The organism is uncultured Veillonella sp. (assembly GCF_938010505.1).
GTDB lineage: Bacteria > Bacillota > Negativicutes > Veillonellales > Veillonellaceae > Veillonella.
Window position 1 is genome coordinate 1 of sequence record NZ_CALLVP010000082.1, and the last position, 47832, is coordinate 47832.

A 47832-nucleotide genomic window follows, 5' to 3' on the forward strand; every position below is an offset into this window, starting at 1 on the left:
AAAGACCCTTATAGGGTCAGAGCAAACCACCCGTTTTACGGGTGGTTATGATTTATGTCTATAGATGTTTTTAATAGATACATTAGTAGTAGCTTGAGTACGTTGAAAAAATATGTAAAAGAAAAGACCTATATAGATACATAGGTCTTTAGATATTTTATTTGATATGTTTAGAACCTCGTTCTGTCATACCTATGCCGTCTTTGCAAAGAGGGCATTTTTCAGGTTTATATGTAGGAACTTCAAGGTTGAGTAATGCTTGTACTTTTTCGTGAGGTACGCCGAATTCTGCTTTGCCGCCAGACCGGTTAACAAGTAGGCCTACACCAACGATTTCACCACCAGATTGGTTAACTACGTTTACAACTTCTTGTACGGAACCACCAGTTGTTACGATGTCTTCAACAATAAGTACGCGCGTACCTGGCTTAATTTTGAAACCACGGCGCAATGTCATAACGCCTTTTTCACGTTCTGTGAAGATGGCGCGTGTGCCAAGAGCCTTACCAACTTCGTGAGCTAGTAAAATGCCACCAGTCATGGGGCCAATAACAAGTTCTACATTTTGATCGCGAAAGCGTTCAGCCAAATCTTTACAAAGTGTTTCAGTATATTTAGGATGTTGCAATACATTGAATTTTTCAACGTACATTGGGCTGTGGAGACCAGATGTCAAAAGGAAGTGACCTTCTAAAATAGCTTGAGTATCGATAAGTAATTGTTTTACTTCTTGTTCTGTCATCATTTGGATACCTTCTCCATTTCTTCAATAATTAAACGAACCGCTTCGCGAGGGTTTTCGGCTTGTGTAATAGGGCGACCAATAACGAGGCGAGATGCGCCATCTTGTAATGCGCTAGCAGGCGTAGCAACGCGTTTTTGGTCGTCTGATGTTGCAAATGATGGGCGAATACCTGGTGTTACGATAAGAAAATCATCGCCACATGCTTCGCGAATCATTTTAGCTTCCAATGCGGAGCATACAACGCCATCCATGCCGCAGTCTTTAGCGAGTTTAGCGAGGCGAATTACTTGGTCGGAAATAGGTAGTTGTCCACCTATAGCAGTCCAAGATTCATCGTCAAAACTCGTTAAGGCTGTGATGGCCAATAACTTTGGTCTTTCAACACCTAGTTCTTTGCCGCTTTCACGAGCCGCCTCTACAGCGGCTTTCATCATAACAGGACCGCCTTGACCATGCATAGTAATCAAACTAGCACCGAGACGTGTTAAGGAAGATACGCCATGGGCTACCGTATTTGGAATATCGTGCAATTTCAAATCAAGAAATACTTGTTTGTTTTGCTCTTGTAAAAAGCGAACTGTTTTAGCCCCTTCGGCATAGAATAGCTCCATTCCGACCTTGTAAAAGCTAACCGAATCACCTAGGGATAATACGATTTCTTTCACTGCATCCATCGTGGATACGTCAAGGGCAACGATTAATCTGTCATCTGCCATGTTGCAACCTCCATACTACATATATCTAAATAATTTTTACATACTGAGGGCGTTCTGTCAATTAAAATTGGTGAGCGTGTAATGATTATTGGTCACCTTTGTACAGTAGATTATGGTCTGTTTCGTGCTATAATAAATAGAGAAAATGAATATAATTCTTATATATAGATTTTGAAAGGAGTCCTATGTTAGATTTTGTTGCATTAGACTTTGAAACAGCTAATAAATTTAAAAATAGTGCGTGCTCCTTGGCGGTTATTACCGTAAAGGATGGACAGATTGCAAAGAAAGCTTATAGTCTTATTAAACCCCCGTTTATGAGTTTTGATGATGAATGCATTGAAATCCATGGCATTCAGCCAAAAGATGTTCTACATGAAAAGACTTTTGATCAGTTGTGGGATGCTATTTACGAAAATCATTTAAAAGGAAATATCATGGTAGCTCATAATGCGAAATTCGATATGAACGTATTGCGTGCTACTCTAGATTACTATAAAATTCCTTGGCCAGAACTAGATTATGCATGTACAGTTAAACTTTCACGTGCGGTATGGCCCGATTTAGTTAACCATAAGTTAAATACCATGGCCGCATACATGGGGGTTGAATTTAAGCATCACTATGCGCTCGATGATGCGGAGACTTGTGCAAAGGTTGTATTAGAAGCTACTAAGCTAAAAGGTGTTAATAGTTTACCAGATTTATTAAAGGTTACAGGTGTACCATTAGAACCATTTATTGATGATAAAAATCGCTCTGCACAAGAGGCTTTACATAAAGAGCCAGAACCAGAGCAAATGTCGTTCTTTTAGTAAGGAGAGGTGGTACTATGTTAGGTAAAGAATTATTAGCTTATGTGGATCATACTTTATTACGTCCAACAGCTACATGGGATGATATTAAAGAAGTTTGTGATGCGAGTGTAAAGTATAAAACAGCATCTGTCTGTATTCCACCAGATTTTGTAGCATCCGCTCATGAAGCATATCCAAAACTTAACATATGTACCGTTATTGGATTTCCTTTGGGTTATGAAACGACAGAGGTAAAGGTGACTGAAACGAAACAGGCCATCGAAGAAGGGGCCTCTGAAATCGACATGGTTATTAATCTTGGCGACGTAAAACAAGGTGATTTTGAAGCGGTAACGAACGAAATTGCAGCACTTAAGGAGGCTTGTGGCGATAAGATTTTAAAGGTTATTATCGAGACTTGTTATCTTACAGATTCTGAAAAGGTGGCGCTCTGTAAATGTATTACGAACGGTGGTGCAGATTTTATTAAAACATCTACTGGCTTTGGTAGCGGTGGAGCAAGCCTTGAAGATATCAGACTCTTTAAAAAGCATATTGGTCCTAATGTACAGATCAAGGCTGCGGGTGGAATTCGTTCCATTACCGATATGAAAGCTTATATTGCAGAAGGTTGTAGTCGTATTGGTGCCAGTGCAGCCGTAGAGTTATTAAAAAATCACTTGAATGAAGAAGTATAATAGAAGACCACCTAGGCTATGCTTAGGTGGTTTCTTAGAATGGCGGTTTAATTATGCGCATGTATGATATTATTCTGAAAAAAAGGGCAAAATTGCCGTTAACAAATGAGGAAATCCGCTTTGTCATCGATGGCTATGTAAAAGGTGATATTCCTGATTATCAAGTGAGTGCTCTATTGATGACCATAGTTTTTAATGGCATGAGTGCTCGCGAACTAGGAACCTTGACCTTAGCCATGGCTCAATCAGGTAATATGGTAGATTTATCGAGTATCGATGGGATTACCGTGGATAAACATAGTACAGGTGGTGTAGGGGATAAGACAACACTTATTATTGCACCTCTCGTAGCCGCTTGTGGAGGTAAGGTGGCTAAGATGTCCGGCCGTGGACTTGGTCATACGGGCGGTACTATCGACAAGATGGAGTCCATTCCAAATTTAAAAGTATCTTTAGAACAAGATGATTTTATCGATCAAGTTAATAAAATTGGTCTTGCCGTTATCGGTCAATCAGAAGGACTAGCTCCGGCGGATAAAAAACTATACGCTTTGCGGGATGTGACGGGGACCGTAGATAGTATTCCTCTTATTGCATCCTCTGTTATGAGCAAAAAATTGGCTTCTGGTGCTCAGGCAATTTTGTTAGATGTAAAGGTTGGTAGCGGCGCCTTTATGAAGACCTTAGATGATGCCCGTACATTAGCTAGAGCAATGGTGGATATCGGCAATGAAAATGGCCGAGCTGTTAAGGCCGTTTTGACGGATATGGATCGTCCCCTTGGGTATGCCATTGGCAATGCGTTGGAAATTCGTGAAGTTATTGATACGTTGAAAGGTAATGGACCAGAAGACTTAAGTCATGAATGTGTTATCATGGCAGCTCATATGCTCGTATTGAGTCATATTTGTGATTACGAAACTGCTCTTAATTGCGTGCAACAATCACTAGATTCTGGGACCGCTCTTGAACGATTACGTTTAATGATTGAAGCCCAAGGTGGAGATAGCCGAGTCATCGATGATGAAAGTGTATTGGAAATCGGTAAGTTTACCTATGATGTAACATCGCCTCAAGACGGTTATATTACCCATATGAATACAGAACAATGCGGCATTTCATCCGTCATGTTGGGGGCAGGTCGTACTGTTAAAGATGGTCCTATCGACTATAGTGCAGGTATTGTAATGCACAAAAAAACTGGAGATTCTGTTACTGTGGGTGAGAGTATAGCTACATTGTATGCCTCTGATGAAAGCTTACTCAATAATGCGGCTCAGACCTATTTAGAGGCTATTACTATTGGCAATACTGCACCTAAAGTAGTAGATACTATACTTGATATTGTAGAGTAAGGAGCAGAATATGAAAGAAAAAGAGATTCAAAGGCTCATTAATCGCGCTATTGTAGCTCGTGAGACATCGTATAGCCCTTATTCACACTTTGGCGTGGGGGCAGCACTTCTCTGTGATGATGATACCGTTTATGAAGGGTGCAATATAGAAAATGCATCTTATGGACTTACTAATTGTGCAGAGCGAACCGCCATATTTAAGGCCGTATCAGAAGGGCATAAACGATTTAAAGCCCTTGCCGTAGTGGCGGATACGGAAGGACCTTGCTCGCCTTGTGGCGCTTGTCGTCAGGTGATTTCTGAATTTGAAATACCTCGTATTATAATGGCGAATTTAAAAGGAGACTATACAGTTGTTGAATTAGACGAACTATTACCTTTTAGATTTGGGGCTGATAGCATGTAAAAAGAGACCACAGATGTGGTCTCTTTTTTGTATACCTTAGAATGCAGGAACAATGGCACCTTGGTATTTTTCTTGGATAAATTTGATGATTTCAGGGCTATGAAGTGCAGCCATCAATTTTTTGATGCGCGGGTCATTTTCATTGCCCTTGAGTACAGTTACGATATTTACGTAAGGGGAATCGTTAGTTTCGATTGCCAATGCATCTTTGCCAGGGTTAAGACCTGCGTTTAATGCAAAGTTAGTATTGATTGCAGCTAAGGTTACATCGTCAAGAGAACGAGGTACTTGTGCTGCCTCTAATTCTATAAATTGATATTCGTTAGGGTTCGTAGTAATATCTTGCACTGTAGATAAGATGTTAGTAGCATCTTTCAAAGTGATTAGACCTTGTTTTTGCAATAACAACAATGCACGACCACCGTTTGTAGGGTCATTAGGAATGGCGATTTTAGCGCCTTTAGGGAGATTTTTCAAATCTTTGATTTGGCGGGAGTATAAACCCATTGGCTCAAGGTGAACGCCACCAGCGGATACTAAGTCAAGCTTGTGAGCTTTTGCAAATTCCTCCATGTAAGGTACGTGTTGGAAGAAGTTTGCATCGATTTCTTTGTCGCCTAAAGCTAAGTTAGGTGTATTGTAGTCAGTGAATTCAGTGACTTTTAATTCGATACCATCTTTTGCCAAGATAGGTTTAACTTGTTCCAAGATTTCCGCGTGAGGTACAGCAGTTGCACCGATTTTTAATACTTGTTTACCGTCGCTAGCAGCTTGTTTATTGTCGTTACCACAACCCGCGATTAATAAAGCACCGCCAAGGATTACAGTAGCTGCTAATGCTAAAAATTTTCTCATTACACACACTCCTTATACAATAATTGCATATAAAATATTAAATCTATAGTACTAAATAATTTCCTATCTATCAAGAAGGAATTATTATAGGTTCTCCATAACTAAAAACTATGGAGAACCTATAATATAAGTATATTCATTTTTAGATTAACTTGCCCATGATAAGGCCAATAGCCCACATCAGTTGGTAAACCATAGCCGTTCCTGCGGTAGTGCCCATAGCCTTATCTAATTCGAATTCATCCGTTTTAGTACTTAATGTATGAATTGTTTTAAAAGCCAATGGTGCTGCAAGGAATGCCAATAAGGTGAACCATGTCATATGGCCTACAACGATCCAAGCAATGATCCAAATAAAATTAAAAATATAGGTAATGCTCATTAGGCTGAGGGCTCTTTCACGACCAAGTACGATTGGCAAAGTGCGACGACCGTGGCTTTCATCATTACGAATATCTCGGATGTTATTTGTCAACATGATGGAGCCAACTAGCAATGTAGATGGAATTGCAGGAATTAATAGAGCTAAGGATAATTCTCGTGTCCATGCATAGCCTGTAATAAGCACGATGGCAAGGCCCATGGCGATGCCAGAGGAAAACTCTCCAAATGGAGTGCGAGAAATTGGTTTCGGTCCACCAGAATAGAGGAAGCTAATTAGGATACATAAGAAGCCTGCAGGGATGTAGTACCAAGTTATGGTAGCAGATAAATAAATGCCGATGATAATAGGTACAATCATGAGTATTTTGATCATCGTTATGATGAGTTCAGGGGTTATGGTGCCACGCGTGATAGAACCGGCATTGCCTACCTTTTGACCTGCATCAAGACCAGATTTAAAGTCTTTATATTCATTCCATAAATTAGCTATAATTTGGGCGGTTACAACTGCTAAGAATATAAGTAACGTATGGAATATAGCTAGCCCTTTGCCCTGAACGGCACCAAACGCATAATAACTAAAGGCAGCACCTAAAATAGTGGGTCCTAATGCGGCAGCTAATGTGCGAGGTCTAGTAAGGGGAATTAATTCTTGTATCATATCAAAAGCACGCTGAGTGTGCACTCCTTTCCATTTCTCATGCATATATCATGTTTACATGTCTATTTATGTATTGTATAGCAGAACGGTAAGGTTGTAAATTATACTATACAGTTATATATGTCGGTATAGTATAATAATTAATATATACGGTATAGATTAACTTTTAAACTCTTAATACATACTGCATAGATTATCTAATAATCTGTATATATAGTGTATTGTTAAAATGTGAGGTGTCTTATGAGAGCTCTCAATAAAAAAATGATGACATTGGCTTGTGCTACTTGTTTAACTGTGGGCATGGGTACAGTGGCATGTGCTGATACGGTAGATTTGGGTTATGGACTATATGCAGTAACTAGTAATGCAGTGAAAGCATCTGTCATAGATTCTGTTTCCACCAATCCTAATTTGAGAACTGCAGCCCAAAATGCAATGGTGAATGAAGTTAATGCGTCAGTAGCAAAAAGACTTGGTGAGCATTTGAAAGAAGTATACAAAGTAGAGGTACCGCCATTTCAAGGAAAGATTACTGATGGATATAGCCTCTATCAATTATCTGGTGATAGTGCTTTAGGTCATCATACTGCATGGTTGGTAAATTATAATGTAAACAAAGATATTATTAACTATTCTGGTGATGCAGCAACAAAAATAGTTAATAATATGATAGATAAAAAAGAAGAGAAACTTCCTGAAGCTAAACCATATTCGAAGTCTCTTGCAGAAGACTTTATTACTAATATGAAGCCTTTAAGCTTAGATAAAAATGCTTTAAAGCCTGTTATGGAAAAATATAATACTAGATTGAATAGTGATATAAATACACAGTTAAATCTAATGACCGTAGAAAGTAAAAAGTTATCTCCAAAGGAACAGCAAGCCACACAAGAAGTAGTCGATGTTCTAAAGCAGATTATTCCTAATTTCTCCGTGCAAGCTACGGATTTTTCTGCGAAATCATACACATCAAAATTTGGTGTAATGCAAGGAATATCTATGCGTGGTAGTTTAAATTATGATGGTTTTATGCTACCTGGCTCTCTTGAACTATATATGTTACCACAAGATGAAGGCCTCACGATACAATTATTAGCAACAGAGGATACAAGTCACGATTACTGGACTAAACAACTGGAATCAATGTATGGCTTAAAAGCCCTAAAGGGAGGGAATAAATAATGAAACCATTAAAAACTCTCGTGTTAGCAGCTTGTTTAGTAGGTACTATTGCAAGTTTTGCTGGTGCAAAGGATGTTAATACTTTAGCAGGAACAATGTCAATTCCTAATGACGTTACGATTGCAACGGCTTCTAATACAAATACATTAGGCATTGTAAAAGATATTATTGCTAAAGATAATGCAAAGCCAAGTACACATAAAATGACAAGGCAAAGTAATCAGCAAGCCTTAGCTGTATTGGACCAAATGGGACTTAGCTATGACATATACCAATTACAAGGTGCTGATAAGACTGGTCAAAAGGATGCCTTTTTAGTAGCGGTAGATGTGAAAGAGGCGGCTCAACATTTAGGAAAGAAAGAGGCTAATGACCCAATGTTTATAGCCGCTATGGCTGCTCTTGAGAAAGGGCAAATTGATCCTGTAACAGAGCAACTTGTATTAGAAGCAATCAATAAACAGATTCCAACTAGTACAACGGTAGTTCCTTTAAATGGACCAATTAATGTACCAAGTCTTGATCCTAAAAAAGCAACGATTATGCCTAAGACACTTAGAACTCTAACCGTAGAAAATGCCGAACAAGTACATCCTGTGGCTGGCACAAAATATCAAACTTATGCAGCAAGCTCTCGCTTGTTATATTCAGATGGAACTGTACAAACTCCACTCTATGCAAATGCTGCATTTGTTTTGAAGCCAGGTAAACCGGTGTTGTACGTAGCTTTTACAAGCGATGTACAACGTGATTATTTCAAACCGATATTTGACAATGCATTTAAATCAATTAAATAATTGGTTATATACGTACTTTTATGTAATATGTGATATATTGAGGTAAGTCATATATATCGAGGCAACAATATGAGTTTCACGCCTTAAACATAGTCATATTAATTTATATTTTTTTATAAAAGGAGATTTATCATGAAAACAATTTTCACAGACAAAGCACCAGCAGCAGTAGGTCCTTACTCCCAAGCTAAAGTAGTAGGCGGTTTATTATTCGCTTCTGGTCAAATTCCACTCAATCCTGCAACTGGTTCAGTTGTTGAAGGTGGTATTGTAGAGCAAACTGAACAAGTATGCAAAAACATTGATGCTGTATTGGCTGAAGCAGGTTCAGACTTCTCCGAAGTTATTAAAACAACTTGTTTCTTGGCTGATATCGCTGATTTCAAAGCTTTCAACGAAGTGTATGCTAAATACTTCACTTCTAAACCAGCTCGTTCTTGCGTAGCAGTAAAAGACCTTCCATTGGGTGTTTTGGTAGAAGTGGAAATTATTGCGGAAGTATAAGATGAATTATATTTCTTTGTTACAGTCAGAGATGCGTCCTGCCTTCGGTTGCACTGAGCCAATTGCATTGGCTTATGCGGCTGCGAAGGCAGTCTCTGTTTTAGATGAGTTTCCAAATCATATTCACGCACGATGCAGTGCGAATATTATTAAAAATGTTAAATCCGTAGTGATTCCAAACTCTGGGGGCCGCAAAGGACTTACGGCGGCTGCTACGCTTGGTGCTATCGTAGGTCACCCAGAGCGTGAATTAGAGGTATTGGAATCCGCTACAGATGAAGATCGTAAATGGCTTGGCACACTTCTTGATGCCAACTTCTGTACTGTTTCACTCGCTGAAGGCGTAGATAATCTATATATTGAAATCACCGCTGAAACAGATGAACATACGGCAGTAGTTCGTATTGAAAATGATCATACGAATGTAACTTATGTTTCTGTAGATGGCGAGATTATCTCTGAAACAATTAATGAAATAAAAGAAGCAGCTAAAACCGAATATGCTATGATTTTTGATAGCATTTACGAATTTTCCTTAACTGGTGATATTTCTGGTATCCTTCCTCAAATCAAACAACAGGTAGAGTATAATTCTGCTATTTCTAAGGAAGGTCTGTCTAATGATTATGGTGCTAACATTGGTCAATTGTTATTATTGGACGATGAAAATCCATCTCTTGAAACGAAATGTAAGGCTCGTGCCGCGGCCGGATCTGATGCGCGTATGAGCGGCTGTCCATTGCCTGTAGTTATTTGCTCTGGCTCTGGTAATCAAGGCTTAACCGTTTCTGTACCAATTATTACGACTGCTGAGGAACTTGGCAAAAGTGATGATGAACTTTATCGCGCTCTCGTCTTTGCGAACTTGTTAACACTTTATGTTAAATCTGGCATCGGTAAATTGTCCGCATACTGCGGTGTTGTATCTGCGGGTGTGGTAAGTGTAGCAGGCATTGCCTTCTTGAAAGGTGATAGTAAAGATATAATCGAGAACACTCTTGTAAATGGTCTTGCAAGTCTATCTGGTATCGTATGTGACGGTGCGAAACCATCCTGTGCAGGTAAAATTGCAATCTCTCTTGATGGCGCTTTTATGGGATATAAACAAGCTCGCCTTAACAAAAACTACCAAAAAGGCGATGGTCTTGTAGCATTCTCCGTTGACGAAACCATCCGCAGCATCGGTGCTGTGGCACAAGGTATGAAAGAAACGGACGTAGTTATTTTGAATGAAATGCTAAAACACTAAACTGCATGTGATGTGTTTAGTTGAATATAAAAAGAACCCTTCGTTGGTCTGTACCTTCAAAAATTGTGTCCAATTTGGGGGGTGTAGTTCACGTGAAGGGTTCTTTTTGTTTATTGTAATTTTTTAGGATCTTTAAGTATTAATGACGCCCCAAGGCCCATTACTAGGAATGGCACGAGTGTCATCATGGCAATAGGTAAGGTGTAGGTGTCTGCAAGGTTACCTACTACAGGTGCGATGATACCGCCAATAGTTTGGCTCACGCCGAGGGTAATACCAGAGGCAAAGCCGATGCTTTTAGCGAGGTAGGTTTGACCTAGTACGATAACTGGGCTGTAGCTAATTGCTTTTGCGGCACCAATCATGAGTAGTAGTAGATAGGCTACAGGCATCATGATGACAGGGGAGAAGGTTGGCACTTCTGTTAATAGGAACATAGCTGGCAACCAAATTAATAGGGATAGTCTAATGATTTTGATAGGACCATATTTGTCGCCTAATAGACCGCCGATATATGTCATGAAGATGCCTATACTAAAGAATACGGTTAATGCAAAGCTACCTTGTTCTGGGCTAGTGCCGAGTTCACGAGTCCAGAAGATAGGAATAAATGCATTGATAACGCGGAAGTTTACCGATTGGCTTAGGATGATAACGAACAAGATACCAAAGTATTTCCAGTAATTTTTGAGTGGTTTTGCTACAAGTGTAGGGTTTTCTGTAGCTACCGCTTGGTCGATAGTGCGTGCATGAGCTACTATGCGAGGCATGAGGATGAATAAAAGCGTTGATATGATAAGACCTACCACGGTGAAAGCCGCAAGTCCATGCGGACCTACTGTATAGGCAATAGAACCAGCAAAGAGGGGGCCGATGGCAAAACCGGAGCTACCACCGATGGCGAAGGTGCCCATGGCTTTCCCTTTTTTGCCACCACCGAGGCGGTTCATGATCTTTGCTCCTTCAGGATGGAAGATAGAGGATCCAACACCGGCTAACGTGGCACAAACAAGTAAGCTTTCATAGGAGGTGACAAAACCCATTACACCTGTGCTACAAGCAGAGAGTAAAACACCTAAAGCGATAAGCCGAGGTTGATTGATTTTGTCAGAAAGATACCCTAATAATGGTTGTAATAATGAAGATAATGCTGTATTGGCTAAGATGAGAAAGCCCGCTTGTTCTAAGCTGAGTCCATAGGTATAGATGAACAGTGGTAAGAGGGCAGGCAATACACTTTGACAGGAGTCGTTAATCATATGACTCACTGTAATGAGATAAGGGTAATATTTTTTCATAGTAGTGGTCCCTTCGCAAAAAAGCGCTAACCACGGTTAGCGCTTTATATATTTTATATGGCAGAGAATTAGGGAGTAGAACCTAAAAAGCGCGTAAATACTGGTGTTGTTTGATTTTTCAATATCTCTATGGGGCAAGTTATGGGGCAAGCCTAACCATTTCTAGCGTTTAGCTTGTTTATGACGTCCTCATTCATTGCCTGTGTTACGTGAGTATATATGCTTAATGTAGTGGCAGGATCATTATGTCCTACACGCTGCATTATGGCTTTTAGCGGCACGCCTAATTCTGATAAGATACTAATATGAGTATGTCTAAATATGTGCGTAGTGATGTGTTTATCGCCTATAGATACGCGTTTTAGTATTTTGTTGATGTATTGCATGTCATAAGGATTGCCACGCTTAGCCGTGAATATATAGCCTTGTTCATGGTAGCCATTGAACCATAAAGAGCGGCGTTTGTTTTCTGTTGTGATCCGTTCTAATATGCGAACGGCTCTATCGCATAGCTTTATATCTCTAACAGAATAAATGTTTTTAGGCGTTCCGCGCTTTATTTCGCTACTATTATTACAATGATACTGTAATGTGCCATTAATATTAATAGTGGCTTTTTCTTTGTCATAGTCGCAATAACGTAAGGCCAACAATTCGCCAATTCTTAGACCTGTAAGACTTATAAATTCTACCAATAGGGATATTCTGGGGCTTATATCGTTTAATTGCCTTAGAACCTCTTTTAACTCCATATTATCAAGAAATTTATTTTGCTTTTTAGCCACCTCATCGCGGCTGAAAGGCTTTTTTATTATTTTAATGTCCTCTATGTCCTGAATGTCTTTTACTAGGCCTCTACGTTTAGCATAACGAAAAATAGCCCTAACCGTTGTCATTAATGACTTGCTATAGTGATAGCTACGATTTTCTACATAATATACTTTATTTGCTAGCTCCTCAATCATAATAGGTGTTACTTTGATGATTGGTATATCAGTAGGGATATACTTAAAAATCTTTTTAACGTGGGTATTATGGTTTACGTGGGTGGCTAGTTTTACAGTAGGCCTGGTATGATCTAGCCATAAATGCGCCACCTCATGCAGCGTTATATATTTGTCTTGCTCATAGCCGTCTAATATTTGTGCTATTTTTTCATGTAGCAGTTTAGAGGCTTGTTTTTTATATGTAGGACTATTTCCATTTAAAGAAATACTAACACGCTTTAATTTGCCTGTTGTAGGGCAATTATAGCGTTCATAATATATGTATTTTGTTCCTGTGTTTGTGGCTCTTTCTTCTATCCACATATTAACCGCCTTTCATAGGCGATAAGTACTTATTTAAATCGTTCTGATAAGCTAATTAAGAAAATAGATAGCTCTTTATCTGTCATCATATGGGGAAGTTGCTTTATAAAAAATTCTCTATCCGCAGTTTTACTATTCTTGTATTGATTTTTTAAGCTCAATGGGTTTATATCGTTTATGTTATCTATGGTCTTTTTTAAATTAGTAATATTATATTTAATTAACTGATCAAGTCCCGTATTTTCATAGAAATAAGATATATCTTTTCCACTCAATTTAGCCAGTTTATTAAGTTTATCAATTCTTGGGGAGGCTTTTCCGGTTTCCCATAGGGATATAGTCGCCTTAGATACTCCTAATTTATTGCCTAGTTCCTCACCAGATAAACCTAACTGTATTCTAACTGATTTTATAAGTTCGCCTTGTTTTTTTTGTACGTCAGTATAGTCCATATAATCACCTCATGTTTAATATATTATAAACTAAACTTTATTTCAAGGCTCATGTATTGCAATATGAATATTCAGTTTATTTTAAACTTGACATATAGAAAAATAAAGTTTAGAATAAACTTAACAAAAAGGAGGTGAGAAATTGAAAGAGTTCAATAAATTAGTTGGTTATCGTAATCGATGTGGCCTATCTCAAAAGGTTCTAGGTAGACATATCGGAATAACTGGCGAGTCATATGGGCGCAAAGAGAATGGAAAGGCTCCATTTACACGTGAAGAGATGAAAACGATCCATACTGTACTTGAGACTGAATTAAATGAACCTATTAGTTTTACAGAATTATTTAATATTTAATATGACGCAAATCAAACCTCATATAATCATCTCAAAGCGTTGTATTAAGGTAAAAGAAAAACGCCGCCATAATAGGCAGCGTGGAAAGGTTAATATATGAAGATTGTTGAAAGTGTAACGCCGATAGATCAACGATACATACAATATAAGAATATTGGCAAGGCTTATGATTTAAGCCGCATGCAGGTATATAGGCTAATTCAACGAATGAAACGTACCGCAAAATACAAAAAATCATTCGTTGATATTGGGCCTAAATGTAAGTTAGTTAAATTAAATGATTTTGATGAGTTTTTCAAGTCTACTCATAACCAATATTTAACTAAAGAGGTATAGTAAAATACCTTTCTATTATTATATCAAATTGATAAGGGAACATAAAGGGGGGACGGCTTTTTTGAGTGTTAAAAAATCATCGTTTTATGACGGTAAAAAGTTTTTACATAATAAAATGGGGGACTATTTAATTAAAAAATATCATTTAAAACGTATTATTAATGAAAATTTGTTAGACGGTGCGCCGCCTGATGATGTAGATATATATTTCTTTAACCCTAAAAATAATAATTATGAACCGTTTAGTAAATCGGAATGTAATAGGCTTATTATTCTTGAAGATAAAGAATTAAAAACCAATGCACGTAAAGAGGTATGGGAGTATATCAAAAGTATAATTAGTGATTGTTATATTACTGATCCTCATATAGTAGGATGTTTGAATTGCCTTGTTAATATAAGGACTGGTAAAGCATTACAGAAAACGCCTGATACGATATTAAGAAATTACATACCTGTTAAGTATGATCCTGAAGCCTTAGAAAATGATGTATTAGATACATTCATGAAAAATCTGTTTGGTGATGATAGAGAAATGCATACATTTATTTATCAGATCATTGCATATGGTTTATGGCCTGACAATCATCTACAAAAATTCTTTATTTTGTTTGGTGAGGGCGGCAACGGTAAGAGTACATTTCTTAATTTACTAAAACCATTTTATGGCCGTGAAAATATTAGTATTTTAGGCCTGGTTAAATTTGGTGATGATAGGTATATTGGTAGTCTTTATGGAAAAATGGTTAATCTAGGTGATGATATAGAGGCAGGTGCATTGTTAGAAAGCGCAGTACTAAAAAAGGTTGTTAGTGGTGAGCCAGTACATGCTAACCCTAAATTTGGCCTTATGTTTGCCTTTGTAGTAACACAAAAACTATTATTTTCAGCTAACTCAGTACCACGCATTACAGATACATCGCAAGGCATGGCCGATAGACTTATCGTTATACCATTCACGCAGCGTATTAGGGGAACGGCTACGGCAGTACCTAATATAGTGCAAGAAATTGTTAAAAGCGGTGGTTTATCAGTGCTGCTGAATAGAGTATTAAAAGAGGTACCTAATATTATAAATGGGATCCATATACCGCAATTAGTACAAGCAGCAACTCAAAAACATATGACTGATACGAACCCAGTAGCACTATTTGTTAGTGATATGAATGAAAGCGGTTGGCGTATTGATACTGGCAGTAGTTTTGAGGGGTTAGCAGAGATTAAAGCTATATCAGATTTAACTACCGTACAAGTCTATAACCTCTATAAAGAGTGGTGTAAAGAGAATGGATATAAGCCGTTGGCGAATAATACGTTTGGGCGTGAATTAGGTAGATTAGGATATGAAAGTATTCAAATTGGTATGGGTTTATTGCGTGGTAAGCGTGCATACCAAAAGATTGAAAGTGTAACTATTGTGTAACTAGAAAATAATCTTATCTAGTTACATAGTAAATGCAGATAATATCTATGTTTATGGGTTGTTGTAACAGGCGTAACAGGTATTTTTATATTAATAGGATAATTTATATAAGTTCATTAAATATCTTATAAAGTTTTGTGTATTAACCTGTTATCTTGTTACAAAGGCATGAATACTACATTTATGCTGTGACATTACCGGTTGCAAACCAGTTACAAATAGGAGGTAAATATCATGGAATTTGATAGCTTAGATAAAATTATAAAATGTGTTGGTAAGAAGTTAAAAAACAATGAAGTAGATCTTGTTTGTGCAATCGCTCATATAGCTGTAATGAGTTATAAGAAAGGCTATAATGACGCTGCTGAAGAATTAAAATTAAAGGAAAAGGCATAATATGAATACAAATTTAAATGAATATGAGAATATAAAAGGCCTCAAAAAAGAATATATAGATAAGATCAGCGCGGTTGTGAATGGGCATACCAATAAAGTAACCTTGTTGGCGTTGACTAAAACAGAGTTTAATATTATTCAAGATGAATTTGGTAATATGCTAGATGTTACAGTTACTTGTGAGCATATTTTTAATAATAAGCAGTTGATTGTAACGGCTGTTTTAAGTAGGAGAGAATTATGAAAATACATTTCTCGTGTAGTAATGAGGCGGAGTATATCCGCCTCAATCCTATCATTAATTTATTGAGGACTGATAGAACCCTAAAATATAAAGAAAAAATAGATAATCAAGGCCGAAAACAGATTTATTTTGTATCAAGAAAAAGGCCGCAAGCATAGGTAAGGTATAGGTTTATAGAAATATACCCCCTCTATTGATTTTTTGGTGAAATGTGATATAATTAAGACAATCAAATACAGGAGTACCGCAATCACACATGTGATTGAACGCTTTTCACAGCATGGGAATAGATAGGCTTAGGCTTATTTGTTCCCATGTTTTTTTTATTTTGTAGAAGTGTTATCCATTTACACCATGTTAAACCTCCAATATTACATGAGAAAAAATATCGCGAGAAAGTGTGTTTGAGGTAATGGCCTTTAGGCTATGGGTATATGAGTTATTGGCCGTATAATATGGCGATCCTCCAAATGACTTATATATTTTTCACTGAACTAACAGGGGAAATAGGGAGTAATCAAAATGACTGAAAAAAACAAAGAAAAACTGTTTACACAAGCTGAAGTAGATAACATTGTAAAAGAACGTCTAGAACGTGAGCGTAAGCGCTATAATAGCGATAACGACATGGTGGAAACGTTACAAAAAGAACTGGTAACGGTACGGGCTGAATTACAAAGTTTAATGGCTGATAATGAGGCCAAATCTACGGCATTGAAAGCGGAACAGGTTAATAAAACTATCATTCAAGAATTAGAAAAGGTCAACGGCATTAACCCTACAGAGCTTGCACGATTATTTATTAATAATGCAAGTGTAGACGATACGGGGAGCGTAGTATATACCGATGATAGCGGTAATAGTTTACCTATTAGCGAACATATCAAAGAATGGGCTAGTAAATCGCCCTGGGCTATTAAATCAGTTCAAAACCCTGGCAGCGGTTACGGCAGAAATAATTCGCATGTAGGAAACATAGAATTGCGCGACGCTTTTGGCCTTAAATAGAAAGGTTGAATATGGCTATTGAACTAGCAACGCAATTTTTGCCCTATGTAGACGAGCAATTTAAGGCAGAGTCAAAACGGCAAGTAATAACAAACAATGACTTTGAATTTACAGGCGCGCATAGCGTCAAAGTATACAAAGTTACAACAAGCGCTATGAATGATTATGATCGTGAGGGTACAGGCGCAAACCATAGCCGATACGGTCAAATTCAAGGCTTAGATGCTACAACAGAAGAATTTACATTGAAGAAAGACCGATCTTTTACATTCGCTCTTGATAAATTAGATGTAGATGAAACAAAAGCAGCATTACAAGCAGCCGCAGCGCTTGCCCGTCAACTTAGAGAAGTAGTAATTCCTGAAGTTGATACTTATGTATATGGTAAGGTTGTAGCAGGTGCAGGTACTACAGAAACAGGCGCATTAACGGATAAAAATGTATATGACGCTATTTTAAAGGCTACTGAAGTACTTGATACTGCTGAAGTACCTGAAACAAACCGTGTTTTATTGGTAACTCCTGATACATATACAATCATGAAAAAGAACGCCTCTATTGTCATGGCTACAGATGTAGGCCAGGATATGCGAAAATTGGGCGTTATTGGTATGTTAGACGGTGCTACAATTATCAAAGTACCTAAAATCAGACTACCTGAGGACGTTAATTTTGTTTTGGTTCACCCGTCCGCAACGGTTGCCCCAGTAAAACTTGAAGATTATAAAATCCATAAAGATCCACCTGGTATTAGTGGCAATCTAGTAGAGGGGCGTATCGCATATGACGCCTTTGTCTTAGAAAATAAAACTAAAGGCATCTACGTACACAAAGCAAAATAACACCATAAGAGGGCGAAGTCATTCGCCCTCTTTCTTTATATATAGAAAGGCATAATATGAAAGAAAATAAGCGGTTATCGTTTAGGTTTTCTACACCGCAGCAAGTAAGAAAGTCTTTAAGTCGCATAATAAATATGGTGGCCAATGGCGAAATGGATAGTAAGAAAGCAAATACTATTATAGTAGGTGCTAATGCTATATTGGGTGCTATTAGATTAGACGAGCAACAAAAGCAAATAGAGAAGTTAGAGGAGTTAGTAAATGAATTTACTGAATAAATTAACTAAAAAAGTAAATCAAAGGGTTATTCGTAAGGAACTAGAAAGAAAAGAGGCGCAGCGCTCAAAATTTTGGGTTAGCGTATCGACTGAATTATTAAGACGCTGCTTATCAGATCATAAGGAAGAGCAAGAAAAAGCGCTCAAAGAGTTACAAGAAATACATACTATATACTGCAAAAAGAATGATATTAAAGGTAGTTTGTTTTACTAATGTGAGGGCATATGAACGAGGAGTTAAAACAGTATGTTGTGAGTAGGTTAAAAGAATATGCATTAATAGGGGAACGCCGTAGAATGCTGCTAGATGAGTTAAACGGCATGAACCTATATAACCCTAATACATCACAACTCAAAGAGGGACAGAGGGCTAAAAATAAAAAGAATGATATATCAGATCTATTAGTTATTAAAGAGGATAAAAGAGCAGCATATACAGCTATAAACGAGGTGTATTGTTTGTGCTGCTGCTATATCTACGATTTACCAATTAGCGAAAAGAGCATAGAAAGCATTTTGCGTTATATAAAAGGGGAAATAGTAGGCCGTCATAAATTACTGGATAGAATGGCTACGGAAATAGTGGCGGAATGTAATGATATAGATGTATATTTACCTGGTATGATAAAAAACACGATAAAATAAAACACCCTACTAATATAGTAAGGTGTAAGAGATGATTATATGATTTTGTAAAATGTCATGGGGCAATAAATGGGGCAAATACCACCATATAATAGAGAATGATTGATACACAAAACTCACTCAATAATATAAGAAAACCTAGATAACATCTGTATTATGTGTATCTAGGTTTATCTATTATATCTCTATCATTATCATTTAAAAGAATGGCAGAGGAGGAGGGATTTGAACCCCCGCGCCGGTTGCCCGACCTACCGCATTTCGAGTGCGGACCCTTCAGCCTCTTGGGTACTCCTCCGTGTTTTACGGCGCTCTTTAAAAAAGTCCTTCATGATTTGGCTACATTCATCACCAAGGACACCCGATGCTAATTGGGGTTCATGATTTAAACCAGGGTGAGAGAGCACATTGAAAAGAGACTCTACAGCGCCTCCTTTGTAATCACTTGCACCATATACAACACGGTCAATACGACTGTTGATGATGGCTCCAGCGCACATCGGACACGGCTCTATCGTAACATACAGGGTACAACCAGTCAACCGCCAGCGCTTGAGTACATCACATGCTTCGCGGATGACGAGCACTTCTGCATGAGCCGTTGCATCGTGATCTAATTCGCGGCGATTATGGTGGCGTGAAATAATAGTATTATCTTGTACCAAAATGGCGCCGATAGGAATTTCTCCTAAGTCATAGGCCTTGCGAGCTTCCTCTAGGGCAAACGCCATGAAATACTCGTCCCGAGTGCGTTCATCCATATTTTCAATCTCTATAGATGTAATATCTTTTGTCATTCTCATACCTCTTAATGTATAATATCTTACATAAAGTCTATCATAGTGTACGCAGTTATGCGAATAGATTGTGTGAGGGTATTATGGATATTATTTGGTATATATTTGATATGATTGGCACTATTGCCTTTGCTATCTCGGGAGCACTCGTTGGGGTGGCGCGAAAGATGGATATATTTGGTATGGCTGTTTTGGCATTGGCCACGGCAATCGGTGGTGGTATTGTACGGGATGTTCTGTTGGGATATTTTCCACCGAACTCATTGCGCAATATAGTATATGTAACAGTGGTTATTTCCGTAACAATTATCGTATTTATTATGTATAACAGCCGTTATCGCAAGCATGCTATGGGCCCTCGTAGTCGAGCAAGCTATTTATTGGCCGATGCAGTCGGGTTGGCATCTTTTACAGTAACTGGAGCATCTGCAGGATTTAAACTATATCCAGAGTTGCCAATTTTCATTGTTTTATTAGGAACTATTACTGCTGTTGGTGGCGGCATTATCCGAGATATGCTAGCTCAACGGATTCCGTCTGTTTTGAAAGAAGACGTGTACGCTCTGCCTAGTGTTATTGGGGGCATCGTTTATTACTTAATGGTTATTTCTGACTGGGCTGGAGAGGCTGTATATGGTGCTTTTACCGTTGTACTAGTTATCCGTTTACTAGCTATTAAATATAAGTGGAGCCTACCTAAAGTGCGGTAAAGACAACGCATTTGAGAAATAACGGTCGAATGATATAATTATACTATTAAATATTTCATAAAAAGGTCAGAAAAAAAGAGTATTATATAAGAGTTAATTTTCGAGTCGAGAGTGCTCGTGTACACAGAAGGAGATTTGCTTTATGACAAATAAATGGTTGAAAGTAGCATTAATGGTTACAGCCATTGCTACAGGTACATCCATCAATATTGATGCAGAAACCGTATTATATGTACCTCAAGATGATCGCCCTGTAAGCTTGCAATATACAGTTGATACAGCTCGTGAGGCGGGTATGACTGTGTTGACACCACCTCAACATTTGATTTCTGGTAAGACATATCAAGGTCAAGCAGATCAAATTATGGCTTGGGTAGAACAAAATGCAGGTCGTGCTGATGTTATGGTATTAAGTACAGATACTCTTATTTATGGGGGTCTTGTAGATTCTCGTAAACATAATATTCCTCTTAGCACATTGCAAAGTCGCTTGAAACGTATCGAAGGCTTAAAAGCTCGTCATAAAAATGTACGTATCTATGGCTTTGGTACGGTAATGCGTTCTCCACGCGCTAGTGGTGGTGGCACTGAACCAGCCTACTATGCGGAATATGGTCCAACTATCTTCCAAATCGCTGCATTACAAGATAAATTGGATTCCGGCTCTTTAACACAAGAAGAAACTCAAAAATTGATGAGCCTTCAAGCCTCTGTTCCTGTAGAATACCTACAAGACTGGTTTGACCGTCGTCAAAAAAATATGAAAATCAATAAGGATTTAATCGATGAAACTCGTAGCGGTGTATTTGATTACTTCGCATTGGGTCATGATGATACATCTCAATTATCTCAATCTGCCTTGGAAGGTCGTTACCTCAATAATTACTCCAAGGATATTCCTGTTGAAAAATATGGTAGCTTCCCTGGCGCTGACCAACTTGGTCTCTTGTTGATGGCTCGTTCTCGTACTGATGTGAGCACAGAAAAACCAACATTCTCCGTAATTTATCCACTCGGTGGTGGGGGTAAAACATTGCCAGGTTACGAAGATCAAACGATTGATAAAACAATTACTCAACACGTTGAGGCTGTAGGTGGCACCATGGTGACACAAGGCAAACCAACCGTATTGTTGGCCGTAAATACGCCTCTTACAACGAGCACTGGCGAGTCTGAAAACTTTGAGAACTTCCCAATGATTTCCAACTCTACAAATGCCTTTGTAGATCGCATTCAACAAGCTGTTGACTCTGGTGTGAATGTAAGCGTTGCAGATATTGCTTTCAACAATGGTGCAGACAATACGTTAGTATCCGCTATGTATAAACGCGACATGTTATACAAAATTGGCGCGTACAATGGTTGGAATACAGCAAGTAATACGGTAGGTTATGCTATAGCTCAAGGCTTATTGTTAAAATCTATGAGTCCAGATGGTCATCGCGACATGTTGACTCAACAATATTTGGATAACTGGGCGTACCAAGCAAATATCCGTAAAGATATTTATCGTATGCAAGATTCTATCCGTACAGATAATGTACGTTACTCTGGTGAGTTGAACGAGCGTCTTGAAAGCTACTTGGGTGAGCGTATTCAAGATTTTGCTGAAAAATACCTTAAAATAAATCCTCGTACGGTAAAAGCTACATTCCCATGGGGCCGACTATTTGAAACAGATATCACAGTTTATGACAAACCAGTGGTACCTCTTGAAAAAGAATTGCGCTTGAAACGTGAAGCAGAAGCTAAAGCTAATGCTGAAGCAGCAGCTAAAGCAAATGATCAGGCTGTACCGGCTCAACCAGCTTAACCGGCACAACCTGAAAAAGCTGCAGAGCCTCAAAAAACTGCACCTGAACCTCCTGTAGTTAAACAACCAACTACAGAGTCCCAAGGTCCACGTGTCGTACCGACACCTGCAGCTGCACCTGGTCAATAATGAATAATGAATAGGGAATGGCTATGAAAAAAGCATTTTTACCGGAAATTACTTATATGCGAGGCCTCTGTATGCTTGGTGTTATCGGCATTCATGTAGGATCTTATGCATTGCAAAATCCTTTTGTAAATTTAGAACTCATCAGCGTGTTAGAAATTCTTTCTCGCTTTGGGGTGCCTGCGTTTTTTTTCCTCTCTGCATTTGGGTTGTTTTATCATACCTCGGTAGAGGGACCATTCTCATATAAGGAATTTATGCACCGCCGCATTCAGGTGGTGCTATTTCCATATATTACGTGGTCCATCTTTTACTTGCTCTATACGGGCTTGACGGCACACAACCTCGGCAATTTACATCCGGGTCCATTGGCGATAAATCTACTCTTTGGTACCTCTATGTATCATTTGTATTTTATGGTTATTTTGCTATGGTTCTACGTGATGATGCCGTTATGGCGGGCAATGGTGAAAGTCATCCTCAAACGACCTGTGCTCTGGATGGTGTTATTATTTGTTGTCCAAGTCGCTATTGATTATGTATCATCGTATATGCTTGGCCGTTGGGTAACGGAAAATCTAAGTAATCAGCCGGTTCTTAAATATCTTTTCGATATGCGGCTCAACTATTGGGTAATTCATTATGTGTGGATTTTTCTTTTAGGTGCCGTATGTGCTGAACGGTATGAGACGGTCTGTGAATACATGTGGCGCTATCGTTATCTTTTAGGCGCTAGTGCGGTAGGATCTGTATTATTGATGCTTGGATCCTATTACTATGTCATGGACGTATGGCATTACACGGTGCTAGAAGCAATTTATACGGTACATCAAATGAGTCCGATGGGTGTTCTTTACACTGGTTTGGGAACGATGTTTAGTTTCTTCCTATTCCAAACGCTACCTATGAATGTGACTATGGAATCCATTTGGTCTGAGATAGGGGATAAGTCCTATGGTATTTATTTAACACATCCGTTCTGGCTGTTAATCATATCTGCTGTGATGGCTAAATACAATCTCTTGTACACGGTGGTCAATGTTCTCGTTATGTATGCTATGGCGTTGGCATTATCCTATTTGACTACGGTAGGTTTCAATTACTTACCTAAACCTATTCGTAAATTTGTATTGGGGCACTAGTATGGGATGAAAACTCTTGTTTTCTGAGAGTCTTAATTGGTATTAGTACTTTCATGCCGTTCATAGTGCTAACTAGTTCTGCATCCTTAATTTAGAGTTAGAATAATATAAATACAATTCATCCGCTAGGATATAGTTTTTAACTATGGTATCCTAGCGGATTTTTTTATATCTAATTAGTATCTTTCACAAAGTAAAGTGTGAAAATTTGAAAGTAATTGTGTTATAATAAGTCCATGATGATTACCACTTGATAGAGTAACGAAAAGAAAAAGAGGTGCTCCTATGCAAGAATTAACATATTTTAACGGTGAATTCGTTGAACCAGGTGCCAAAGTTATCAGTATTGATGACCGTGGCTATTTGTTTGGTGACTCTGTATATGAAGTTGTTCGCGTCGTAAAAGGCCGTTGCTTTGCATTGTCTTACCACCAAGATCGTTTATATCGCTCTATGCGTGAAATGGATATCCCTGTAAAAATGACCCCTGATGATTTGACAGAGTTGCACGAAATTTTAATCGAGCAAAGTGAGATCAAAGAGGGCTATATTTATTTACAAATCTCCCGTGGTGTAGCACCGCGTCGTCATGCTTATGATCGTTCCAAATTAGAACCGCAAATGCTCATGTCTATCCGTACCTTGGATTTAGATGAAGTTAATAAATTGGGTGAAGGTGTAAAAGCTATTGCATTGCCTGATGAACGTTGGGACAAAGTGGATATTAAGACTACAAACTTGATTCCGAATATCTTGGCACAAACAAAAGCGGAAAAGAAATTTGCGTATACAGCAATGCTATTCCGCGATGGTATTTGCACAGAAGGTGCAACATCTAATGTATTTGCTGTTAAAGATGGTATCTTGTATACTCATCCAGCAGATAATCACATCTTGAAGGGTATTACCCGTCAAATGATTGTGACTCGCGTTGCACCATCTCTAGGTATCACTCTTATCGAAAAAGAATTTGATCGCACCTTTGTTGATGAGGCGGACGAACTATTCTTCACCGATACAATTGGTGGTGTAATCCCTATTATTAAGTTAGACAAAAATCCAGTTTCTGGTAGTAAGCCAGGACATGTGACACTTCGTCTACGAGAAGCATTAGAAAAATTGATGGAAGAAGGTTTACCTTAATAGGTAAACTACTTTCACTAAATGGTAAAAACTTTTACCTTAAGAAAGGAAATTATTTTGATACAATTAGAACACATTAGTAAAGTCTATGAAGGCGCTACTCGTGTGGAAGCGTTGAAGGATATTAGCCTCAGTGTAAAAGAAGGCGAAATCTTTGGCATTATCGGACAATCTGGTGCCGGTAAATCCACCTTGATTCGTTGCATCAATATGCTCGAAGCACCTACATCTGGCTCTGTTATCGTAAATGGTACAGACTTAACCACACTTAGCAAATCCGCTTTGCGTAAAGCACGCAAAAATATTGGTATGATTTTTCAACATTTTAACCTCTTGTCCTCTCGCACAGTGTATGACAATGTAGCATTTCCATTGGAATTACAAGGAATGAGCAAGGCTGAAATTAAGGAGCGCATTGAGCCAATCCTTGATATCGTAGGCCTTACTGAGCGTATGAATAACTATCCATCTCAATTGTCTGGTGGTCAAAAGCAACGTGTTGGTATAGCTCGTGCATTGGCGTCTAATCCAAAGGTTCTCCTTTGTGACGAAGCTACATCTGCCCTTGATCCTCAGACAACAGATTCCATTTTGAAATTGCTGAAAGATATCAACGAAAAGATGGGGCTTACTATTGTTCTCATTACACATGAGATGCATGTTATTCGTGAAATTTGTGACCGTGTAGCGGTTATTGAAGGTGGTATCATCCTGGAAGAAGGTAGTACTATTGAAGTATTCACACACCCTCGCGAAAATACGACAAAAGAGTTTATTAGCTCAGTAGTGAGTGATAACTTACCTCCAGAAGCATTGGAACACTTGGAATTGCATGATCAATGGATTGCAGGGACAGCACCATTAGTACGCCTCAAGTTTACAGGCCAAGCAACAGATGAGCCTGTAGTAGCAGGCCTTGTAAGACGCTTTAATTTAGATGTAAGCATTCTTTTTGGCGGTATCGATTACATCCAAAATACGAGCGTTGGTCGCCTCATCGTTATCTTGAATGGTGACCCTGAAAATGCACAAGAAGGTTTGGACTACATCAAAACTTTACCAATTGAAAGCGAGGTGATCGGTTATGTCAGAGCAAATCATTAATCTACTCATAACTGGTACCCTTGATACATTACAAATGACGATTATTTCTACGGTAATGGCAATGTTACTGGGGATTCCTCTTGGTGTTGTTTTGGTTGTTACTTCTAAAGGACATATATTGGAAAACGTAGCACTAAATAAAGTGTTAGGTGCAATTGTGAATGCCACTCGTTCCGTACCTTTCATCATCTTGATGGTTGCCATCATTCCATTTACTCGCATGGTAGTAGGTACATCCATCGGTACAACTGCAGCATGTGTGCCGTTGACAATTGCGGCGATTCCATTCTTGGCGCGCCTTGTAGAAACGTCTATTAAGGATATTAATTTTGGTGTTATCGAAGCGGCTCAATCTATGGGGGCAAGCCCATTACAAATCATTTGGAAAGTATTATTACCAGAAGCATTGCCAACAATTATTGACAATGTGACGGTGCTTATTGTTAACCTCATCGGTTACTCTGCGATGGCAGGTGCTATTGGCGGTGGTGGCCTCGGGGATATTGCAATCCGATATGGTTACCAACGTTTCCAAGCTGATATTATGATCGCTACAATCATCATCTTGATTGTATTGGTACAAGTTGTACAAATGATTGGTGATGCTTGGTCTAAAGCGATGAATAAGAAGTAGGAGGATCCTATGAGCATCAATGAAAAATTGAGAAGTCAACAAAATGACGAATTGTTCACCGCCATTTTAACGCTTGAAAATACAGAGGAATGCTATGCATTTTTTGAAGATATCTGTACGATTAACGAATTAAAAGCATTATCTCAACGCTTACAAGTAGCAAAAATGCTCCGTGCAGGGGACAGCTATGAGAAAATCGTAGAAGAAACAGGTGCGAGTACGGCTACAATTAGTCGTGTAAAGCGCTGTTTAGTATATGGCGCGGATGGTTATACATTGGCTCTCGATCGTCTAGGCGCAAAATAAAATAAACTAGCATGACAACGGTGGCCTTTGGCGACCGTTGATGTGCTATCTGTAGGAGGTTTATTATGGAGTGGCTCATTGCGGTAACAGGGTTACCATTTGATATCCTTATCCTCATTTTACTTGCCGTAGCTGGCGCGTTTGCTGGCTTTGTAGACTCCATTGTGGGCGGCGGTGGACTCATTTCTGTACCTGCTATGTTACTAACAAATCTTCCGCCTAGTATGGCTCTGGGCAGTAATAAATTATCTAGTATATTTGGAGCTGGTAGTGCATCTATTACGTTTTTGAGAAATCACATGGTTGATTCTTCCCTAGTACGCAAGTTATTGCCTTTTACATTTGTGGGATCCATGATTGGTACATTGGCGGTTGTTTCTTTACCTCCACTGTATGTAAAGCCTATTATCATCATATTGCTTGTTTGTGTAACACTCTTTGTAGTGTTCAAAAAAGACTGGGGTGAAATCAATCGTACATCTCAGGTGGCAGGAAAAGCACTATGTATTTGTATGGCTTTTGCTCTTGGTATCGGTATATATGATGGCTTTATAGGACCTGGTACAGGTACATTTTTGATTATGGGTTTTATCTTTACCGGTTTTGATTTCTTGCATGCTTCTGCTAATGCAAAAGTATTGAATTTTACTAGTAATTTGGCGTCTTTATTGGTATTTTTATATTTAGGGCACGTCAATATTATGTATGGTCTGGCTGCAGGAGCAGGTCAAATTATTGGTGCTTTTGTAGGATCGCACCTCGCCATTGCAAAAGGCTCATCTTTGGTGCGAGTTGTATTCTTGTCGGTAACGACAGTCATGTTGTTGAAATTAGTTTATGACTATATTTCAACTTTATAGGAGGGCAAGGTATGCCTCATAAAAGTGATGTACAAGTGGCATTGATCAGTGGTGGTACATCGGGTATTGGTTTTGCTACGGCAAAGCTTTTACTCAAAGAAGGTTGGTGCGTAGTCATCAACGGTCGTAATGAAAAAGCTGGTCAAAAGGCTAAAACTAAGTTGCGCCGTTATTCCTCTAAGGTACAATATATTCCAGGCGACGTATCTAAAATTGAGGATTGTCAGCGTATTGTAAAAGGAACAGTAGAATTGTTTGGTGGAGTGTCTGCTCTTGTAACGGCTGCAGGCTACTATGAAGAAGAGTTGCTGTCCGATGTTACAGAAGCTGCTTTTGATGAAATGTTTGGAACCAATGTAAAAGGTACTGTGTTCTTATGCCAAGCGGCACTTCCGTACTTACGGTCCGCAAAGGGCAGTATCGTAACGATAGCTAGTGATGCAGGTTTACAAGGCAATGTAGCGTGTTCTGTATATGGCGCATCAAAAGGGGCTGTAGTGAGCTTTACGAAATCTCTATCCCTAGAAATGGCTCCTCACGGCGTACGTGTAAACTGCGTATGCCCTGGTGATGTAGATACATCGTTGGTGGATAAACAGATTGCTAATGCTCATCAAGATGCGGCGGCAGCAAAGGCTGAAATGGGCCAACATTATCCACTAGGCCGCATTGCTAAGCCTCATGAAATTGGCGAAGTAATTGTATTTTTATTGAGCAGTAAGGCATCTTTTGTGACGGGCGCAGCCTGGACTATTGATGGCGGGCTCACAAGTTGGTAATATAGAAAATATTAGAAGTTTTTTTATTTTTTAAATATATAGATAATTAGAAAAATTCATTTCACTTCTACCAATAGAATGGTATAATAATACTAATAATATGACCTATAGTTGGTTAACAACAAAGGAGAATAATTATGGCAGAATATAATGGCGTAACACTTGAGCCACTTATGGATGGGTCTCAAGATCGTGACTATCAAGTTGAACAATTTATCTTCTGGGGTGCAGGTCGTGCAGCAGCATTGGCATTATCCCCTAAATTCAGCAGTGTTGCTTTGTGCGCCAATGCTACGTACATGGTAACTCGCATTGCTCATCTTTATGATGTAGAATTGCAAGCGGGTGCTGTGGTTGGTTTAGTAGGTGGTCTCAGCACAGCTGTAGCTACAGCGGCAGTATCCCTTCTTATTCCTCTTAAAGCTGTTCGCGTTCCTGTAACTATCGGCTTGACTTATGCTATTGGTAAAATTGCAAATATTTGGATTCAAGATGGTATGCCTTCTGATATCGAACGTTATAAACCAATGGTTGCCGAATTCCTTGAAAATGGCAAAGCTATTGCTTCTGAAATCGTTCGTGATGCAGGTGCTAGCATTCCTTTCACACAAGGCCAACGCGATGTATGGGCAGGTATTGCTAACGAAACAGGTCTTGCTAAAGAATCTTTGAAACAAGTTTACGAAGAAAAAGTAACACCAGCTATCAATAAATGGAATAGTGAAACAAAATACCAACTTCATGACAATGCAGCAGAAGTAGTCGCAAAAGTATCTGATGTGGCTAAAGAAAAAATTGATTCTGCTAAAGAAGGCATTGAAGTAGCTAAAGAATTAGCTAAAGGTGGCGTAGAAGTGGCTAAAGCTTCTGCACAAGTAGCAGTAGAAACTGCTAAAACTAAAGCTACTGATGTTGTAGAAACAGCTAAAGACGTTGCTACAAACACTGTTAATACTGCGAAAGACAAAATTGACGGTTTGCGTAAATAAGCGCTGAAGGATTATTATTACTATGAATCCAATTAAAATTATTAAATATGGTAAGTATTTTAGCGAATCAAGATTTTTAGGCTTTCTTGGTCGATATGGTAAGAAGCTTGCCTTTGTACAACAAGCGGTAACCTTATTCCTCTGCTTACGAGACAAGGATACTCCAAAATATGTAAAAGCAGTCATTGCAGGTGCCTTAGGGTATCTTGTATTGCCTGTTGATGTTGTACCGGATACGATTGCCGTATTAGGTTGGTTAGATGATGTGGCGGTACTCGGAATAGCATGTAAGATTGCGAATCGTTATATCAAAACGAGCCATCAAGAAGGGGCAAAAAAATTCTTCCCATTTGGTAGCAGTCGCTAACTTTTACCATTTAAGGCAGTTTGATCCATCGTGATTGAGCTGCCTTTATTTATTTGACACCCTAAAGTAATAGATATACAATGAAAATTGTATACTATTTAAAAAGGACAGAATTTATGCATATTGCTTCAGTAAATGTACGATTTTATGAAACCGATATGATGGGGATTGCACATCATAGTAATCATTTTAGATGGTTTGAAATGGCGCGCATTGAATTTCTTCGTAAAATCGGTGTAACTTTGTGGGATATGATGAATGAGGATATTGTTTTTCCCATCATGAATGTATCCTGCAATTATAAAGAACCTGCGAATTTCGATGATGAACTTCACATCGAAACGTATTTGGTTAAGATGACGCGGGCTCAAATGGTATTCCGCTATCGTATGCGCCGTGCTAGTGATGGTGCGTTGCTTGCTACGGGGGAAACTAAGAACGCTTTTATGTCAAAATCAACAGGAAAGATTGTGCGATTAGAAGATTCTTTTTATCTGCCTATGTTAGCAGCTGTTGAGGAGATGCCTCATGAGTAATGTACAACAATTGCCTATCGGCGTATTTGACTCCGGTGTAGGCGGACTATCTGTGTTAAAAGTATTACAAGAACAATTCCCTAACGAGAATTTCATCTATATCGGTGATAATGCGAATAATCCCGTAGGTAATCGTAGTGATGATGAAATCACTTACTTAGCATGTCGTATTGCTGAGACTCTTGAAAAGCAGCCTGTTAAATTGATGGTGATTGCTTGCAATACTTTTACCGTTGTTGCCCTTGATGCGGTACGTGAACTTGTATCTGTGCCAGTTATAGGTGTATCACAAGGTGTGAAAACAGCTATTAATGAAAGCAAGAGCAAGACTATCGGTATTATGGCGACTGTGGCCACTGTAAATAGCCATATTCATAAGCATGTGGCTTTGGAAGTTGATCACGAAGTACTCGTTTGGGAACAACCTTGTCCTGAATTGGCTGGTCTTATCGAACAAGGTCATTTAGATGACTATTTTGTTCGTGAAGTGTGCAAGGATTATTTAGAACCTTTGTTATCTCGAGAGATTGAGGTAGTCGTTTTGGGCTGTACTCATTTTCCATTTGTACAACCTTTATTAGAGGAATTAACCTTAGGTCGCATACAGTTTATTGATCCTGCTTTTGAAACAAGTGAATTGGTTAGTGGCAGATTAGAGAGTGAAAATCTTTTTAATCCTCAAGAAAAGGCAGGTACTGTGACATTGTATTTTACAAAGGATACTGAACTTGGTGATATACTAAGTGCATCCTTCCTTGATACAAGCTGTCGTACCATTGAACATATTACATTATAAAGGAGATGCCCTATGTGGTTTTATAACATCCTCAGTGCAGTAATAGCTATTATTGTGGCTGTTGCAGCTCTGTATTTATTATTCCGTCTGTTCGTGTTGAAACAAGGTAATGAAAATATCGTTTTATTATCAAAACGGGCAACGAACTTCCAAGTATCTGATCGTAATTTTGAGTCCATTACCTTTTTCTGCGACATACCATTTGTCAATAAAGGTCGTCAATTGGGTACTATTATGGACTTATTTCCACGTCCATTATTGCCAGAAGAACATTTTGATGCAGTTAAAGTAAATGCTTGGGCTATGGACATTAATCGTCCACGTCAAGATGGATATTTTGAAGCTATAATTATCAAACCACGCAAAGGTGGCACAATTCGTGTATATATTACATTGACAGGTAAAACTGGCAATATTCGTGAAGATATTAAGGGCTTCCCTTATATGGACATCGACATTTACTACCAAATTGTAGGTCGGACAGACTACCATATCGATAAACAGCGTATTCGTTTGACTGCTGAAGAAGTACAAGCAGCAATGGTTCAATAAGGAGGCATAACAATGGCAGAATTAGAGTTAGTATGTGTGCCAACACGTATTCTTACAGATAATGATGACATCGTTGATGCTATCGTTGAATTTGGCGGTCATAATATTGGGCCTGAAGATATCGTATGCGTTGCTGAATCTGTAGTAGCTATTACACAAGGTCGTTTTACACGTCCTGAAGAGCTAAATGTATGCTGGCAAGCTCGTTTAATCAATCGTTTTATCCATCCAGATGGCTCTATGGCATCTATTTATGGGATGCAATCCGCTATGAATTTGGATGGTAAATGGAAAGTATTAGGCGCTTTTATTTTAGGTGCTATTGCTAAAATTTTCCGTAAACCTGGTGTATTCTATGCAATTGCTCGTGCTGCATCCTTAACAGATGATGTAACAGGGACTATGCCTCCATTTGATAAGCACATTGTATTTGGACCAAAAGATCCAGATAAAGTGGCTGAGAAAATTGTATCTCGCACAGGTTGTTACGGTGCCGTTGTAGCTGACGTTAATGACTTGAAACGTTCTGCTATTCTAGGCACAAGTCGCGGCATTGATGCTAAAAAAATTGCACAATTGTTGATCGATAATCCATTTGGTAATGATAGCCAAATGACTCCGATTGTTATCATCAAAAATTACGCATCTGTATCTGGTAAATAACAGAAGGCTGTACTCATCACATAGAGATGGGTGCAGCTTTTTTATATAATGAGCCTGAATATGGAGTATACACAGGTTTGAATAGGGATTGTACGTTAGTTCAAATAGAGATTATATGCTAGCTCAAATGGATTTTGCTTTACTCTGTTTTGAGTTTGTATGGAGCCCCTATTAATATTAATAAGGAGGTCATATGTTATTAGGTTTAGACGTAGGTGGTACTTTCACCGATGCGGTTATCATTGATGGTCATCGTGTGATTGCATCTGCTAAAAAGCGGACCACAAAAGATAATTTAATGCATGGTATTGGCGAGGCTCTTGATGCAGTTCTTCAAAACTGTGATACCTCGCTTATAAATCAAGTTACCTTGTCTACTACAGTTGTGACTAATACCATTGTAGAAGGAAAGGAGCAGTCTGTAGACCTTTATGTAGTAACAGGACCTGGGCGAAACGTTGATGATATTTTTCCTGTGAGTCCTATATATCTTCAAGGTTATACAGATCATAGAGGTATCGTTGTAGAGCGAACGCCTTCTAAAGAGGTGCATGATATATCCCATATGGTTCAATCTCGAAGTGGTACTGATTTGGCGGCTATATCTGCGAAATTTGGAGTTCGTAATCCACAAGAAGAACTATCTATAGGAGAGGAGTTGAAAGATACATATGCTACGATTTCTAATGGCAGTTTGTTAAGCGGTTCTTTAAATTTCCCTCGTCGTACGATTAGCGCTTATTTTAATAGTGCCGTAACACCCGTATTTACGGTGTTCAAGAAAAATGTCGAAGAGGCCCTTAATATACGTCATATCACGGCACCGCTTCATATTTTGAAGGCCGATGGTGGTTCTCTACCTATGGAGCATATGTTGAGCCGTCCTGTAGAGACGGCCTTTACGGGCCCTGCTGCTACCGTTCTTGGACTGTCTGCCCTCAGTTCTATTGGAAAGGAGCATACAGTCGCTTTAGATATTGGTGGTACCACAACAGATATCTCTCTTTGGAAATATGGTAAACCGTTGATGACAAAAAGTGGAGTCTCCATACGTGAATATCCAAGTGCGGTGAGATCCTTTGCCGTTACTTCCGTCGGTATTGGTGGGGAATCCGTAGTTCGTCTTAAAGACGGAGACCTTACGGTAGGTCCTGAACGAGTGGGACCATCGGTGGCTCTTGGTGGTGTGGAACCTACATTAGGGGACGCACTCATCGTGCTTGGTCATGCAAACTATGGTGACTCTGAGTTGGCAACTCAGGTTTTACAAGCTTTGGCGGATACTTTACAGGCTACTATGAACCGTGAGGATAAACAAGTTGTCAATCATTCTCTAGCTAGCATTAAAACTGTAACTGATATGGCACAGCTCGTTGTAGACAAGGCGTTACACACAATTCAGCATGGCATTAACGATGTCGTAAAGGCTGAGAATAAGCGTCCTATTTATGTGGTAGCAGATATTGTAAATCCTGATGTGTTTGTGCCTGAACATATCGTTGTGGTAGGGGGCACAGCGCCAAGCTTAGGTCCGAGTATCGGAAATTATCTAGAGTTACCTGTTACGATTCCTGAGAATGCTGCCGTAGCAAATGCTATAGGCGCTGCACTAGCTTTATCTACCATCGAACTCACTGTTCATGTAGACACAAAACGTCGGTTGCTAGTCATTCCTGAATTAGGTGTTAAACGACAAAACTGTACTTTGAAACGAGCGGAACAAGTTGTGGAACGAGCAAAAGAAACTCTTAGTGAAGAGGCGATACGTTTAGGTTTAGATACGGCGCAAGAGATAGAGGTCATTAGCATTGAGGATTTCCCTGTAGTAGAGGGCTGGCAATCTATGGAGCGTTTAATTACTGTGAAAGTACAACTGGCGGCGGGGGTGAAACACTATGTGGAATAAAGGACTATCCTATCGAGAGCGTCATGGTATTCTAAATATGGATGTTAAACAGGATGAAGCTACGAGCTCTACTATTGATAAAGTTAAATATCATCACAGTTTAGGTCTTGTCTTTTTCCCTGCTTTTGACTGGAAAATTTCTGAAATACATCCTGAACGACAAGAGCGTTTACTCTATACTCGAGATCAAATCGTAGAGGAAGGTTTATTAGATATACCCAATATTAGAGAATATAATCCAATAGTAGCGGATTGGGATACAATAGAGCGAGTTCACGTTGGTGCTCCAGATTTAGAGTCTTGGGTGACTGAAGCCCATCGTGTATCTGCTGGAGGTGCTATTGCGGCAGCTGATGCAGTCATACGTGGTGAAGTAGACCGTGCTTTTGCGTTAGTAAGACCACCAGGTCACCACGCAATGGCTATGGTTCATGGTATTCGCGGCTTCTGTACAATTAATATTGAAGCCGTTATGATCCAACACATGCGCCAAACCTATGGAATCAAACGTGTTGCCGTAGTAGATACCGATGTACATCACGGTGATGGCACTCAAGATGTGTTTTACCACGATCCAGATACCTTATACATTAGCTTTCACCAAGATGGACGAACCCTTTATCCAGGAACAGGTTTTATGGATGAATTTGGAGGTCCTCAGGCTATCGGTGGTAATATAGATATTCCGCTGCCTCCAGGCACAGGTGACGAAGGCTTGATGAAGGTCATGCGCGAACTGGTATTGCCTATTCTTGAAGAGTTTAATCCAGATATCGTCATTAACTCGGCAGGACAAGATAATCACTTTAGTGATCCGTTGGCCAATATGCAGGTAACCGCAAAGGGCTATGCAGAACTAGTCGATTTGTTACAAGCAGATATAGCTGTACTTGAAGGAGGCTATTCCGTACAAGAAGCGTTGCCATATGTAAATACGGGTATTATTTTATCCATGGCAGGTCTTGATTACAACAAAGTCGTAGAACCTGCCTTTGATTCTGTTAAATACAAACAGAGTCAAAATGTAACTAGTTACATAGATGATTTAATCGCTAAGTGGAAGATACAATGGGCTAACCGGCATAAGATGGCCGAAAACGAGCGCGTAGGTGCAAGGGATGTTTGGTCTAATCGTTACAATGTGTACTACGATGAAACGGGTGTACAAGAGGAGCGACTTGAAAAGGTGCGCATGTATGAAAACAAAGTAGGCTGGCATAGCGTACTTTCACGAGGACAATATGGACCGTATGGACCGCAAAGTGTATATGCTATGTTCATTCCTTGGCAAGCAGATAGAGGGACGCGTCAAGATGCTATTGTAGAAGCAAAACGAGCCAAAGCAGAAGGGGGAGCTAGCCGTTATGTTGTAGTAGATCCACTCGGCAGCGGCCAATATGAACTATAATGTTAATCTCCGTAAATGATAACGCGAGTTATCATGTTAGAATCGCGAATTACAATATAATTCGTAATGCTAAAAAAAAGTAAAATTGTGATATAATATAAGAAATAACGCCCCTTTGTGTAAGGGGCGTTCTAATATTTCCTTTTAGAATGGTGAGGTTCCTATGCGCAGCGATAATAGAACAGCCGGTCAATTGCGACCTATTAAAATAACACGGAATTTTACAGAGTATGCAGAAGGTTCTGTACTCATTGAGTGCGGTAAGACTAAGGTTATCTGTACGGCCACTGTTGAGGATTCTGTGCCACGCTGGCTAAAAGGTTCTGGACAAGGCTGGGTAACTGCGGAATATTCCTTATTGCCACGTTCTACGCAAACTCGCGTGAGTCGTGAGGCCTCTAAGGGGAAACAAACTGGTCGTACCGTAGAAATTCAACGTCTTATTGGCCGTGCTTTGCGCGCTGTCGTAGACCTTGAAGCGTTAGGCGAACGCTCTATTACTATCGACTGCGACGTTATCCAAGCGGATGGCGGTACGCGTACAGCATCCATTACGGGTGCTTTTGTAGCCCTCGTTGATGCGGTGGACTTCACCTTTGGCGGAGCAGGAAAATTCCCAATTACTGATTTTTGTGCAGCCATCTCTGTAGGTATTGGTCCAGAAGGTCCTATTACGGACCTTTGCTATGAAGAGGATAGTGCTGCTATCGTAGATATGAATGTAGTTCGTACAGGTTCTGGCAATATGGTTGAAGTACAAGGTACAGGTGAACACGGTACCTTTAACCGTGATGAACTCAATGTTTTACTTAATCTAGCAGAAGTTGCTACTGATGAGCTTATGGCAAAACAACGCGAAGCATTAGGTAGTACAGCAGATAAAGTTGGTAAGGTATATCCAACAGCGCCAGAGGTGTAATATGGAACAAATCGTACTTGCTACAGGCAATAAAGGAAAAATTCGTGAGTTTTCAGAGGCATTTTCTCATTTGTCTATCGATTGCGTACCTGTGAAAGAAGTGATTTCCGTTGAGGAACCAGAGGAAACTGGCACCACCTTCATGGAAAACGCTCTGTTAAAAGCTCGATACTACGCTAAGGCTACGAATCGACCTTGTTTAGCTGATGATTCGGGTCTTACTGTAGATGTTCTTGATGGGGCTCCAGGTGTATATTCTGCGCGTTATGCAGGTCATCATGGTGATGATAATGCAAATAATGAGAAATTAATTCGTGAACTACAAGGGAAAAGTGACCGTACAGGCCATTATGTATGCGCTTTAGCGCTTGTATATCCTGATGGCCGAGAAGTTACTGCGGAAGGCTATTGTGATGGACTCGTTCAAGATGAGCCAAAAGGGGAGAATGGTTTTGGATATGATCCATACTTCTATGTGCCTGAATTTGAAAAGACGATGGCAGAGCTTAGCATCGACGTAAAAGAAACGATTAGCCATCGTGGTCGAGCATTGCGTGAATTAATTGGTAAGCTTTGATATTTCTGAACTATATGGTATAGTTCATATAAATATGTAATATAATAGTATTAGAGATTTTATAAAATGAAACGAATTGGCATTTTAAGTGATACTCACGGGTATCTAGAGGATATCGACCTCATATTGGAGGCTACTGCCGATCAAAATATCGATATGTGGCTTCATGCTGGCGATTTTGGCGATGATGCACGCTATATGCAAGAGCATACTGATGTTCCTGTGTATGCGGTGCGTGGCAATAACGATCGTGTGCAACCGCTTGAACCACGAGAGCAATTGATTCCTCTTGAAGATACCTATATTTACATGACTCATGGTCATGAGGTATCATATTATAATCGAATACAAAAACTGATTGAGTTAGGAACTGACATGGGTGCACGACTGATAGTGTCCGGTCATAGCCATCATCATGGTGAGGTTCGTGCCCGTGATGCGGTATTTGTAAATCCTGGCAGTATTTCTTTGGCTCGTGATCGCTCCGGTGGTACCTTTGCCATTGTTACCTACGATAATGGACAGTTTGATGTAGAGTTTGTGTACAAACAAGATATTGTTTAGTTATATGGTGAAAGCTTCGTTTGCGAAACTTTCAAAAGGAATAGTAAGTCTATGCATGGAAAGGGTTATGACATATCATGGATACACCAGTTAAAGCAAAGCCTAAAATGAAATTATATGGTTTTAATAATCTCACCAAGACATTGAGTTTTAATATTTATGATATTTGTTATACTCGTACGGAAGAAGAGAAAAAACAATACATTCAGTACATTGATGAAGTATACAATGCGAATCGTTTAACAGCTATTTTGACGGAAGTAAGTCGTATTATCGGTGCTAACATCCTTAACGTAGCGAAACAAGATTACGATCCACAAGGCGCGTCTGTTACGATTTTGATTTCTGAAGAGGAAATTGAAAAAGAAGATGTAGTTATGCATCTAGACAAATCTCACCTTACTGTACATACGTACCCTGAAAGCCATCCTCATAAAGGGATTAGCACATTCCGTGCAGATATTGAAGTATCTACGTGCGGTCAAATTTCTCCGCTAAATGCACTTAATTATTTAATTCAAAGTTTTGATTCTGATATTCTTACCTTAGATTATCATGTACGTGGCTTTACTCGTGATGTATCTGGTAAGAAAATTTATATCGATCATCGCATCAATTCTATTCAAAACTACATTAGTGCGAAAACTCGCAATATGTACAACATGATTGATGTAAATGTATATCAAGAAAATATTTTTCATACAAAGATGATGTTAAAAGAATTTGATTTAGATAATTATCTCTTTGGCATCACTGAGTCTGAGTTGAGCGATCGTGAAATCAAGCAAATTAAACATCAATTAAAACAAGAAATGATGGAAATCTTTTATGGACGCAATTTGCCATCTGTAAAAGCTTAAAGACAGCTTTTATGACATTGTTGTGACAGCTTTTAGCGTATAATATGAAGATAGACTTGAAGTAGATAAGCCTTATATGGTTTATCTACTTTTTTATAATTTACTTTATTGCTACTGGAGCTTAATCTTTATTACTACTGGATCTTAATGATAGTTATTTTTAAAAAGTTCAAAAAACTATATCGAAAAAACTTGAATTATTATATTGCATTATGTATAATACAATTAGTTAAAGGTATAAATTACCGACTCTAAAGAGTCCGAGTGTATCCACAAAGGAGAATAGTTATGGACGTACGTGAATTAGCTGTACAAAAGAAACGTGAATTAAAAGGTTTCCTTACTGTAGGAACAAAATATGAATTAAAAGACGCTCATGATTTATCTGTAGCTTACACACCAGGTGTAGCAGAACCATGTTTGCGTATTAAAGATAATGAAGCAGAATCCTTCGAATTAACTTGCCGTTCCAACATGGTTGCCGTTGTATCTGACGGTACTCGTGTACTTGGTCTTGGTGATATCGGTGCTGCAGCAGCATTGCCAGTAATGGAAGGTAAATCCTTATTGTTCAAAAAATTTGGTGATGTAGACTGCATTCCATTGGTTGTAGATACAAAAGATGCTGATACATTGATCAATACAGTAAAATTATTGCAAAAAAACTTTGCTGGTATTAATTTAGAAGATATTTCCTCTCCTAAATGCTATGAAGTTGAAAATCGTTTGAAAGCAGAGTTAGAAATCCCTGTATTCCACGATGACCAACACGGTACTGCTATTGCATGCTTAGCTGGTGTAAAAGGTGCTCTTCGTTTGGTTAAAAAGGATTTAGCTACTGCTAAAATCGTTGTAAACGGTGCTGGTGCGGCGGGTGCTAATATTGCTCGCTTATTATACCTTGCAGGTGCTCGTGATATCACATTGTTGGTATCCTCTGGCGTATTGCATAAAGACTACAAACGTCTTGACTCTTTACAAGCTGAATTAATCGATTTACTTAAACTTGAAGAAAAACATGGCAACTTGGCTGAAAATGCTAAAGGCGCCGATATTCTTCTTGGTGTATCTGCAGCAGGTGCTTTCACAAAAGAAATTTTGGAAAACTTGGCTGACGATGCAATCGTATTTGCAATGGCTAACCCTAACCCAGAAGCTACATATGCTGATATGAAAGCTGCTGGTATCCGCGTTGCTGGTACAGGTCGTTCCGACGCTCCTAACCAAATTAACAACGTAGCAGTATTCCCTGGCGTATTCCGCGGCGCTATCGACGTTCGTGCGGCTCAAATCACTGACGAAATGAAATTAGCTGCTGCTGACGCTTTGGCTCACTTGATTCCTGATAGCGAATTGAACGAAGAAAACGTAATGCCATCCGTATTCGATCCTCGTGTAGCTCCAGCTGTTGCTAAAGCAGTTGCTGAAGTTGCTGTAAAACAAGGTATCGCAAAAAATCCTCAAGTAGTAGAGGATGGTAGCTACGAAGGTTAATCTATTTGCTTTACTAGCATTTTAAAATCTTATATAACTATAGAACAATACAACATGCACCTCGAAAGGGGTGTATGTTTTTATATATTTGCTTAAGTTATACTTAACCTTAACCTATAACTATTTGGTTGATTGATCTATGTATTAAAATGGTATAGAGGGCGTACTTGGTAAAGAGGTAAGGATAGATATATATTATTGTATAAGTTTAAAAAAGTTAATGAAGTTGTAAAAAAGTACTTGTCACTAGTTTCTATCAATGATATAATAATTTTCGTTGCAGAGCGATACTCGAGAGAGTAAGAACTCAGCAAGAGTAGTGGTTGACATCAACTACCGGGTTTGCTATAATAGCAAAGTAATTAATGACGGGGCATAGCGCAGTTTGGTAGCGCACCTGGCTTGGGACCAGGGGGTCGCAGGTTCGAATCCTGCTGCTCCGACCATTTTTATTTGCGGGTGTAGCTCAATGGTAGAGCCCCAGCCTTCCAAGCTGGTCGCGAGGGTTCGATTCCCTTCACCCGCTCCATTTTTTTTTGCCTTTTTTAGGGTATACTAAGATAGGGCGTAGTTGACGATACATAGTACATAATTTATACTATAATAGATAATTATATAGGTAATCCATATGGTTCAGTAGCTCAGTTGGATAGAGCAACGGCCTTCTAAGCCGTGGGTCGGGGGTTCGAATCCCTCCTGGATCACCAAAGAAACGTAATAGCCGTAAGGGTTTTAGCCCTTACGGCTATTTTTTTATTACCCTAAAAGAAATGCAAGGATATGGTACAAGTATAGTTTTTTATACTTGCATTATCCTTGCATCAGGTGTAAAGGTTTGACACATAATTGAAGGTTTGCTCTTCATCTTGTATCGCATGAGCATATACTTTAATTATCATTGCGGTGGTACCATGACCAGCTAATTTTGCAATTTCAGTATAAGGTACGTTGTGCTGAACTAGGTTTGAGATGAACGTATGTCGAGCTACATGGCTTGACAGATACTTTTCAATACCTAACTTTTTACCAACCTTAGTAAAATAGCGTTTACTAAAGTTATGCTTGTCAATAGGACGTAATCCCGTTTCATTTTCGGCTACCCATAGACTACCTTTAGACGTTGCTCGTGCACGTTTTAGTACCGAGATAGTATAAGAATCACTAATCGGGATTATACGCTTGCTCGAGTGTGTTTTAGGCTCTTTTCGATTCATGCCGTATTGGGTTTCACCCCATGAAGAATTAACATGAACCTTAGCTTTACACTCATCAATTATCTCGATTTCATCCCATTGTAGAGCTTGTAACTCCCCAATTCGTAAACCACATTGGAATAGCAATAGCATACAATGTTCCAAATGGTGGCCTTTATAATAGTTCAAGAAACATTGTGTTTCACTGACGGTAAGGGCCTTTTTTGGATGTTTAGGTGCTGTTGAGACTGGTTTAACCAACGAATCATAAAAATTTGTTGGAATTAAATCTAGGCTATACAGTTTCTTTAAGGTTAAACTCAGTACAATAAATGTTTTGCGAATATTTGTAGTATATTGGTCAACAAACTGTTGCAGTGAGGCCTTAGAAAGCTCGGAAATAGGAGTGTTACCAAAGAAAGGTTTGATTCTATTTTCCGTTATATCTAGATATAATTTCCGTGTTGCTTCAGCATACGTTGCTTTTGTAAAGTAATTAATACAAAAGTCATAATAGCTCTGATTGGCACCAGTTGGCACTTTTTTCCTCGATGATTGTTGTATCTGACCGACTTCGATAAAGTAGTACTTATACACCCCATTATCACGATCTACAATCATTCGTTTTCGCTCAGCTTCGGCTTCTTCCTTAGAGGTGAAACCTTTGGAGCGGAATTTTATTATGCTACCCTGGTCATCACAATACAGTGGAAGATTACGTATATAATAATACGTTTTACCACTTCGTTGCGTTTCTTTTGAGATGATACCTTTACCTGATGGAATTTGGTACATAATGGACTCGTTTCTCTTGCCATCGGAGTACCTGTTCACAAAATCATTATAAAAGATACTATAGTTATTGGCAATGAAGGACTCACAATCGCTAAGTGTAAAGCAATAGCAATTACCAACCTTATTTTTAGGTAGTAAATACCCTTGATCACGTAAACGCTTTCGAAGTGTTTGCACTGATATATTTAAGAATTCGCTCAACTCTTGAATAGAGAGGGCTGCGGTGGTCGTATTTGAAGTTTTCATGGCCGGCACAGCCCTCCTTTCTAAACTATTAGTCTAATAACTATCAAATTAGTTATAGGAACATGTCCCTTTTTATTAGGTTATCCCATTCCATTAAATTAGGGCTTTGTTGGCTTAATTGCTCATAATTGGGAATGGCATAGAATTGGTTAATACTCAAGTCCCCTTGTGGGATGCAGAGTATAGCTTGTGGAAACAAGAAATTATATCGTCTCGTGTAGCGTTGTCGTGCATACGTATTAGCATCCGTCAATGTCATGAACCTTCTAGCTATGACATTGGTTAAACCTTTAGATTCTATAATTCCTTTTAGCGTGTACGAATTATCGGCAGTACCATATCCTTGGTCAGATATAATTGCCCATACACCTAGATTGTTATTTTCCATGAGCTCAGTACTAGTAGTGGCGTTTGCAGAACCACTAAATAGCATAGGTGCATTAGGTGCATAGTTAAGTTGTGTATTATGCTCACCTCTACATATATTTATGAACCACTGTTCCTTAGGAATATACAAGGATTGGTTATAATAGATTATTGAGGTCGCTAGTTGATTAGCTTCTTCTACAGTTTTTAACTGGCTAAAATATACTGCATGGTATTGTTCCATCCATTGTGTCATATAATCAAGAGAATGATGTACAACGTATGCAACAGGGCTTATTGCTGTATAGAAATTAATGTTATTTTGTGGTTCTTGTACTGGATAATTAATGTTGATATTCATATTCATATTACTCTTCCTCCATAGTTAATTTAGAATAGTTAGATAGTGGGATGCAGATGACATCCATTTTTTTAGTTCCTTTGGTCAGTTTTGTATATGGGCGGAGCTTTTTGCGGTCAGACCCACCATATCCTTTAGAGATGCCTTCATCTCGAAGCCGATTTGCAATAGTATCCATCGTATATTCCATGCGACGACCTAGCCGTTGGCAAGTTTTTTCAACATAAGCGAATGCCGGACTCGGTATTAGTATAAGATCTGTTTGATGTATAATACCAACGTATTGGTCTGGATTAGCCCAGTATGTGGCTTTATCAGGGGCATATGTAACTTCGTTAGCTGCTTCACCATTAGCCAATGTTCGAAGAAATAACGTTGTTGGTGTTGCATCGTTACATAACTCATTATTTGCAATAACTAAGCCCTTGATAGTATCGCACCATTGCTGATATAAAATATTGGCTTGCTCTTGACTGTGGTGGCTACACCATACGCCAAAATCAAGAATTATTTTGGCAAGAAGTGCTTGTACCTGATACATAGCATTAATTCGTGCATGCTGACTAATTCCATATACTGGCGATGTATTTTGAACCATACAGACTATGTCGTCATAATGCTCCTCAATATAACGGATAAATAGCACCATATATTCGTCTAATCTTGATGCCTTTAAATGCTGTTTAGCATGAGCTTTATCGTTTTGGAAATCAGTCAAAACCTGGTTGTTTACATCTTCCTGATTCATGAAGATTGGCAATAGTCGTAACTTACTAGACTGCTGTAATTCATTAGGATAGGATTCAGCAGTTATGATTGCGGTATGCATTTGTTGAGTACGCTCTAAGCGACTGCCTGCTTCACTAGACTTTGCCCTACCTTGACTCTCCGAGAGTGGACGAATGAACTTCTCGAATTTAGCTAGTAAAGTTTTGTCATTTGTTAGCTTGCAGTCATCAAATATTACCGTTTGATCTTTATAGTGGGTTGACACCAGTTCAATTGCACGGTCAGTATCATTAAATGATGCGTATGTCTCGTGATTAAATAGTAGGAAGAAAATTTTTGCTAGAGATGTTTTTCTACTACCCGTAGGAGCAATTAATGTCGGCACATACTGTATAGGATGAGAGCCCTCTTGGAATAACTTTCTTACAAAACCACTATGAGCATGTAAGAAGAGTGGTAAAACAACCTCGAATGGGGCGAGATTTAATAATTTGAGGCCATAATCGTACAGGTTGTATCTGTGATTTTGCTCAACATTTGGCAAAGTTAACAATGTGTCACCATCTTCATTCTGTCCAGGATGAAATTTTTTTGCTTCAAAGGCTTTTCCCCAGCCAGGATATTTATTTACTTTTGTGCTTTTCATAGCTGCCTTATCTTGTATATAACGTTCAGCTATATACTGTTTGAACAGCTCTTTAGCTTTTCCGCAATCAGCATTGAAGCTGATTTCGGGAAATCTCTTCTTGAGCACTGAATATAGAGTATCAAGCTGTTCTTTTGGGATGATGACATCTGCCTCTGAAATCGATGTTTTGACATGGATTACATAAAAGCTTTGACAACGATCTAAATCGTAAACCTCACGTTCCTCTGTAAATGAAAGCACACAATTTAGAATTTCATCCTTTGGTTCCTTCGTCACTTTATCAATTTGACAAATAACACCATCGTACTCAACAAAGCTTTTTAACCGATTATTGCAATGGCTAGTTTTGGTGTTTGCCGAGACCTGAAACTCGTTTACGTTGATTGCCGTTAAGACTACAGGGTATGTGGATACGTCTTGTGGTCTTAGTGCTGATTCATCATATTGATGATTAACACTCGATATATCTTTTTCCAGAAGTTGCTCAATATTTCCTGATGGGGAAATACTAGCATATGCACTAAAGGTAGATGCATTTATTGTAGAAATAAGAGGTGGAGAACCTTGTTCTTCTACTTTTGGTACCGCGGGGAGTGGTATATCTTCATAGGTAACACTACTCCTTGTTAATGGCTGAAAAGTTACTAATTCAGCAGTAGCGATGTTGCCCTTTTGTGGCTCATCACTGGGGGATAGAGGAAAATTTTTTTCCATTTTGTTTGCCTCCTTAAAATTATTTAATGTAGCAGCTGACTACACTAATAGTTTATAATTATTTGTGTTATACTAGTTGTATATGTAAAAAAATAAAAAATTAGCCATTTTTAAAATTAAAAATGGCTAATTAATAAGAAAATAATGTTTTTGTGGCTAGTTAAGGTTAGAAAAATAAAAAAATGAATAGAAATGACTTAGATGTTTTGAACAGAGATTTTCATAAGGTATTTTTTAAAAGTACCCCGTTGAGGGAAAATGGTACAGGTGGTTATGAAAGTTATATTTATGAAGATATTATAATTCGATTAATTGATCCTGAGTATATGTGTTTTTATAAGTATTTATTGTCGTTACATCAAAGAATAAGTGAATATAATCATGAGCAGAATATAAAAGTAGAACATAAGTTTTTGAATAATAATATATGGGAATTTTTATATGAAGAGTTAGACCGTTTACATGGCTTATGTTTATCCCAAGAACAAACAAGCTGTTTGAGTAATCCTTATGATTCTTTTATTATAAGAGCTGGATTAGAGCCTAGAGATTTTGATGCTATTAGGATACTTTTGGGTGTAATGCATATGAATGTAGCATCTAATTCTGTTTCGTTATATTCTGATTCTTTTTTTATAAAAGATGTAATCGACCATTATATTGCGTTGGCTATATTACGGCATATAGATTTAAATAATTCAGAAAATAATGAGTCTAAGGAGAGCAGTAGAAATCGAAGAACTAAAAAATGTACTTTTACGATGGCTTTTAATAAAATATATAAATTTAATAGGACAGTACTTTCAGAACCAGCTGCAACTTTTGTGGTTAAGGATTTTCCAAACATAGTTTCAGCATCAATAGATTCTCCAAATAATTCTTTATTGATACATAAAAAAATGCTGTTAAGTGATGCGAGCTTTGAAGTATTAGAAGGAAAAAATTATACAGGTCTTCAGGACTTAATCAAGAAGTCTCAAAAACTATATAAAAACCTACTGAAAAAAGAGGTTGAAGGGGAGTATGCTTTAAACGAAGCATTTTTATTAGAGCAACTTGATGAACAAACATGCTGTTTACCAATTGTATTGCTACATAAATGGCTTTATCAACAGAATGTATCCTATGAGATTCGGACCCTATTATCTTTAAATTATCATGAGCTTAATGCATCTTTATTTCTTTTCTTGATGCTATTATGTAACTTGCCACACTATATGGCTGTTTCCGTGCTAAAGCGGGTTAATGAGATGCCAACTCGTGGTTTATTTACTAATAAACCTTTTATAAATACAGAAGAGTTAATTGATTATGAAGAAGCTTTTTTGAATATAGAGTTATTAAATCAGGTGCTATTAGTATTTTTGTTTGATATTTTTCCGTTTATTGATCAAACTATAAAATCTATAGTTAGAAATTCTAATGATGATAGTCTTGAACGTTTTAAATTAGACTCGTATAATGTTTTATCAAGTTTAACTTATAATCAATATCGAGAAGAATTAAAAACCTTATATAATAAAACTGATATGTCTTCATATTATGATTGCGATATAGTGCAGTATTTAGATAGTTTTTTGCATAAGCCTCTTTCGCTTCAAATACAACAAAAGGAGGGGCTAGATATAGTGAAGGGCGATATGCAGTTTTCGGGCGTCGCTTTGTCTCAAGCTTCTAAAAGGGATAGCTTATATAATACTACGCATCAATGTATTTTAGATTTATTTATATATCTTTATAATGAATATAGAGTATACCTCCATAGGGAAAACACTTATAAGAGTGGACACTCTATATTTATAGAAGAAGATATGGTTCAGTCTAATCCACAATCCATTCCTTGGGCCTCTAAGGATACTAGGTGGAATAAAAAACTGGAGACCGAACGATTAACTGACTTGGTATATATTTGGATAAAGAACATGTATTCAATTGATTCATCGTATGTATGGGGACGTTCAGAGGATGAACGATTAGTTGATTTATTAAAAATACAGGAAAATGAATCTACGTTGTTTAGAGGATTAACTAAATACAGATATCATTATAATGATACTTTTGAACTTAGTGATCCGATGAAGAACGTAAAAAAAGTACTTACTAAATTCTTTAAGTGCATTTATGCTGTATTAAACTGTGGTGATATTGAAAGTATGCCTCTAAAAAAATTTGTATTACAGGATGAGCATCTTAAAATGCATATGAAAAATCCTATATTAGATACATTTAATAATGATACTTTTTGGTTATATTTACCATATCTTAATAATGAGAATATAAGCAAATTTCTTGAGTGTGTTGTAACTTGCGATAAGCATAGTTTAAGAAAATCATATTTAGCCTTATATGATATACTCGAACAGTTTTTATGGAATATTTCATTATATTTAGAAAAATGTAGTATAGAGAAAAAGGAGGCTACTATTCGTCTTAAAAAGGTGATACTAGACAAGATGATTTGTGAACCTATGGGGAATAGAAGATTATTTAAAGGTCGACCTAATCTTAGAATGCAATTGATTAAACCAGCTAAAAGAGATAATAACTAATATTTTCACACTGTATTTACCAAATTTACCATTTTTACCAATTTTTAAGATAGATTAGTACATATATTACATACCTTTATTTTTTGGTAAATTTGGTAAAAATGGATAAAAATTTTGTACATACAAATCTCTATCTTGCTTTCTGTCGTTTTTTATAAGGGAGATAAAATATAGATAAGCAAGATAGAACAACCTTAGAATAAGATTATAGTTTAGCTTCGTTATAAAAAACGACAGAGAGGCGGG

Annotated in this window: 52 protein-coding genes and 4 tRNA genes; 44 read left to right on the top strand and 12 right to left on the bottom strand. The window is 38.3% G+C overall.

Annotation, left to right across the window (positions count from 1 at the left end):
* Positions 1-157 precede the first annotated feature (157 nt).
* Positions 158-745: an orotate phosphoribosyltransferase gene (gene pyrE, locus Q0507_RS04670; RefSeq protein WP_298713105.1), complete on the bottom strand. Its 588-nt coding sequence runs from the start codon at positions 743-745 to the stop codon at positions 158-160.
* Positions 742-1461: an orotidine-5'-phosphate decarboxylase gene (gene pyrF, locus Q0507_RS04675; RefSeq protein WP_298713108.1), complete on the bottom strand. Its 720-nt coding sequence runs from the start codon at positions 1459-1461 to the stop codon at positions 742-744. Before pyrF ends, pyrE begins: the two co-directional genes overlap by 4 nt.
* A gap of 185 nt (positions 1462-1646) precedes the next feature.
* Here pyrF and Q0507_RS04680 point away from each other — a divergent pair, with 185 nt between their 5' ends.
* From Q0507_RS04680 to Q0507_RS04695, 4 genes are read left to right on the top strand one after another with little or no spacing between them, the layout of a single operon-like run.
* A complete protein-coding gene (locus tag Q0507_RS04680) occupies positions 1647-2276 on the top strand; it encodes a 3'-5' exonuclease (RefSeq protein WP_298713111.1) in 630 nt (209 codons plus the stop codon).
* A 17-nt stretch (positions 2277-2293) separates the two neighbouring features.
* Positions 2294-2956, top strand: coding sequence for a deoxyribose-phosphate aldolase (gene deoC / locus Q0507_RS04685; RefSeq protein WP_298713114.1), 663 nt, complete (start codon positions 2294-2296; stop codon positions 2954-2956).
* A gap of 53 nt (positions 2957-3009) precedes the next feature.
* Positions 3010-4311: a pyrimidine-nucleoside phosphorylase gene (locus Q0507_RS04690; RefSeq protein ID WP_298713117.1), complete on the top strand. Its 1302-nt coding sequence runs from the start codon at positions 3010-3012 to the stop codon at positions 4309-4311.
* Positions 4312-4321: 10 nt separating this feature from the next.
* On the top strand, positions 4322-4717 hold the full coding sequence (locus Q0507_RS04695) for a cytidine deaminase (RefSeq protein WP_288565644.1): 396 nt from the start codon (positions 4322-4324) through the stop codon (positions 4715-4717).
* Positions 4718-4753: 36 nt separating this feature from the next.
* On the opposite strand, the gene Q0507_RS04700 is transcribed toward Q0507_RS04695, so the two are convergent.
* Together Q0507_RS04700 and menA are read right to left on the bottom strand one after the other, a co-directional pair.
* The gene (locus tag Q0507_RS04700; RefSeq protein ID WP_298713126.1) at positions 4754-5572 is read right to left on the bottom strand and encodes a MetQ/NlpA family ABC transporter substrate-binding protein; all 819 of its coding nucleotides are present in this window, start codon (positions 5570-5572) and stop codon (positions 4754-4756) included.
* A 142-nt stretch (positions 5573-5714) separates the two neighbouring features.
* Entirely contained in the window at positions 5715-6617 is a 903-nt protein-coding gene (gene menA, locus Q0507_RS04705) for a 1,4-dihydroxy-2-naphthoate octaprenyltransferase (protein ID WP_298713129.1), read from the bottom strand.
* A gap of 243 nt (positions 6618-6860) precedes the next feature.
* Between menA and Q0507_RS04710 the strand changes: the two genes are divergently transcribed.
* From Q0507_RS04710 to Q0507_RS04725, 4 genes are all read left to right on the top strand, one after another.
* Positions 6861-7802, top strand: a complete 942-nt coding sequence (locus Q0507_RS04710; protein ID WP_298713132.1) for a glutamyl-tRNA amidotransferase — start codon at positions 6861-6863, stop codon at positions 7800-7802.
* Positions 7802-8599 (top strand): hypothetical protein, encoded by a 798-nt coding sequence (locus Q0507_RS04715; protein WP_298713135.1) that lies wholly within the window; start codon positions 7802-7804, stop codon positions 8597-8599. Before Q0507_RS04710 ends, Q0507_RS04715 begins: the two co-directional genes overlap by 1 nt.
* A 132-nt stretch (positions 8600-8731) precedes the next feature.
* Positions 8732-9103 (top strand): RidA family protein, encoded by a 372-nt coding sequence (locus Q0507_RS04720; protein WP_288565649.1) that lies wholly within the window; start codon positions 8732-8734, stop codon positions 9101-9103.
* Position 9104: 1 nt separating this feature from the next.
* Positions 9105-10352 (top strand): serine dehydratase subunit alpha family protein, encoded by a 1248-nt coding sequence (locus tag Q0507_RS04725; protein WP_298713138.1) that lies wholly within the window; start codon positions 9105-9107, stop codon positions 10350-10352.
* Positions 10353-10462: 110 nt separating this feature from the next.
* Here Q0507_RS04725 and Q0507_RS04730 read toward each other — a convergent pair whose 3' ends face one another.
* The 3 genes from Q0507_RS04730 to Q0507_RS04740 all read right to left on the bottom strand — a co-directional run bounded on the left by Q0507_RS04730 (position 10463) and on the right by Q0507_RS04740 (position 13412).
* Positions 10463-11650, bottom strand: a complete 1188-nt coding sequence (locus tag Q0507_RS04730; protein ID WP_298713141.1) for an MFS transporter — start codon at positions 11648-11650, stop codon at positions 10463-10465.
* A 152-nt stretch (positions 11651-11802) separates the two neighbouring features.
* Complete coding sequence (locus Q0507_RS04735) at positions 11803-12960, bottom strand: site-specific integrase (protein ID WP_298713144.1); 1158 nt, start codon at positions 12958-12960, stop codon at positions 11803-11805.
* A gap of 29 nt (positions 12961-12989) precedes the next feature.
* Positions 12990-13412 carry a helix-turn-helix domain-containing protein gene (locus Q0507_RS04740; RefSeq protein WP_298713147.1) on the bottom strand — a complete coding sequence of 141 codons (423 nt, stop codon included), beginning with the start codon at positions 13410-13412 and terminating at the stop codon, positions 12990-12992.
* A 142-nt stretch (positions 13413-13554) separates the two neighbouring features.
* Here Q0507_RS04740 and Q0507_RS04745 point away from each other — a divergent pair, with 142 nt between their 5' ends.
* The 10 genes from Q0507_RS04745 (at position 13555) to Q0507_RS04790 (ending at position 18939) form a co-directional block, all read left to right on the top strand.
* Positions 13555-13767, top strand: a complete 213-nt coding sequence (locus tag Q0507_RS04745) for a helix-turn-helix transcriptional regulator (protein ID WP_105098414.1) — start codon at positions 13555-13557, stop codon at positions 13765-13767.
* A 96-nt stretch (positions 13768-13863) separates the two neighbouring features.
* Positions 13864-14103 (top strand): hypothetical protein, encoded by a 240-nt coding sequence (locus tag Q0507_RS04750; RefSeq protein WP_298713152.1) that lies wholly within the window; start codon positions 13864-13866, stop codon positions 14101-14103.
* Between the two features lie 61 nt (positions 14104-14164).
* Positions 14165-15526, top strand: a complete 1362-nt coding sequence (locus Q0507_RS04755; RefSeq protein ID WP_298713155.1) for a phage/plasmid primase, P4 family — start codon at positions 14165-14167, stop codon at positions 15524-15526.
* Positions 15527-15760: 234 nt separating this feature from the next.
* On the top strand, positions 15761-15922 hold the full coding sequence (locus Q0507_RS04760) for a hypothetical protein (protein WP_298713157.1): 162 nt from the start codon (positions 15761-15763) through the stop codon (positions 15920-15922).
* A 1-nt stretch (position 15923) separates the two neighbouring features.
* Positions 15924-16166, top strand: coding sequence for a hypothetical protein (locus Q0507_RS04765; protein ID WP_298713160.1), 243 nt, complete (start codon positions 15924-15926; stop codon positions 16164-16166).
* A gap of 522 nt (positions 16167-16688) precedes the next feature.
* Complete coding sequence (locus Q0507_RS04770) at positions 16689-17174, top strand: hypothetical protein (RefSeq protein ID WP_298713163.1); 486 nt, start codon at positions 16689-16691, stop codon at positions 17172-17174.
* A gap of 11 nt (positions 17175-17185) precedes the next feature.
* Positions 17186-18016: a hypothetical protein gene (locus Q0507_RS04775; RefSeq protein WP_298713166.1), complete on the top strand. Its 831-nt coding sequence runs from the start codon at positions 17186-17188 to the stop codon at positions 18014-18016.
* Between the two features lie 56 nt (positions 18017-18072).
* Positions 18073-18294 (top strand): hypothetical protein, encoded by a 222-nt coding sequence (locus tag Q0507_RS04780; protein ID WP_298713168.1) that lies wholly within the window; start codon positions 18073-18075, stop codon positions 18292-18294.
* Complete coding sequence (locus Q0507_RS04785) at positions 18278-18508, top strand: hypothetical protein (RefSeq protein ID WP_298713171.1); 231 nt, start codon at positions 18278-18280, stop codon at positions 18506-18508. The genes Q0507_RS04780 and Q0507_RS04785 overlap by 17 nt, the downstream gene beginning before the upstream one ends.
* An 11-nt stretch (positions 18509-18519) precedes the next feature.
* The gene (locus Q0507_RS04790) at positions 18520-18939 is read left to right on the top strand and encodes a hypothetical protein (protein WP_298713174.1); all 420 of its coding nucleotides are present in this window, start codon (positions 18520-18522) and stop codon (positions 18937-18939) included.
* A 207-nt stretch (positions 18940-19146) separates the two neighbouring features.
* Here the strand turns inward: Q0507_RS04790 and Q0507_RS04795 are convergent.
* Both Q0507_RS04795 and tadA read right to left on the bottom strand, forming a co-directional pair.
* A tRNA-Ser gene (locus Q0507_RS04795) sits at positions 19147-19237 on the bottom strand.
* Positions 19191-19736 (bottom strand): tRNA adenosine(34) deaminase TadA, encoded by a 546-nt coding sequence (tadA, locus tag Q0507_RS04800; RefSeq protein WP_298713250.1) that lies wholly within the window; start codon positions 19734-19736, stop codon positions 19191-19193. Before tadA ends, Q0507_RS04795 begins: the two co-directional genes overlap by 47 nt.
* An 83-nt stretch (positions 19737-19819) precedes the next feature.
* Here tadA and Q0507_RS04805 point away from each other — a divergent pair, with 83 nt between their 5' ends.
* The 25 genes from Q0507_RS04805 to Q0507_RS04925 all read left to right on the top strand — a co-directional run bounded on the left by Q0507_RS04805 (position 19820) and on the right by Q0507_RS04925 (position 40691).
* Positions 19820-20446, top strand: coding sequence for a trimeric intracellular cation channel family protein (locus tag Q0507_RS04805; RefSeq protein WP_298713176.1), 627 nt, complete (start codon positions 19820-19822; stop codon positions 20444-20446).
* 142 nt (positions 20447-20588) lie between these two features.
* On the top strand, positions 20589-22259 hold the full coding sequence (locus tag Q0507_RS04810; protein ID WP_298713179.1) for a DUF4127 family protein: 1671 nt from the start codon (positions 20589-20591) through the stop codon (positions 22257-22259).
* 146 nt (positions 22260-22405) lie between these two features.
* Positions 22406-23527 (top strand): acyltransferase, encoded by a 1122-nt coding sequence (locus Q0507_RS04815; RefSeq protein ID WP_298713182.1) that lies wholly within the window; start codon positions 22406-22408, stop codon positions 23525-23527.
* A 285-nt stretch (positions 23528-23812) separates the two neighbouring features.
* Positions 23813-24670 carry an aminotransferase class IV gene (locus Q0507_RS04820; protein WP_298713185.1) on the top strand — a complete coding sequence of 286 codons (858 nt, stop codon included), beginning with the start codon at positions 23813-23815 and terminating at the stop codon, positions 24668-24670.
* A 57-nt stretch (positions 24671-24727) separates the two neighbouring features.
* The gene (locus Q0507_RS04825; RefSeq protein ID WP_298713188.1) at positions 24728-25774 is read left to right on the top strand and encodes a methionine ABC transporter ATP-binding protein; all 1047 of its coding nucleotides are present in this window, start codon (positions 24728-24730) and stop codon (positions 25772-25774) included.
* On the top strand, positions 25755-26408 hold the full coding sequence (locus Q0507_RS04830; RefSeq protein WP_004693611.1) for a methionine ABC transporter permease: 654 nt from the start codon (positions 25755-25757) through the stop codon (positions 26406-26408). The genes Q0507_RS04825 and Q0507_RS04830 overlap by 20 nt, the downstream gene beginning before the upstream one ends.
* Before the next feature lie 9 nt (positions 26409-26417).
* Entirely contained in the window at positions 26418-26714 is a 297-nt protein-coding gene (locus Q0507_RS04835) for a YerC/YecD family TrpR-related protein (RefSeq protein ID WP_004693609.1), read from the top strand.
* A 65-nt stretch (positions 26715-26779) separates the two neighbouring features.
* Positions 26780-27574, top strand: coding sequence for a TSUP family transporter (locus tag Q0507_RS04840; RefSeq protein ID WP_298713191.1), 795 nt, complete (start codon positions 26780-26782; stop codon positions 27572-27574).
* 11 nt (positions 27575-27585) lie between these two features.
* Entirely contained in the window at positions 27586-28353 is a 768-nt protein-coding gene (locus Q0507_RS04845; protein WP_298713195.1) for an SDR family NAD(P)-dependent oxidoreductase, read from the top strand.
* Positions 28354-28490: 137 nt separating this feature from the next.
* Positions 28491-29342: a hypothetical protein gene (locus Q0507_RS04850; protein WP_298713197.1), complete on the top strand. Its 852-nt coding sequence runs from the start codon at positions 28491-28493 to the stop codon at positions 29340-29342.
* Positions 29343-29364: 22 nt separating this feature from the next.
* Positions 29365-29709, top strand: a complete 345-nt coding sequence (locus tag Q0507_RS04855; RefSeq protein WP_298713200.1) for a YkvA family protein — start codon at positions 29365-29367, stop codon at positions 29707-29709.
* Between the two features lie 116 nt (positions 29710-29825).
* Entirely contained in the window at positions 29826-30245 is a 420-nt protein-coding gene (locus Q0507_RS04860; RefSeq protein WP_298713203.1) for a thioesterase family protein, read from the top strand.
* A complete protein-coding gene (gene murI / locus Q0507_RS04865; protein ID WP_298713206.1) occupies positions 30238-31041 on the top strand; it encodes a glutamate racemase in 804 nt (267 codons plus the stop codon). The genes Q0507_RS04860 and murI overlap by 8 nt, the downstream gene beginning before the upstream one ends.
* Positions 31042-31053: 12 nt before the next feature.
* Positions 31054-31593 carry a hypothetical protein gene (locus tag Q0507_RS04870; RefSeq protein WP_298713208.1) on the top strand — a complete coding sequence of 180 codons (540 nt, stop codon included), beginning with the start codon at positions 31054-31056 and terminating at the stop codon, positions 31591-31593.
* A 12-nt stretch (positions 31594-31605) separates the two neighbouring features.
* Positions 31606-32256, top strand: a complete 651-nt coding sequence (locus Q0507_RS04875; protein WP_004693597.1) for a coenzyme F420-0:L-glutamate ligase — start codon at positions 31606-31608, stop codon at positions 32254-32256.
* A 193-nt stretch (positions 32257-32449) separates the two neighbouring features.
* On the top strand, positions 32450-34162 hold the full coding sequence (locus Q0507_RS04880; RefSeq protein ID WP_298713218.1) for a hydantoinase/oxoprolinase family protein: 1713 nt from the start codon (positions 32450-32452) through the stop codon (positions 34160-34162).
* The gene (locus Q0507_RS04885) at positions 34152-35570 is read left to right on the top strand and encodes a histone deacetylase (RefSeq protein ID WP_298713221.1); all 1419 of its coding nucleotides are present in this window, start codon (positions 34152-34154) and stop codon (positions 35568-35570) included. The genes Q0507_RS04880 and Q0507_RS04885 overlap by 11 nt, the downstream gene beginning before the upstream one ends.
* A gap of 163 nt (positions 35571-35733) precedes the next feature.
* Positions 35734-36489: a ribonuclease PH gene (gene rph / locus Q0507_RS04890; RefSeq protein WP_298713224.1), complete on the top strand. Its 756-nt coding sequence runs from the start codon at positions 35734-35736 to the stop codon at positions 36487-36489.
* Between the two features lies 1 nt (position 36490).
* On the top strand, positions 36491-37066 hold the full coding sequence (locus Q0507_RS04895; RefSeq protein ID WP_298713227.1) for an XTP/dITP diphosphatase: 576 nt from the start codon (positions 36491-36493) through the stop codon (positions 37064-37066).
* Between the two features lie 66 nt (positions 37067-37132).
* Complete coding sequence (locus tag Q0507_RS04900) at positions 37133-37630, top strand: metallophosphoesterase (RefSeq protein ID WP_298713230.1); 498 nt, start codon at positions 37133-37135, stop codon at positions 37628-37630.
* Between the two features lie 77 nt (positions 37631-37707).
* Complete coding sequence (gene speD / locus Q0507_RS04905) at positions 37708-38490, top strand: adenosylmethionine decarboxylase (RefSeq protein ID WP_298713233.1); 783 nt, start codon at positions 37708-37710, stop codon at positions 38488-38490.
* Between the two features lie 288 nt (positions 38491-38778).
* Complete coding sequence (locus Q0507_RS04910; RefSeq protein ID WP_298713236.1) at positions 38779-39984, top strand: NADP-dependent malic enzyme; 1206 nt, start codon at positions 38779-38781, stop codon at positions 39982-39984.
* Between the two features lie 369 nt (positions 39985-40353).
* Positions 40354-40430, top strand: a tRNA-Pro gene (locus tag Q0507_RS04915).
* Positions 40431-40439: 9 nt separating this feature from the next.
* Positions 40440-40513 (top strand) — tRNA-Gly (locus Q0507_RS04920).
* 101 nt (positions 40514-40614) lie between these two features.
* A tRNA-Arg gene (locus Q0507_RS04925) sits at positions 40615-40691 on the top strand.
* Positions 40692-40805: 114 nt separating this feature from the next.
* Here the strand turns inward: Q0507_RS04925 and Q0507_RS04930 are convergent.
* From Q0507_RS04930 to Q0507_RS04940, 3 genes are read right to left on the bottom strand one after another with little or no spacing between them, the layout of a single operon-like run.
* The gene (locus tag Q0507_RS04930; RefSeq protein ID WP_298713239.1) at positions 40806-42218 is read right to left on the bottom strand and encodes a tyrosine-type recombinase/integrase; all 1413 of its coding nucleotides are present in this window, start codon (positions 42216-42218) and stop codon (positions 40806-40808) included.
* A gap of 52 nt (positions 42219-42270) precedes the next feature.
* The gene (locus Q0507_RS04935; protein WP_298713241.1) at positions 42271-42951 is read right to left on the bottom strand and encodes a hypothetical protein; all 681 of its coding nucleotides are present in this window, start codon (positions 42949-42951) and stop codon (positions 42271-42273) included.
* A gap of 1 nt (position 42952) precedes the next feature.
* Entirely contained in the window at positions 42953-45037 is a 2085-nt protein-coding gene (locus Q0507_RS04940) for a hypothetical protein (RefSeq protein ID WP_298713244.1), read from the bottom strand.
* Between the two features lie 182 nt (positions 45038-45219).
* Between Q0507_RS04940 and Q0507_RS04945 the strand changes: the two genes are divergently transcribed.
* The gene (locus tag Q0507_RS04945) at positions 45220-47586 is read left to right on the top strand and encodes a hypothetical protein (RefSeq protein ID WP_298713246.1); all 2367 of its coding nucleotides are present in this window, start codon (positions 45220-45222) and stop codon (positions 47584-47586) included.
* The last annotated feature ends 246 nt before the right edge of the window (positions 47587-47832 follow it).

Excerpts from the sequence above, each read along its gene's own strand:
- pyrE (WP_298713105.1), bottom strand. The coding sequence starts at position 745 with ATGATGACAGAACAAGAAGTAAAACAATTACTTATCGATACTCAAGCT.
- pyrF (WP_298713108.1), bottom strand. The coding sequence starts at position 1,461 with ATGGCAGATGACAGATTAATCGTTGCCCTTGACGTATCCACGATGGAT.
- Q0507_RS04680 (WP_298713111.1), top strand. The coding sequence starts at position 1,647 with ATGTTAGATTTTGTTGCATTAGACTTTGAAACAGCTAATAAATTTAAA.
- deoC (WP_298713114.1), top strand. The coding sequence starts at position 2,294 with ATGTTAGGTAAAGAATTATTAGCTTATGTGGATCATACTTTATTACGT.
- Q0507_RS04690 (WP_298713117.1), top strand. The coding sequence starts at position 3,010 with ATGCGCATGTATGATATTATTCTGAAAAAAAGGGCAAAATTGCCGTTA.
- Q0507_RS04695 (WP_288565644.1), top strand. The coding sequence starts at position 4,322 with ATGAAAGAAAAAGAGATTCAAAGGCTCATTAATCGCGCTATTGTAGCT.
- Q0507_RS04700 (WP_298713126.1), bottom strand. The coding sequence starts at position 5,572 with ATGAGAAAATTTTTAGCATTAGCAGCTACTGTAATCCTTGGCGGTGCT.
- menA (WP_298713129.1), bottom strand. The coding sequence starts at position 6,617 with ATGATACAAGAATTAATTCCCCTTACTAGACCTCGCACATTAGCTGCC.
- Q0507_RS04710 (WP_298713132.1), top strand. The coding sequence starts at position 6,861 with ATGAGAGCTCTCAATAAAAAAATGATGACATTGGCTTGTGCTACTTGT.
- Q0507_RS04715 (WP_298713135.1), top strand. The coding sequence starts at position 7,802 with ATGAAACCATTAAAAACTCTCGTGTTAGCAGCTTGTTTAGTAGGTACT.
- Q0507_RS04720 (WP_288565649.1), top strand. The coding sequence starts at position 8,732 with ATGAAAACAATTTTCACAGACAAAGCACCAGCAGCAGTAGGTCCTTAC.
- Q0507_RS04725 (WP_298713138.1), top strand. The coding sequence starts at position 9,105 with ATGAATTATATTTCTTTGTTACAGTCAGAGATGCGTCCTGCCTTCGGT.
- Q0507_RS04730 (WP_298713141.1), bottom strand. The coding sequence starts at position 11,650 with ATGAAAAAATATTACCCTTATCTCATTACAGTGAGTCATATGATTAAC.
- Q0507_RS04735 (WP_298713144.1), bottom strand. The coding sequence starts at position 12,960 with ATGTGGATAGAAGAAAGAGCCACAAACACAGGAACAAAATACATATAT.
- Q0507_RS04740 (WP_298713147.1), bottom strand. The coding sequence starts at position 13,412 with ATGGACTATACTGACGTACAAAAAAAACAAGGCGAACTTATAAAATCA.
- Q0507_RS04750 (WP_298713152.1), top strand. The coding sequence starts at position 13,864 with ATGAAGATTGTTGAAAGTGTAACGCCGATAGATCAACGATACATACAA.
- Q0507_RS04760 (WP_298713157.1), top strand. The coding sequence starts at position 15,761 with ATGGAATTTGATAGCTTAGATAAAATTATAAAATGTGTTGGTAAGAAG.
- Q0507_RS04765 (WP_298713160.1), top strand. The coding sequence starts at position 15,924 with ATGAATACAAATTTAAATGAATATGAGAATATAAAAGGCCTCAAAAAA.
- Q0507_RS04770 (WP_298713163.1), top strand. The coding sequence starts at position 16,689 with ATGACTGAAAAAAACAAAGAAAAACTGTTTACACAAGCTGAAGTAGAT.
- Q0507_RS04775 (WP_298713166.1), top strand. The coding sequence starts at position 17,186 with ATGGCTATTGAACTAGCAACGCAATTTTTGCCCTATGTAGACGAGCAA.
- Q0507_RS04780 (WP_298713168.1), top strand. The coding sequence starts at position 18,073 with ATGAAAGAAAATAAGCGGTTATCGTTTAGGTTTTCTACACCGCAGCAA.
- Q0507_RS04785 (WP_298713171.1), top strand. The coding sequence starts at position 18,278 with ATGAATTTACTGAATAAATTAACTAAAAAAGTAAATCAAAGGGTTATT.
- Q0507_RS04790 (WP_298713174.1), top strand. The coding sequence starts at position 18,520 with ATGAACGAGGAGTTAAAACAGTATGTTGTGAGTAGGTTAAAAGAATAT.
- tadA (WP_298713250.1), bottom strand. The coding sequence starts at position 19,736 with ATGACAAAAGATATTACATCTATAGAGATTGAAAATATGGATGAACGC.
- Q0507_RS04805 (WP_298713176.1), top strand. The coding sequence starts at position 19,820 with ATGGATATTATTTGGTATATATTTGATATGATTGGCACTATTGCCTTT.
- Q0507_RS04810 (WP_298713179.1), top strand. The coding sequence starts at position 20,589 with ATGACAAATAAATGGTTGAAAGTAGCATTAATGGTTACAGCCATTGCT.
- Q0507_RS04815 (WP_298713182.1), top strand. The coding sequence starts at position 22,406 with ATGGCTATGAAAAAAGCATTTTTACCGGAAATTACTTATATGCGAGGC.
- Q0507_RS04820 (WP_298713185.1), top strand. The coding sequence starts at position 23,813 with ATGCAAGAATTAACATATTTTAACGGTGAATTCGTTGAACCAGGTGCC.
- Q0507_RS04830 (WP_004693611.1), top strand. The coding sequence starts at position 25,755 with ATGTCAGAGCAAATCATTAATCTACTCATAACTGGTACCCTTGATACA.
- Q0507_RS04835 (WP_004693609.1), top strand. The coding sequence starts at position 26,418 with ATGAGCATCAATGAAAAATTGAGAAGTCAACAAAATGACGAATTGTTC.
- Q0507_RS04840 (WP_298713191.1), top strand. The coding sequence starts at position 26,780 with ATGGAGTGGCTCATTGCGGTAACAGGGTTACCATTTGATATCCTTATC.
- Q0507_RS04845 (WP_298713195.1), top strand. The coding sequence starts at position 27,586 with ATGCCTCATAAAAGTGATGTACAAGTGGCATTGATCAGTGGTGGTACA.
- Q0507_RS04850 (WP_298713197.1), top strand. The coding sequence starts at position 28,491 with ATGGCAGAATATAATGGCGTAACACTTGAGCCACTTATGGATGGGTCT.
- Q0507_RS04855 (WP_298713200.1), top strand. The coding sequence starts at position 29,365 with ATGAATCCAATTAAAATTATTAAATATGGTAAGTATTTTAGCGAATCA.
- Q0507_RS04860 (WP_298713203.1), top strand. The coding sequence starts at position 29,826 with ATGCATATTGCTTCAGTAAATGTACGATTTTATGAAACCGATATGATG.
- murI (WP_298713206.1), top strand. The coding sequence starts at position 30,238 with ATGAGTAATGTACAACAATTGCCTATCGGCGTATTTGACTCCGGTGTA.
- Q0507_RS04870 (WP_298713208.1), top strand. The coding sequence starts at position 31,054 with ATGTGGTTTTATAACATCCTCAGTGCAGTAATAGCTATTATTGTGGCT.
- Q0507_RS04875 (WP_004693597.1), top strand. The coding sequence starts at position 31,606 with ATGGCAGAATTAGAGTTAGTATGTGTGCCAACACGTATTCTTACAGAT.
- Q0507_RS04880 (WP_298713218.1), top strand. The coding sequence starts at position 32,450 with ATGTTATTAGGTTTAGACGTAGGTGGTACTTTCACCGATGCGGTTATC.
- Q0507_RS04885 (WP_298713221.1), top strand. The coding sequence starts at position 34,152 with ATGTGGAATAAAGGACTATCCTATCGAGAGCGTCATGGTATTCTAAAT.
- rph (WP_298713224.1), top strand. The coding sequence starts at position 35,734 with ATGCGCAGCGATAATAGAACAGCCGGTCAATTGCGACCTATTAAAATA.
- Q0507_RS04895 (WP_298713227.1), top strand. The coding sequence starts at position 36,491 with ATGGAACAAATCGTACTTGCTACAGGCAATAAAGGAAAAATTCGTGAG.
- Q0507_RS04900 (WP_298713230.1), top strand. The coding sequence starts at position 37,133 with ATGAAACGAATTGGCATTTTAAGTGATACTCACGGGTATCTAGAGGAT.
- speD (WP_298713233.1), top strand. The coding sequence starts at position 37,708 with ATGGATACACCAGTTAAAGCAAAGCCTAAAATGAAATTATATGGTTTT.
- Q0507_RS04910 (WP_298713236.1), top strand. The coding sequence starts at position 38,779 with ATGGACGTACGTGAATTAGCTGTACAAAAGAAACGTGAATTAAAAGGT.
- Q0507_RS04930 (WP_298713239.1), bottom strand. The coding sequence starts at position 42,218 with ATGAAAACTTCAAATACGACCACCGCAGCCCTCTCTATTCAAGAGTTG.
- Q0507_RS04935 (WP_298713241.1), bottom strand. The coding sequence starts at position 42,951 with ATGAATATGAATATCAACATTAATTATCCAGTACAAGAACCACAAAAT.
- Q0507_RS04940 (WP_298713244.1), bottom strand. The coding sequence starts at position 45,037 with ATGGAAAAAAATTTTCCTCTATCCCCCAGTGATGAGCCACAAAAGGGC.
- Q0507_RS04945 (WP_298713246.1), top strand. The coding sequence starts at position 45,220 with ATGAATAGAAATGACTTAGATGTTTTGAACAGAGATTTTCATAAGGTA.